Raw genomic sequence first — 55784 nt, forward strand, 5'->3', positions numbered from 1 at the left:
GGTAAAGTTCAAGCCAGAGCCAGGGGCCGACGCGGAACGCGTGGATATTCGCTACCCTCCCCTGTGGAACAATGGTCAGGGGCTAAGTGTTCGCCCGTTTTGTTTCTATAATCCCGAAAGTACCAGCTCCACGCTTTCGGAAGACTTGGGCGACAGGATCGACCGCCTGCTGGAAACTTTTGACCAAGTTACCGAAGTAAGCGACGAATTGACCGGCCGGAAAACCCGCGCGCGTTACCGCGTGAATTTTCCGATCAACCCGCTGTCATGGACCCAAGAATATGACGCGTCAGCAGAGGTCGCAGGATATCAGCCGCAGGCGACCCCTCCCAAGGCGATCATCGCGGTCATTGATGATGGCATCCCATTTGCAAACTGCACCTATTTGAACGCATCGGGTAGAACACGCGTAAGCCACTGCTGGTTGCAGGCCGCGCGCAGCAATGGGCCCGCGCCCGTGCCGTTTGGCCGCGAAGTGAGCAATGGCGAAATAGACACCCTGCGCCTGACCCACGGGCGCGAGGAAGAGGCGTTGTACCGTGCAGCGGGGGCGATTGATACGGGGCTCCCCGAGATCGGCAACTACCTGCGCCGCGAGACCACCCATGGGGCGCATACTCTGTCGATGGCGGCGGGAAAACGTCTAGGGGTGCCGGTGGACCCGTCGCTGGACGATATAGAGATTATTGCGGTGCAGCTGCCAAATTCCATTTCGTGGGACACGTCGGGTTTCGGCAAGGAGATGTATATGCTCTCGGCGTTGCACTACGTGTTTGATCGCGCCAAGTGCATCGCGCAAGCGCATGGCCTGACACAAGAGCTGCCCTTGGTGGTGAATTTCTCCTACGGCTGGTCATCGGGGCGCCACGATGGGGCGTCTGAAATGGACAGCGCCATCCAAGAGTTGCTGACATCGCGCCGCGCCCTTGCCCCGAGTTTTCTGGTCATGCCAAGTGGCAATACCTTTGAAGACGAAATGCATGCGAACTTCCAAGAAGACGCCTTCAAGGATGGTGAAATCAGCATCGGTTGGCAGGTTCAGCCCGACGATAGCACCTCTAGCTATGTGGAAATGTGGCTGCCCGAGGGATTGGACCCCGACGGCTACACCTTTGAAGTGACCCCGCCCCGCGGCCTGACCTGTGATACCCCGCCGTCTTTGGCCGTTCAGGGAGCCCCGCGCTTTCTTCGCGGAGACCCGAGGGATTTCGTAAATCTCAGTATTGATGGTGCAGTGGTGGGGCAAATCTCCGTCGACAAAAATCGCGGAACACGGTGGAGGGCGATGGTTGCACTTGCCCCAAGCACACCGATCAATATGACGGACAACGAGCCGCCCCGTTGGGCCGCTGCGGGGCGCTGGGTGTTAACGCTGAAGCGGACCGCAACATCAGAGCCATTGCCACCGGACGGGTTTATCAATGTCTGGGTTCAGCGCGACGACGACCCATCGGAACTTCGCACCGGTGGCCGGCAAAGCTATTTGGTCGAGTTGGACAAGCCGCCACATATGAAACCCGCCCTGCCAGAATACACCCAGCCCCTTGATCCCCTACGCGGATTTGGCAGCATGAACGGCGTGGCCAATGCCGAGCTGGTCACACGTGTCGGGGGCTTTGTGCAGTCCAGCGGAACACCTGCGCGTTATTCCTCTGCGGGGGGGCTGCTGAACACCACAACGGATGCGCCCGCTACTTGGGGCGTGCAGGTGGCAATAAGCGGGGTGTCGGATCGCAGTCAAACGTTGCCGGGAACTGTGGGGCAGGGCGTCTACTCTGGTGCGAGATCAATATTGATCGGAACCAGCGGTGCGGCCCCTCAGGTTGCGCGGGCAATGGTGCGCGCTTTGGCGGCTAATCTGGATCCTGTGTCGGGCATGACACCTCAACAGTATGACGCCCCCAATCCGGTCAAGAATGTGCAGCTGAAGGCACGTCTTGGGACCTATAAAACACCGCATCTTTGGGCGGGAGGATAAATATGGTCACGGAAAATTAACGAAGAGCCGTCACCTATAGGGCCATGCGGGGTCACCCCCGTGTGAGGGAGGGAGCTCAACGAAATTGTGCTGAGTTTGCGACAGCTTTTGGCGAGGTTGTGCGCGCGTTTTTTGAGTAGCGTTGGGTGCCCTCTTTAGAACTGGTAGTGATGCAGGCCGCCGCCATGTACTCGCAACCATTTACGCGGGGCTTCATAGTCGGGCATCAGGCCAGCCACCTCGGCCCAAAATGCGGGGCTGTGGTTCATTTCCGCCAAATGCGCGACCTCATGAGCCGCAACATAGTCAAGCACCTGCTTAGGGGCGAGAATCAACCGCCAAGAGTACATTAAATTCCCATCCGACGTGCATGACCCCCAACGCGACCGCGTATCGCGAATGCTGATCTTCGCATAAGGGCGACCAAGCACGGCGGAGTACCGCGCGCTGGCCTCCGCCAAACGATCCCGTGCGAGAACCTTCAAGAAAGCGCGTACGCGGGCCCCAGCTTTGTCGGCGCCCTCTGGGATCAGCAAATGGTCGTCCATCAACTTGACACTGCGGGTGCGCGTTTCTGCGATCAGGCGGGAATGGCCCTCGATAGGAATCGCCACACCCGGGGCAATGATCGTGGCCTCGGGGCGTTGGCTGAGATGTTTGCGAATCCAGTCTTCTTTCGCGTGCAAGAATTCTTGTGCTTCGCGCATGGAGGCCCGCTTTGGCAGCGTCAGAGACACACGTCCGTCCACGCCGGATACCCGCAATGACAACCGCCGTGCGCGCGCCGAATGCTTCAATGTGACGTCAATCGGGGGGTGCCCCAGATGAATCGTATCTGCCATCGCTTGATTGCCCGCAATTCCCTGCTTATGTCCGAAGGTAGCGCGGCCATTCCGCCATGGAAAGCTTCAAAAAGGGGAAAGCCTTTGACACGCCTTTCCCCATGTGGCAACTGGCTGCAATTCAGAGATTCAACCGCATGTGCGCATTCTTAGACGCACCGACGAAAGAGGACGATTATGCCCAAGGAAGAATGGGGCGTTAAACGCGTTTGCCCAAGCTGCCAAGTTCGTTTCTACGACCTGCAGAAAGACCCGCTGACTTGCCCGTCTTGCGAGCACGAGTTCACCCTTGAAAGTGTGACAGGCAATAAATCCCGCACGATGCAGGCCGATAAGCCTGACGCGCAAAACAAAGACAACGTTGTCGACGACGCTGAAGAAGTGATCCTTGAGGACGACGAAGAGGACAACGACGCCGACTTGGGCGACGATGTTCTGGAAGATGACGACGAGGATACCGTAAGCCTCGACGAGCTGGCCGATGTGGCCTCGGAAGACGACGACAATTAATTAGTGGGGCGCGGTGGATTTTTCGCTTGAACTGATCCCCGCGCCCTTCTAGACACCACCTCGCAACCCTAGGGTTGCAGTTTGGGGCCTTAGCTCAGCTGGGAGAGCGCCTGCATGGCATGCAGGAGGTCAGCGGTTCGATCCCGCTAGGCTCCACCAAACACCCTTTGAGAAATATCAAGATGCGCGGAAGTTCTGCGCTGCGCACCCGAAAAGTAATGCGCTAGTTTGAGCCGTGGGCGGGGGCCCGTCTAATCCACAGGCAACCCGCTGGGAACGCGCTTGGGGACGCCAAAAGGTGGTGTCTGTACAGTGCTGCCGGTCAATGCGCCTAAGAAGGCCACGATATCTTCAATCTGCCGGTCGCTTAACGCGGGACTACTTGGCGAAAGTACCCGCTTTTGCCGCGATATCTCTGCGCGATCCTGCCAGATCAAAAAGTCCGAGTTTTGCAGCCATGGGGCATTCGGCAGCTGGGCAGAACTAGGCGCCCAAGTCTCGAATGTCTTTTGCGGATCAATATGCTGGCGGATCATCGCCTCAAGGGTACTATGTGCCCCATTGTGCCCATAGGGGGCTGTAAGCGCTATATTGCGCAACATCGGTGTGCGAAACTTATAGGCGTCCTCCAGCACATCACTTTCCCCCAAACGCCCGACATCGCGCGCGATCAGGTCAAAGCGGCGGGTGCGGCCTGGCCCAAAAGGCGGCAGCCCGATGGCATGAAACTTTTGATCAGACATCAACGGTCCACTGTGGCAACGCGCGCAGGCAGCCTCACCGTAGAACAAATCCATCCCGCGTTTTTGTGCCGGAGCAAGCGCTACTTCCTCTCCCGCGAGGTATTGATCGAAGGGGCTGTCGATACTTTGGAACTCTACCGACTGGAATGCTGCCAATGCGTTGGCGATCTCGACAATGGTAACCTGATCTGCCGCCGTGATGTGATGAAACGCCTCGACAAATTTTTCGCCATACTCGGGGAGTGTGCGAACCCGTTTGGCCACGATGGGCCAGCCCTTGTCGATCCGGTCGGTCACGGCGCCGGACACTTCATTTTCGCCTGTGCCGCCGGCCATTTCGGTTTCTGAGGTCAGGGGGAAGAACGCCTGCGCGGCGAGCACGCTGTCAATCCCGTCGGGCAACCATTCCTCTGCGGGGGTGTTAAACATGTTGCCATAGGTGTCAGCTGCACTGATGCGCCCGTCATGCATCAAGGTATGAACCTCGCGCGCCCCTAAGTTCCACAGCGCAGGGGCATTGCGAGGCACGCGCCGTTCGATCCGTGAGTGGCCCGTGCCCGCGGTGCGATCTGTGCCCAATCCGACACCGCCCTCGCCGATCCCCAAGGACAACCCGTCGGAGCTGCCGAACTTCGGGTGGTGACAAGTGCCGCAGCTGATATTCTTGTTTCCCGACAGGATTTTGTCGTAGAATAGAAGCTGACCTAAGGCGGCCTGTTTGCGGTCCACCGGCAAGAAATTTGCGGGTGTTAAGGCGGCTGGCAACGGCTCGGCGAACGCGATCGCCGGTGCCATCCCTGCGACCAACAAAGAGGCCCACGACCGATGCGAATTCTGATAGCCCTGTTGTTGAGCACCACCGCCGGTTTTGCAGATATTGAAAATGCCCGTGATCTTATGGAAAGCGACAAGTTTGAGCAGGCCTATGCCGAACTTGTCCCCGCCGCGAAAGCCGGAAACGCAGATGCGGAAGAACTGATTGGCATCATGTACGCGATGGGCTTGGGCGTCGAGCGCGACGACATGCGCGCGTTTGAGTGGTATCTTAGAAGCTCTATGAAGGGGCATCCGGGCTCTCAATCGGCTGTGGGCTGGTACTATGAAGTCGGTCGCGGCATGCCCTCACCTGACCTTACCCGCGCGTATATGTGGTACACATTGTCGGCCATCGGGGGCGACCCTGACGCGGCGATCAGCCTTGAGGAAGTGGTCAAGAAAATGACGCCTGAGATGATCGATAAAGCGCATGTGCTTGTCACCGACTACAAAGGTTGGATGTATCCGTTCAAATAGATTTGAACCGGAGAAAAGGCAGCGCAATTTGTATGCGCTGCCTCAGTGGGACTTAGTTCAGGTCTTTTGCGTAATCTGCCGCCAGACCGGCTTCGGCCTCGCCAACAGCGGCAACCAATGCGTCCAGAATTTCGCCGCCGCCGTCTACGTTGCTACGGAACCAGTCTTGAACCGGCATCGCGGCTTTCGCGAAGGCCGCTTTCTCGTCCGGAGTTGGCACATAAAGGTCGCCGCCGCCTTCAACGAAGGCTTGGTATGCCTCAATCGATTTGCGCTTTGGTGACGCGAATGTGGCCTGCTGCAGCTGGCTGAAGCCATCCACAACCACGCGGCGCATATCTTCCGGCAGTGCTTGGAAGTTGGCGTTGGACATCCACCACAGCGCCCCCATGTAGGCGTGACCGTCGAGGGTCACATATTGCAGGCCCGCATCAGGGAATTTCATGCCCATGATGTCGGTGATGCCATTCTTGGACCCTTCGACCACACCGGTTTGGAAGGATGTGAACAGCTCTGGCCACGGGATCGGCGTCGGGGAGGCCCCAAGGGCTTTGACCAGCTCTTGCGGCAGGTCTGCAACCACGGTGCGAATTTTCAAGCCTTCCATGTCGGATGGTGCCGCCACGCGGCGCTTGGTGTTGGCGAAGTTGCGCCAGCCGCCTGTGTTGCCGATGGTCATCAAGCGGATCGCCCCGTCAGAGGTCTCCAAGGCCATGTCGCGCATTTTGCGGGTGAAGTCGCCGGTCAGCACTTCCTCTGCCACGCGGTCGTTGGCCATCAGATATGGCAGATCCAGAACCTGCACATAGGGGAAGATGCCCGCCGCACCACCGGAGGTGGAGATATAGACATCAATCGAGCCCTCGGCCACGCCCTCAAGGCATTCTGCCCCAGTTGCGCACAGCTGGGTGCCGATGAACAGCTCCACAGCGATGCGACCGTTCGAGGCGGATTCAACGTAGTTTTTGAAGACAACGAGGCCGTCATAATCTTCGTCGTTTTCATTGGAGTTTGCCGTCGCACGGATGGTGAAATCCGCAGCCCAACCGGCGACGGGGGTCGCCAGAAGTGCGGCCGTTAAGGCGGCTTTGGTTAGTGTTTTAAACATAGTATCCTCCCTGTGGATTCTGTTTGGGCGCTTGAAGAGGCCCTTATGGTTACCACCGTGGTCACGGTGATGGGCTTATGCAAGCCGCGAAACCGACGTCCGGGCCGCAACCCAAGAAACCGGCAAGATATGGCACCGTCATCGAGATGGCGGGGACATAGGTGATGAGGAAGATCACGAAGACCTCCACTGCAAGAAATGGCAAAATGGCCCGTGAGATGGTCTCGACCTTCTCGCCGGATACCGATGAGGCCACGAATAGCACCAGCCCCATGGGCGGTGTCGCAAGGCCCACCGTCAGGTTCACCGACATGATGATCGCGAAGTGCACAGGGTGCACGCCAAGGTCGACAAAGATCGGCCCCAAGATCGGCCCGAGAATGATAATCGCGGGACCTGCGTCCAGAAACATGCCGACGATGAACAAAAGGATGTTGATCAAGAACAGCAGAACCAGCGGATTTTCCGACAGCGACAAGATGTAATCCGACAGAATCTGCGGCGCGTAGGACAGCGACACAACCGTCTTGAACGACACGGCGGCCCCCACGAGTAATAGCACCGCGGATGTGGAAACTGCAGATCGGGTCAGAACCTCAACCAAGTCGCGGCTGTTCATGGAACGCAGCACAAAGAAGCTGATGATCAACGCATAGGCCACCGCAACGGCGGAGGCCTCAGTCGGGGTGAAGACCCCAATCAAGATGCCGCCCAGAATGATGATCGGTGTTTGCAGCGGGGCGACGGCTTTCTTGCACACCAGCCGGAAGTCATTGGACACCCGTGCTTTGGTCGCCTGCGCAACCGCATGGGCGATCGGAAGGGCGATTAGGAAAATCATCCAACCGCTGATTTGCATCGGCAAAACCCAAGTCACCAAACCCGACACCGCATAAAGAATACCCGCGATATTGATGCGGATCAGCGCAAAGCTGACGGCAGATTCCAAGGGGGTTATGGTCTGGTCCTTGCGCACGATACGTTCGGCCTTGGGCAGATCGTATTTATCCGCCATGAGGCGAACCATGACCATCAGGCCAACCCCGACCAAAACACCCGGCACGATGCCTGCAAGGAACAAGGCCGCCACGCTTTCGCCCATGACATAGGCATAGATGATCATGATGCCGGAGGGCGGAATGATCGGCCCGATCACAGAGCTTGCCGCCGTAATGGCCGCTGCAAATTTACGGGTGTAGCCGTTCTTCTCCATCGCGGGGATCAACGTGGACCCAAGCGCCGAGGTGTCCGCCACCGCAGAACCCGAAAGCCCCGCAAACAGGATCGACGCCAGAATATTCACATGCGCCAAGCCACCGCGTAGGTGACCCATGAAAGCCTGCGAAAACTCGACCAACCGCAATGTGATCCCACCACGGTTCATGATCTCGCCGGCCAGCATGAAGAACGGCAGCGCCATCAGCGGGAAGCTGTCCATGCCGTTGTAAAGGTTGCGGTAAAGGCCCGCGACGACATTGCGCTGGTCGCCTTCCAGCATGATAAGCGCGATGGGCGACGCCAGAAGCGCAAAGACCACCGGAAGGCCGATCATGATCAACAGCAAGAATATCGGTAGGAACCAAAGCAGCATCAGTCAGCCCCCGCCAATGTCGTGTTGTTGATCGCAGGAAGCTGGTCGGCGCGGCCAAACAGGGTCACCACTTGGCGAATGATCAGCTCAAGGTTCACAAGGATCAGCAAGTTCACCCCAACCCAAAGCGCGGAATATTGGTAGTTATTCTGGAACTTGGCGCCGCATTTTCCGATCTCGATCCCAAAGGGCCAGCGCAAGGAAGACGAACAGCCGCGCCCAGACAAGGTATCCACGTGGTTGTTCAACCCACGGTCCCACGCAATCATCAGCACCCACAAGGAAATGCCCAACAGCAAAATGCCCAGTAGCCCCGCCAGAAGTTTGGGCAGGGCTTCCTCCAGCATATCAATCGCGACAAAGCCGCCCATCCGGTAGGCCAGAGGCGCAACCAGACCGGTCATCCAAAGCATGCCAAACCGCGCACCTTCTTCCGTCCAATTGGGGGCATCGTTCAATGCATACCGGAAAAAGACCTGCCCCAAGATAAGGCAGACCATGATCGCCAAAGCGGAGATCCCAATCCATCGGCCAACCGTCAAAACACGGCTGTTGATCCAATGCAGCAAGCCAGCGGCCGCTATCAGTATCTGCATGTCATCCTCCCCCGAGCGCGGCGCGTCCTCCTCGACGCGCTGCGGTCAGTGTGCTGTGAAACTCCCCACCTGTCCTCTAAAGAACGCGAGCGGATCGCCTTCTTCGCGCATTTCTGCACGGTTCACTTGGCCAAGCATAATAACGTGATCGCCGCCCTCGTAGACGGCAGTTTTTGTGCATTCAAAGCGCGCAAGGCAGTTTTCCAACACCGGTACGCCTTCCGCATTCAGCTGCAAATCGTGATCATTTAACGCATGAACGTCCTTCGCCACGGCCCAGCACAAATCATTCTGATCTGTCGCAAGAACGTGAACCGCGTAATGCGTGGCACTGGCAAAATGCGCGAACCTGCGCGAGTTCTTATCCGGTGACCAAAGCACCAGCGGCGGTGTCAGTGATACAGATGAGAAACTATTCGCCGTGATTGCTGCCACCCCGTCGTCGGTCGCGGCTGTGACAATGGTCACGCCTGTCGCAAACCGCCCGAATGCATCACGCAACAGACGCGTGTTCGTCTCGTCCGGCACGAATGCATTGGAAGACGGGCTGGCGTGAAGCGACATTAGGCGACCTCCCGCCCCAAGGCTGCCTCATAAAGCGAGAACCAAGTCGGGCGATCAAGATTGACCTTCAACGCATCGGAGATCTTTGCAATGCGTTCCAGATTGTTGGTCCCCAGAACGGGCAGGATTTTCGAGGGGTGGCGCAGCAGGAAGGCGACAGCCACGGCGGCGCGATCCACCCCTTGCTCTGCCGCGATTTCATCCAGCCGGTCAGCCACATCGCCTTTGCCGGTCATCAACTCACCACCACCCAAAGGTGACCAAGCCATCATCGCGTGATCTTGGCGTTGGTGGAAGGCAATGTCGCCATTGGTGAACGGGGTAACTTCGCCTAGCGAGATTTCGATCTGATTTGTCGCAAGCATGGTTTTCATACCTGACTGGAGCAAATCCCAGTCATAGGGCCGGAAGTTAGAGACCCCCACCGCGCGCAGCTTGCCGCTTTGCACCAGATCATCCAGCACGGCCCCTGTTTCTTGATGATCCATCAAGGGATCGGGGCGGTGGATCAGCAGCATATCGATGTGATCAACCCCCATGTCGCGCAAGGAACAGTCGACCGAGTGCTCAATATGCTTGCGTGAGGTGTCGTAGTATTTGACCTTGGCATCTGCATAGCGACCGACAGGCGCGACGATATCGCATTTCGTAACAATCTCCATACGGTTGCGCAAAGACGGGTTCGCCTTCAGCGCGCCGCCCAATACAGCCTCGGCCACATAGCCGCCGTAGATGTCTGCTTGATCGAAGGTCGTGATGCCTTGATCCAGACAGGTTTGAATTTTCGCCTCGACGTGGGCAGGGGAGGTGTCGGCATCGTCAGCCACGCGCCACATGCCGTAGACAAGACGGCTGAATGAAAGGTCGGAAGTAAGCGAGATGCGGTCCATTAGCGGCGGACTCCTGCGGCAAGTGGGGTTGCGGGGGGCTGCGCGGGGACGCGGCCATAAACTTCAGGCAAGGAACAGGTTTTCATCTGCGGCAGCACACGGGCGCCGAAATGCTTGGCCTCGTCGATATGTGGGTAGCCTGATAGGATAAACGCGCGAATGCCCATCTTCTGATAGGCCTCAAGTTTGCTCAGCACCTGATCGGTAGACCCCACAATCGCGGCCCCACACCCAGAGCGCGCGCGGCCCACTCCTGTCCACATATGCGGCTCGATGTAGCCATGATCATCCGCCACATCGCGGTTCTTGGCTTGGTGACTAACACCCAAAGACTTGGCATCCAGCGCACGATCGCGAATGGCCGTGCCTTGCTCGTCATCCAGTTTGGAGACGATATATTCGGCGTATTCTTTGGCCTCGGCTTCGGTATCGCGCACGATGACATGGGTGCGCAGGCCGTAATCCAACGTACGGTTGTGACGTGCGGCGGCCTCATTGGCGGCTTTCATTCGGCCTTCAAGGTCTTCGACCTTTTCCGGCCACATAAGATAGACGTCACAGTATTCGCCGCATAACTCCAGCGCATCGGGGGAGTAACCACCGAAATACAGCATTGGTCCGCCGGACTGATACGGGCGCACCGGATCGGTCGTCAGGCCCTTGAAGTCGTAGATGTCGCCTGTGTGGTTAATTTCGTCCTGCGTCCACGCCTGCTTGAGGATTTGAACAACCTCGCGGGAGCGTTGGTAGCGGTAAGGGCTCGGCTCTTTTTGGCCCGGAAAGTCGGAGGAGATGATGTTGACCGTCAGGCGGCCTTCCAACATGTGATCCAATGTGGCCAAGGTGCGCGCCAGCATGATCGGTTGCATCTCGCCGCAGCGCACTGCGGCCAGCAGGTTGATCTTGGAGGTGATCGGCGCGCAGCCTGCAACGAAGCTTAGGGTATCTTGCCCGACCTGATAGGACGACGGGCATAAGATGTTGCGAAAACCCTGATCTTCAGCAGTTTTCACAATGTCGGAGCAATGCGCCCAAGAAGAACGTAAGTCGCCATCAGGTACGCCCAAAAACTGATAGTCATCCGAGCAAAGCGCCGAAAACCAAGACACCTCTGTCGCGTCCAGAGTTGGTGATGTCACTGGGACAACTGTCATCTGATTCCTCCCCAAAGCCACGTCGCAATTTCTTCTTGCGTAGCCCCGTCTATGATGTAGATCAATGGGGTATCAATTAATTGTCGTCGGGGGCTGGAATATGTATGAACGTCATGACGGCCCCGCCGCGCTGCCAATATATGCACAAGTCAGCGAAGTACTGATCCGAGAGATTGCCGCGGGGCGATTGGCGGACGGGCAACGTTTGCCGCCCGAACGCCAGCTCGCAGCGGCTCATCAGGTGACGGTTCGTACCCTGCGTAAGTCGCTGAAAATTCTTGAGGAAAAAGGAATGCTCGAACGGGTGCAAGGGTCGGGCAACTACGTTAAGTCCAATCCCGCCGCGCAAAGCGCCTACTCGATGTTCCGGATCGAGCTGCTGTCTGGTGGCGGGCTTCCAACAGCCAGATTTCTTGATATCAAAGAGCTTGAAAAGCCAAGCGACCTGCCCGAATTCGGAACGTCAAATCGGGGAACTCGGATCAGACGATTGCGGTTTTTGAACAAAGTGCCCGCCGCTGTCGAGGAAATCTGGCTCGACGCTGACAGCGGCACAGTTATGCCGGAACATGCGTCGGATTCTCTATATCGATACTACCAAGTGAAGTTGGGCTTCTGGATCGCGCGCGCGGAGGATTACGTCAGCATCGCGCAAGTGCCGCAATGGGCCCCGCCGGAGTTTGGAAAAGCCGCCCCAGCAATCACGGGGTTCATCGAGCGACTGAGCTGGGAGAAAAAGCCGCATCCCGTCGAATATTCCCGCACATGGTTTGACACTGATACCGCACGATATGTGCAACGTTTGAAATAGGAACCACGACATGGCGAAACAGGTCAACTACGGCATCATCGGATGCGGCATGATGGGGCAGGAGCACCTTCGGAACATCGCGCTTTTGCCGGACACCTCGGCCTTCGCGATCTTTGAGCCAGACAAGGAAATGGCGCAAGCGGCCTTGGCTTTCGCACCGAATGCACTTTTGGTGGACAGCGTCGAGGCCTTGCTGGATGTGGCGGAGTTGGACTGCATTTTGATTGCCAGCCCGAACTTCCGGCATGTGGAGCAACTCGAAGCTTTGGCGGCCAAACGCCCCTTGCCGGTGTTGGTGGAGAAACCCCTGTTTACCGACCCAAATGACGTTGCTCGCATGGTGGCGTTTCGCGATACCTATCCTGCGCCGGTCTGGGTGGCGATGGAGTACCGCTACATGCCACCAATCGCGACCTTTCTGACAGAGGCCGCAGCGGCAACCGGCGGCGTTAAAATGCTGACGATCCGCGAACACCGCTTTCCGTTTTTGCCCAAAGTTGGGGACTGGAACCGTTTCAATCAGAAGACCGGCGGCACTTTCGTCGAGAAATGCTGTCACTTCTTTGACCTGATGCGCCTTGTGATGCAGTCAGAGCCGGTTCGCGTCATGGCCTCGGGAGGACGGGATGTGAACCATTTGGACGAAACATATGATGGGGCAACACCGGACATCCTCGACAATGGCTACGTGATTGTCGACTTCGCGTCGGGGGCACGGGCCGTGCTGGAACTATGTATGTTTGCGGAAGGTGCGCGTTACCAAGAAGAGGTTTCAGCCGTCGGCCCCGAAGGGAAGATCGAAGCCTTGGTGCCGGGGCCTGGGCGGTTCTGGCCTGAACATCTGGGCACGCCCCCCGTGCCACAAGTCATCGTCAGCCCGCGTGATCCAAAAGGGCCCTTCGCGCGCGATGTTCCTGTGGACCCAACAATTCTGGAGGCGGGCGACCACAACGGATCAACCTTCTATCAGCATCAAGGTTTTGTTGAATTGGTGCGCGGAGAGCGCGAGCGAGCGCAGGTTGATGTCAAAGACGGAATGAAATCCGTGGTTATGGGCATGGCCGCGCAGCTGTCGATGACAGAGCACCGCGCGGTGCGGATTGATGAGTTCTTGACGTAACTGGTCGCCCCGCCCGCGCGTTTCCCGCAGGTGGGGCGACACCGGCTACAAGTAGCGGTTCACAAGATTTTCAAGTCGCTCTTGGCGGCCCGAACGAGGCTCCGGATTTATGTCTTCAGCCACAACGCGGTCGTGAATGCTGCTCAAGTCGCCTGACAGCAAGGCCGCCCCTTCGGCCGTGTCCCATCCCGAATAGCGGTCATCGCGCGCGACCTCCAACGTGCCAGCTTCCAACATTGCCGCTGCTGCCTTGAATCCGGCGGCGCAGGCATCCATACCGCCGACATGCGCCAAGATCAGATCTTCGGCATCCAGAGACTGGCGGCGCAACTTGGCATCAAAGTTTGTACCACCCGTCGTGAAACCACCCGCACGCAGGACCTCGTAATAGGCCAGCGCCATTTCCGGCACATTGTTCGGGAACTGGTCGGTGTCCCAGCCAGACTGGTAGTCATTGCGGTTCATATCGATGGAGCCGAAGATGCCCAATTCGCGGGCGAGGGCCAGTTCATGCTCAAACGAATGCCCTGCCAAGATTGCGTGGCCTTGCTCGATGTTGACCTGAACCTCACCTTCCAGCCCGAAGTCCTTCAAGAAGCCGTAAACAGTGGCCACATCGTAGTCATATTGGTGTTTGGTCGGCTCCTGCGGCTTTGGCTCGATCAGGATCGCCCCTTTGAAGCCCATCTTGTGTTTGTAGTCGACGACCATTTGCAGCATCCGGCCGGCTTGCTGACGCTCGCGGCCCATGTCGGTGTTCAGCAATGTCTCGTAGCCTTCCCGCCCGCCCCAAAGGACGTAGTTTTCGCCGCCCAGTTTGATTGTGGCGTCCATGCAGGTTTTGATCGTGGCCGCAGAAAACGCAAAGACGTCTGGGTCGGGGTTCGTGGCGGCTCCTGCCATGAAGCGGCGGTGCGAAAACAGGTTGGCGGTGCCCCACAACAGCTTGACGCCCGTGTCGTCCATCTTCTGCGCGAAATAGTCGACCACGGCGTCCAAGTTGCGGGTGTTCTCGGCAAAATTCGCACCCTCAGGGCGCACGTCGGCATCATGGAAGCAGAAGTAAGGCACATCCAAAATTTGGAACATCTCAAAGGCAACATCCGCTTTCATTTTGGCCAACTCTAGCGTGTTGCCAAACCAAGGGCGGTCAAACGTCTGCCCGCCAAAGGGATCTCCACCTGGCCACGCAAAGGAATGCCAATAGGCTGCGCCAAAGCGCAGGTGGTCCTTCATCGTCTTCCCCATGATAACTTCGTCCGGATTGTAGTGGCGGAATGCAAAGTCGTTGTTGCTGTCTGGACCCTCAAACTTGATGTCTGGGATGCCTTTGAAGAAGTCGGTCATTTCATAGATCCTTAAGAACGGTATATGCGGCGCGGTAGCGGTCATGCGCTTGCGCGAAGGCGGGTTGCAGGGCGGCATTGGGATCGATTGTTTTGGCAATCGGCGGCATGCTGGCGATCTCAAGGCCTGCGGGTGTTGTGGCCATCATCGCGAGACGGGCGGCCCCAAAGGCTGCTCCGAAGTCACCGGTTTGTGGCACGATCAAGGGAATGCCCAGCGTGGTCGCGATGGCACTGAGCCAATAGTCCGACTTGGCCCCGCCCCCAATCGCCAAGGCGCGGGTGATCTGGGTTCCGGTTGACGTCAAGGCGTGCTGGCAGTCGCCAAAGGCGAAAGCCACGCCTTCCAATACCGCACGCGCCGCCTGCCGCGCGTCGGTGGAATGCTCCAGATGTAAGAACTGCCCACGAATATCGGCATTGTTGAGCGGTGTGCGCTCGCCGCCAAGATAGGGCAGGAACAGCGTGGGAGACGGGGCCTGAAGATCGCCCAAGTCGCGGGTTAACTCCGCGGCGGATTGGCCGGTGAGCTGGCTGAGCCATTGCAAAGCGTCGGTTGCCGCAAGGATCACCCCCATCTGGTGCCACGTGTTTGGCACCGCGTGGCAAAAAGTATGCACCGCTGTTGCCGCATCGGGTTGATAGGCGTCACAGGCCGCGAACAACACGCCCGAGGTTCCCAAGGACACGAAGGCATCCCCCTTTTTGACCACACCGGCACCGATGGCGCTTGCGGCATTGTCGCCGCCTCCGCCCGCAACGATGACGCCTTTGGGAAGCCCCCATTCCTCCGCCAATGTATCGCGCAAGACGCCCGAGGCCTCTGAGCCTTCGACAAGGCGCGGCATTTGGGATCGTGTCAGGCCAGTTTTGGCCAGAAGCTCATCTGCCCAGTCGCGCTTTTCTACGTCCAGCCAGCTGGTGCCCGCGGCGTCAGACATCTCTGCTACGTGCTCTCCGGTGAGGACCAGTCGAAGGTAGTCTTTGGGCAGTAAGACTTTGGTGGTTCGGTCAAAATGCTCCGGTTCATGGGCACGCACCCATGCCAGCTTTGGGGCAGTGAAACCTGGGAAGACGATATTGCCAGTCAGCGCGCGAAACTGCGGATCGGCGTCCAGCGCCGCCGCCTCTTTGGCGGAGCGCGTGTCGTTCCATAAGATGCACGCCCGTAGCACCTTGTCGGACGCATCCAGCAATGTTGCCCCATGCATGTGCCCTGCCAATCCAATGCCGCGCAGGCCTGAGACATCCGCCGCCGCCGCAATCGCCTTGATGGCCGTATGCAGGGCATCGACCCAGTGCTGCGGGTCTTGCTCGGACCAGCCAGCCTGTGGCCGAGAGACGCTCAGCGCAACAGAATGCTCCGCCAACATGCGTTGCTCATCGTCCACCAAGATGGCCTTCAGGGACGACGTCCCGAGGTCCAAACCCAGATAGGTCATGCCGCCGACTTCGGGTTTTTGCCCAAGATGATCATCGACAGTATGTCATCCTCGGTCACATCCTCAACGCGCTCGGTTCCGATCATCTTGCCGTTCTTCATGACCGACACGCGGTCGCATAGCTCCATCATTTCGCGGGTGTCGTGGCTGATCAAGAAAATGCCCAACCCTTGCTTCTTCAGCTCCCCGATCAATTCGGCAACCATGGCCGTTTCATGGACGCCCAAAGCGGCTGTAGGTTCATCCATGATCAGGATTTTGGCGTTGAAATACACGGCACGGGCAATCGCGACCGATTGACGTTGACCCCCTGATAGCGCGGATACTGGCTCTTTCAACTTTTTGAAGTTGGGGTTCAGCCGTGCCATAATCTTACGCGTCTCGGCTTCCATGGTGCTGTCATCGACAAACCCCAAAGGGGTCGTCAACTCGCGCCCCAAAAACAGGTTGGACGCCGCATCTAGGTTATCTGCCAAGGCAAGGGTCTGATAAATCGTCTCGATGTTGTAATCACGACTGTCGCGCGGAGAGTTGATCGTGGCACGATTGCCCTCGATCCATATCTCGCCGGAATCCATTTTATAGGCTCCCGACAACATTTTGATCAGCGTCGACTTGCCCGCCCCATTGTGCCCGAGCAGCCCCACAACCTCGCCGGCGTGCAGCTCGATGCTGACATCATCCACGGCACGGACGCCACCAAATGCAATGGACACATTCTTCATTTCAACCAGTGGAGTACTCATGATTTTGCTCCCACGCGCTTACGGTATTGGATGTCGATCCAAACGGCGGCGACCAGAACTGCGCCGACAACAATGTTCTGATAAGGGGCGTCCACCCCCACCATAGCCATGCCGGATTGCAAGGATTGCATGATCAGCGCTCCGATGATTGCGCCGTAGATGGTGCCCACGCCACCCGATAATGCGGTGCCGCCGATCACCGCCGCTGCGATGACGCGCAGCTCGTCCAGCGTGCCGATATCATTGGTGTGATACCCCAAACGCGCAGAGGCCACGATGCCAGCAAGCGCCGACAAAACACCGACCATCGCGAAGATTTTCACGGTTAGCAGGCGGGTGTTGATGCCCGATAGCTCTGCCGCATCGGGATTGCCTCCCGTGGCAAATATGTAGCGCCCCAGACGTGTGCGCAGGGCAATGACAGTCATCACAATCGCAACAGTGATGAGGACAAGAACGGAATAAGGCAGGCCGTAAGCGGCGACGCAGCCGTCTGCAGTCTCGCAGCCGAAAAGGCCAGGGTCGCGCGCAATCACCCGTGAGGGGACAGTGTAGGAGTTCAAAACCGCCACGAAGCCAAGTATGGCGGCGACCACCACCCCCATGATCGATAGCTCTGCCCACATAGGTTTCACGGGAAAACCGTGCTTCGTTTTGGTGCTGCGACCGGACCATATGGCCAGCAGGCAAGCGACCGTAGCAGCTGCGCCGATGATCCAACTCCAAAACGCACCCAAAGTGCCGCTAATGCCGCCAAATAACACGAAGGTCTGGTCAAGCGGGCCAATAGTGGCCCCGTCAGTCAACCACCAGCCAACATTGCGCCAAACCAGCAGTCCACCAAGGGTGACGATAAAGGCAGGGATGGCCTGATAGCCGATCAACCAACCTTGAGCAGCCCCGATCACGGCCCCCGTGCACAGCCCCACCGCAATGGTGATCCAAGGGATCATCGGGTGGCCAAGCTCTAGCCCCATAAGGTTTGGCAGCCATTGGGTTTGTGTCATCCCCATTACCGCGGTGCAGGTGGCGAGCAGGGCTCCCACGGACAGATCGATATGGCGCGTGACAATGACGAAGACCATGCCCGTTGCCATGATTGCGACCGACACCGTTTGAATGGTTAGGTTGAAAATGTTGCGTGGGGTTAAGAAGCGCCCGTCAGTCAGAATATTGAATATGATACAAACGACGAAGAAGGCGCCGATCATACCCAATAGGCGGGTGTCGACTTCAAGCGATTGCAGGAAATTGCGCTTTGGCGGCGGCGTGGGGGCGCTTTGGTCAGACATGGTCTGTCTCCATAACAACAGGTGCGATATCCCAGATGGCTCCGATCAACGGGCCAGAGGCTGTGGCTTAGGGATGTCTTGAATTTGAGAAAAGGGTCCGCCCGCGAGGAAGGCGGACCCGTAAGTCGGGCAGGGTCGTATCTGCCGCAAACTTAATTACAAGGCGCGGGGCCGTCTGTGACGCCTTGGCACAGCGACTCAACGGTGATCCATCCTGCGTCAGTCACAACGGTCAGGTTGTCCGCAGTAATCGGGACAGGGGCCAAGAACATGGAAGTGATTTCCGTCCCTGCTGGGGAGGTCCATTTGGCCGATCCGTCAACCATGGAGGCCGCGTCGCCCGCCAAAGTTGCCGCGATAGTGCCTGCGGCCTTGCCCAATTCACGGGCGTCCTTCCACACAGAAACGGTTTGAGTGCCCAAGGCAACGCGGTTCAGCGCCGCGTGGTCACCGTCTTGGCCGGACACTGGAAGCCCTTCCATGCCTTGCGCCGTCAAAGCCGCAACAACGCCGCCCGCAGTGCCGTCATTAGAGGCCACAACCGCATCCACCTTGTTGTCTTTGGCGGTTAGGATCTGCTCCATGTTGCGCTGCGCATTGGCGGGCAACCAGCCGTCTGTGTAGGCTTCGTCAACGATGGTGATTGCACCGCTATCGATTGCGGCTTGCAGGATTTCTTGCTGGCCGCCACGCAGGAAGTCTGCATTTGGATCAGTCGGAGACCCTTTGATCATGACGTAGTTGCCGGTTGGCTGAGCCGAAAATACGGCGCGGGCCTGCATGCGGCCAACCTCGACGTTGTCAAAGGTCAGGTAGAAGGCGCGGCTGTCTTCGATCAGGCGGTCATAGGCCACAACAGGGATGCCTTCTGCGTCGGCGGCGTCAACTGCCGGCCCGATTGCTGCAGAATCCTGAGCCAAGATGATCAGGGCGTCTACGCCCTGAGCAATCAGGCTTTCGACGTCGGATAGCTGCTTGGCCGACGAAGACTGCGCATCGGCGGATACATATTTGGCACCTGCGGCTTCAAGCGCGGCCTTGATGGCGGCTTCATCCGTCTTCCAGCGCTCTTCTTGAAAGTTTGACCAGCTTACGCCGACGGTCACAGCATGGCCGTCAGCAAAGGCTGCAGAACCAAAGCCAGAGGCCGCAACTGCGGCTGCGATGATATATTTATTCATGTTGTTCCTCCCTAGTGGTTCCCCTGTAATGGATCAGGGGGCGAGTCAGGCGACTCGGGGAACAGAGTGCATCTATTTAATTCAGTTTGCAAAATAATAAATCGCAACTTGAGCGATATTGCTGCGAATTTCGTGATATCTACCTCCACTCTTGTCGAAAAGGGGGGCGTTATTATGGGTGGACGTATCGTGCAGAGGGGTATTAAGTTTACAAGATGAATAATATTGATGTTGATGGTAAAAAGACCGATCAGCCCACGGGATGCGGGCCGCTATTGTCTCGCAGCCAGGCAAGTGATGCCCCTTTGCGGCAACAGATATTTCAACATGTGCGGGCCAATGGTCACGCGGCTCGGTCGGATATAACCCGTGCGTTGGACATCAGCGCGGGAAGTGCCACTACCTTGACTGCCGATCTGATCGCCTGCGGGCTGTTGCGTGAAGTGGATAGCCCCATGCGTGACACTGGCCGAGGGCGTCCTCCCGTTGCTTTGGAAGTTGTCTCCGAGGCTGCCTATGTGATCGGAGTTAAACTGTCCTTCCGGCAACATTCGGCAGTCTTGTCAGATTTTGCCGGAAATGTGGTGGCAACTGCGGTGCTGCCTGCCTCCGGAAAACGCGGCACAGTTGCTCAGTTGATGAATGAGGTCTCGGGCCTTATCGATATGGTGATCAGGGCCGCTGGCAAGGTCGAAAGCGACATCAAAGCTGTGGGCATTGGGTTGCCTGGAATTGTGGATTTCGCCTCTGGCATGGTGCGGTGGTCGTCGCTGCTGCAAGACCCGAATGAGGATCTGCGCACCTCCTTTGCGCAGCGCTACGATATGCCGTTGTTTTTGGACAATGACACCAACATGTTGACCCTTGCGGAGCTATGGTTCGGGGTCGGACGAGACATGACTGATTTTGCCATTGTCACGATTGAGAATGGGGTCGGCATGGGGCTTGTGGTGAACAACCGGCTTTACCGTGGGACCCACGGCATGGGGCTGGAGCTTGGGCACACGAAGGTTCAGCTGGATGGAGCCTTGTGCCGCTGCGGTCAACGGGGGTGTTTGGAAGCCTATATCGCGGATTACGCCCTCACGCGCGAGGCCGCTACGGCGCTGGACCAAGACATCGCAACCCCGCGCGACCCCGAAGCCCTGTTGGATTTGCTGTTCCGTCAGGCCAACGCGGGTCACTCGGCGGCGCAGACGATCTTTCGGCGGGCAGGGCGGTATCTGTCAGCGGGGTTGTCAAATGTCATTCAATTGTTTGATCCCCCGTTGATCATATTGTCCGGAGAGCGGATGCAGAACGACTATCTCTATGCCAAGGACGTGTTTGAGGAAATGCATCAACTGACCCTGTCGGACGGGCGGCAACCCTGCCAAATCGAAATTCATCCATGGGATGACTTGGTCTGGGCAAGGGGGGCCACCGCGCCCGCGTTGTCGGCGCTGACGGATGTTCTGGTCGGCGGGCTTGAGGTGCAAAAACTTTGAAGTATGTGGCTCTCATGGCCTTATGCGTGAGCCAGCAAGCGTGGGCAGAGCCACATTTCAGCGACCGCTCCGCAGAGCTTCCACACCATGTCTACGGCGGCGGCTGGGAGCATTTCGTCGGCGGAGGTCTTGCGGTATTTGACTGCAACGCAGACGCCTTGCCCGACGTCTTCGCAGCCGGTGGCGAAAATCCCGCGGCAATGATCCGCAATGAGGGCGAGTTCTCTTTCTCGCAAGTGGATATTCCGACCCTGACGGGGGTAACGGGCGCATATCCGATTGATCTGGATGCGGATGGGTACATGGACTTGTTCGTTCTGCGCGTCGGCAGCAACCGCGTGCTAAAGGGCGGGGCTGAGTGTCGCTTCACGGATGCAACGGCCGAGTTCGGTTTGCCAGTAGACGATGCATGGTCCACCGCCTTCACCGCGTGGTGGGAAAGTGACCTGTCACGGCCGGTTCTGGCCATTGGAAACTACGTGGACCGCGCGGATCCCAACGGGCCGTTTGAGGCCTGTGATGACAACGCGATTTTGCGTCCCACCGAAGACGGCTATGCCCGATATGCTTTGACCCCGGGGTTTTGCCCTTTGTCCATTCTAGCAGCCAAGGACGCCCGAGGTCGCCCGACTTTGCGCCTGTCAAACGATCGGCATTACTATGTGTCCGGCGGGCATGAGCAGATGTGGGACATTCATGACCGGCGCTACTTGGGGCAGGAAGACGGCTGGCAGAATGTGTCGCTCTGGGGCATGGGGATCGCCAGCCGTGATCTAAACGCAGATGGTTTGGATGAGGTCATGCTGACCTCTATGGGGGACCAATTGTTGCAATTCGCAATGCCCGATGGCGCCTATCAGGCGGCGGATTATGCCATCGGCACCTATGCGCAGCGACCGCATACAGGCGGGGACGGGCGCCCCTCTACCGGTTGGCACGCTGAGTTCGGGGATGTCGACAATGACGGTCGTGCGGATTTGTTTATCGCGAAGGGCAATGTGGATCAGATGCCTGGTATGGCGACACGCGACCCCAACAATCTGCTGATACAGGCCCTTGATGGCACTTTCTTGGAGGTGGCGGCACAGGCGGGGATTGCGACGCTGGACCGTTCTCGCGGAGCCGCCTTGGCAGATTTCGACTTGGACGGGCGGCTTGACCTCATTGTGTCGAACCGCCGCGCGCCGCTGGAACTATATCGCAACGAGACAGCCAACACGGGCAATTGGCTTGGCGTGTCCTTGTGGCAATCTGGCGGCAATCGTCATGCTGTCGGGGCGACAATCGAGGTTGAAACGTCAATGGGGTCTCAGACCATTCAGCAAACCATCGGTGGCGGGCATGCAGGCGGTCAACATTTGCCGCGTCATTTTGGGCTGGGCGAGCAGAACACCGCCACGATACACGTGCATTGGCCCGATGGCAGCACGTCGCAACATCGGTCGGACGCGGGGCGAAACATTGTGCTGACGAAGCCTTAATCGCCCGTTGGCACCTTTAGCCCGCTGGGGAGGTTTGTAGGAATGCCCAAGCGTCCGGTGACGCTGATCGGGTCGGTCAAGCTGTCCAGAAACGCGATCAAATCTGACAGGTTCTCTTGGGTCAACTGCACAGGCCTTGCCTGAACCGCATCCGCAATGGCCTGCAACTGGTGCAGGTCATCCATCACCGCAAAGTCGAGTGCCTCATAGGGCGGCAAAACCGCTTGTGATCTGTCGTAGTGAAACAAGGCCCGCGCAGGATCGGCGTGATCCAGAATGAACTGATCGAGGTCTTTATGGGCCCCTGCGTGGCCGTAGGGGCCGGTCAGCGCCACATTCCGCAAGGATGGAGTGCGGAACGCATATAAGTCCTCAGGCCGCCCCGTCACCCGAAAACGCCCCTCGTCCTTGTGGTGGGTTTCGAAGCTGGCAGCCTTTCCGGGCCCGATTTGTGGGGCAGCCATGGCGTGAAACTTGTGATCGGTTAGGAAAGGGCCGCTGTGGCATTCAGCACAACCGGCCGCCCCGTAGAAAAGCTGCGCACCGCGGTGCGCCGGACCTGTGGGATGGCGATCGCCGCGCAAAACCGCGTCGAAGGGCGCGCTGTCAGACCGCCACTCATGCGCCATGAAGACCGCAATGGCGTTGGAAATGTCGGTGAAGGCGATGTCATCAGCGGTGTTAATATGCGGGTAAACTGTCGAAAATTGCGCCGCGTAGGCGTCAATGCCCGCGACGCGGCGTGCAAGCCGGTCCCATGCCCCGCCATCGCCGGTTATGATGCCTTGGCGAATGAGGCGGGCGATATCATTTTCCCCATGAGAGCCCGCCATTTCGTCGCGACTGAGAACGGGGAACATCGTCTGAGCAGAAAGAACCGAAGCAAACCCGAGCGACATATCCGCATCCATCGGGCTGCGCAGACCATTCGGTTGCGCAGGGTCGGCTTCGAGGCGACCGTCATGGAACAGGCTGGTGAACTCTTTGGCCCCAAGGTTGAACAAAGCGGGTGAATTTCGCGGGATACGTTCCTCTGGGAGGTTTTCGGCATTGGCGCGGCGATGTTGCCCGAAGCCGGTGCCACCATCCCCAAATGACAACGAGACACCATCTGACGTGCCAAAGCGCGGGTGATGGCACGTCGCACAGGCAACTTCTTTGTTGCCCGACAAAATGGGGTCGTAAAACAAGAGCTGGCCTAATTTGGCTTCTTGCAAATCTATGGCCTCATAGGCGTCCTCGGTAATCGGGGAAGGATAGGCCACTTGTGCTGCGCAGAAGGACGAAGTTGCCAAAAGGCAGAAGGTTGCAAAGGCGATGACATGCATGTGCTTTACTCGGATGTGGGACATAGCTGTGGAGCTGCAGTTATACAGTTCCTCCAATATGGGTTGCCTGCAAGACAAAACGTCTCATCTATGGTGGTGCTCCCTTGACCGTGGCCAATTATGTGATCACAGTTTGCGACATGCTTATAAATTCTGCCAAACCAGAGCCCAGCGGCGCGACCAATGAGTTGATTTATCGACGTTTGCGCGCGCAAGTCATGCATGGCGAGCTTCTGCCGGGGTCCGCCAAAACCCTGCGCGGCATCGGAGCGGAGTTTGGCGCGTCGATGACCCCCGCGCGCGAGGCAATGCGGCGCTTGGTGGCGGAAGGCGCATTTACATTGTCGTCCTCGGGGCGAATATCGACGCCTGAATTGTCAAACGACCGGATAGAAGAATTGGCAGCCCTGCGCGCGCTACTGGAGCCGGAGTTGGCCGCCCGCGCATTGCCACGCGCACATCTGGCGCTGATCGACCGGCTGCAATCCATCAATGGCTCGATTGCTCAGGCCATCACCCGCCAAGACCCCGTTGGCTACATCCGCACCAATCTGGAGTTTCACCGCACTTTGTACTTGCGTGCGCAAGCTCCGGCGATGTTGGCGATGGCGGAAACAGTATGGCTGCAGATGGGCCCGACAATGCGTAGCCTTTATGAGAAGTTGCGACGCTCGGAGTTGCCGCAACACCACCGGCTCATCGTCGCGGCCCTGAAAGCCGGAGATGAACCGGGGCTAAGATTGGCGGTGCGTGCGGATGTAACTCAAGGGCTAAGGATGCTTGCGCAGTAGCGCCTTGGGCGGACCTTGCGGCCCGCCCAAGAATTGAATGTGGGGCGCTGCCCCACGCCCCGAGGTATTTTCGAAGCAATGATGGGGCAGCAAGCGTTTAGCTGTGAATAGGGCCGTCACCGCAAGCCAAGGCTGCTTCACGCACGGCTTCCGAATAGGTCGGATGTGCGTGGCATGTGCGGGCAAGATCTTCGGCGGCGGCACCAAATTCCATCGCAACACAGATTTCATGGATCAAATCCCCCGCCATTGGGCCAATGATGTGAGCCCCCAATATGCGGTCCGTATCTTTGTCTGCGAGGATTTTTACGAAGCCCTCGCCGGCGAAATTGGCCTTGGCGCGACCATTGCCCATGAAAGAAAACTTGCCGACCTTATAGGCGTGACCTGCGTCTTTCAATTGTTCCTCGGTGAGGCCAACATTGGCGACTTCGGGATGGGTATAAATCACTCCGGGGATGACGTTGTAATTCACATGGCCCTTTTGACCCGCGAGAACCTCTGCAACACCCATGCCTTCATCTTCGGCTTTATGTGCCAGCATCGGACCCGAAATTGCATCGCCAATGGCATAAATGCCTTTTACTGACGTCGCCCAATGTGCGTCGGTTTTGATTTGGCCGCGCGGTTCTAGCTCGACGCCCAATTCGGTCAGCCCAAGGCCGTCTGTGAAGGGTTTGCGGCCAGTGGCAACCAGAACGACATCTGCATCTTCCACGTGCTCGCTGTCGTCTTTTCGCAGCTTATAAGTGACCTTGGCCTTGTTGTTTTTAACCTCAACCCCTTGCACGGCGGCCCCTAGTTGAAACTCTAGACCTTGCTTTTTCAAAGTGCGCTGGAAGGTTTTGGCAAGATCAGCATCCATGCCCGGGGTGATGGCATCGAGAAATTCTATGACCTTCACTTCCGCGCCCAAGCGTTTGTAAACAGATCCCAGCTCCAACCCGATAACGCCAGCGCCAATGACCACCAGTTTCTTCGGGATTTTGCCCAGTTCTAACGCGCCGGTAGAGGACACGACAACTTTTTCATCGATATCCACGCCGGGCAAAGTGGACACTTCGGAGCCGCTGGCGATCACGATGTTTTTGGCCTCGTGGACCTCGTCGCCAACTTTGACCTGACCGGCAGCGGGGATGGACGCCCAGCCTTTGATCCAGTCGATTTTGTTCTTCTTCATCAAGAATTCGACGCCTTTGGTGTTGGTATCGATCACGTCATCTTTGTAGGCGAGCATCTGCTTCCAATCGACGGAAGGTGCTTTGCCCTTCAGGCCCATTTTGGCGAAGTTGTGCTCTGCTTCGTGCAACTGATGCGATGCGTGAAGCAAGGCTTTGGACGGGATGCAGCCGACGTTCAAGCAGGTCCCGCCGAGGGTCTCGCGACCTTCCACAATGGCGGTTTTCAGGCCAAGTTGAGCACAGCGAATGGCGCAGACATAGCCGCCGGGGCCGGAGCCGATGATGATGACGTCGTAGCTAGACATTGAGGTATCTCCTTACCTGTATGAGGCGAAATTGGGTGTCGGCATTTTGTTGAGGCGGCTTTTCATATCAAAGCCGCGATGAGCATGGTGATGGTTGCGAAGAAGCCTACCGTCCAGACGACCGAGCGCCAAGGCGACAGACCGTACGCATAGGCGGGGACGTATAGCACCCGCGCGATGAGGTAGAGGTAGGCGCATGTTTCGGTCACAGGAGAACTTTGCTTGCCCAATGTGACGACGACCACGGAGAGGGTGAATAGGATCAGTCCCTCGAAGTGGTTGTTCAAGGCGCGTTGCAAGCGACCGGCGATCCCCGACAGCTCCGGCTTGATGTCACGCGGGCCAAGGCTGACTTTGGTGCCAACCTGTCTCGTTGCGGCGACCGAGTAGAGGCAGAACTGAACCGCTTGGAGAAGGCCTGCGAGGGCGAGGATGGTGAGTTCAGTAGTCACCTTAGAACACCTTTACTGCGGAGGCGCCAGAGTATGGGGGTTGGCAACGCTACGATCAAAAGAACCACTAGTGTGGCGAGAATGGTTTTCATACGATTGCCCCAAAACCCCGCTTCGGTTGGTTTGAGGAGTGCGCGAAGGGGGCTAGCCCCACGGCTCGCGACGTCTTGTTCGGACGCAAAACCTGCGGCGGGCAGGTTCGGGTTGAGGGAATAGTCAATGAGCGACACGATATTGGAAGGAACAATTGCGACCAACACCACCAGTGCGGGCCAGAAAGCCCAGCGGCGTCTTTGCCGCGTTCCTTCAAGAAGCATGATAGCCGCAAGGAAAGTTGCCGCTGTCGGGACCAAGCCCAAAACCAACGCCATGTCAAAGCTGTAGGCGCGCATCAAAGTTTGAAACAGCCCCACTGCAGTAACAAAACAAATGCCCGCAGCCACCAGATAGACGGTCCATATTGCCATTCGCTGGCTGGTAGATAGGGGAGGGTTCACGGACATTTAACTATCTGACGCCTTCTTGCCTGCTTTGTTGGCCCAGACAATAGTGCCATCATTCGGGCAGCGTAATGTTCCATCTCTGGAGCCATCCTCATTGGTGCCTTTGAGAAATCCACCCGCGCCTTGGAAACGCCGATAAGGCGTATCACCTTTGCCCGAGTTCGGGCCAACACCTACCACGATGCGGATTTCATCTGTGAAATCGCATTTTGGGCAGGTGAGGGATGTGGGTGAGAGGTAGGCCATTGGGGTCCTTAAAGAGGGCTGGGTGAGCTCAATCACGGGATTGTTCGGCGAAATCAAATTGAGAGGACTTCAAAGCCCAAACAACGAAGCCCCAACCCAACAGGTCAGGCAACGACAATATGACAGCCGCAAGCAATGGATCTAGAATAGTATCGCCAGGGCGGAGTGGTGCACGAAAAACTCCAACTGCATATACAAACAGGGTTGCGGTCAATCCGAGCGTCGCCAACCAAACCTGTCTGGAAGTATCACGAAAGATGTCGATTAGTAGCCATAGTGCTATAACAGGAACGATGAAACCGAGGGCCCTCAAAGCAAGCGGGAAGCGCTCTGGAAATAAACCTTGATCCAGAACATCAAACACGACCAAAGCTAGAAATAGGCCGACAAACAGTGCAGCGGCCCATACTCGTTTTCTCCTAAAGCGCAGTTGCACTTTTACAAATCCATTAGCAACCGACGTGGATCCTCAAGCGCCTCTTTCACGCGAACCAAGAATGTCACGGCACCTTTGCCGTCGACGATGCGGTGGTCATAGGACAGCGCCAGATACATCATCGGGCGGATCACCACTTGACCATTGATCGCCATCGGGCGGTCTTGGATTTTGTGCATGCCAAGGATGCCGGACTGTGGCGGGTTCAGGATCGGCGAGGACATCAGCGAGCCGTAAACGCCACCGTTAGAGATGGTGAAGCTGCCGCCCTGCATTTCTGCCATGCTGAGTTTGCCGTCACGTGCGCGTGCGCCTTTCTCGGCGATGGCCTTCTCGATATCCGCAAAGGACATCTGGTCGGCGTCGCGGATAACCGGAACAACCAGACCTGTAGGTGTGCCCGCAGCGATGCCCATGTGGACGTAGTTTTTGTAAACCACATCGGTGCCATCGATTTCGGCGTTCACATCCGGCACTTCTTTCAGCGCGTGAACACAGGCCTTGGTGAAGAAGGACATGAAGCCAAGTTTTACGCCGTGCTTCTTGAGGAACAGGTCTTTGTACTCGTTGCGAAGCGCCATCACCTCGGTCATGTCGACCTCGTTGTAGGTGGTGAGCATCGCGGCGGTGTTTTGGCTTTCCTTCAGGCGGCGCGCAATGGTCTGGCGCAGGCGGGTCATCTTCACCCGCTCTTCACGAGAGGCATCATCGGCAGAGACCGGAGCGCGCGGTGCAGAGGCAGCCGGAGCCGGAGCGGCAGGGGCCACGACTGCTTTCAGCGCATCTTCCTTCATCACGCGACCATCGCGGCCAGTGCCTTGGACGGTTGCAGGATCAATCCCTTTTTCGGCCATGATCTTATTGGCGCTTGGGGCGTTCTCGACGTCTTTTGCGCCACTTGCAGCAGGCGCAGAAGCGGTGGTTGCGGACGCCGCAGGTGCCGCGGCAACAGCCGCACCACCGGAAGACGACAGAACCGCCAGTTTCGCGGTCGCGTCTACGGTCGCACCTTCACCCGCAAGGATTTCCACGATGGTGCCTGCGGCTGGGGCCGGAACCTCAACAGAAACCTTGTCGGTTTCCAGCTCGCACAGCATTTCGTCCTGCGCGACAGTGTCGCCTACTGCTTTGAACCAAGTGGAAACGGTGGCCTCTGAAACTGACTCGCCCAGTGTCGGGACCATCACGTCGACCGTGTCACCACCTGCAGCAGGTGCAGGGGCAACTTCAGCGGTTGCTGGGGCTGCGGCGGGGGCAGCGTCGCCCTCGGAGACTTGCGCCAACAGGGCGTCAACGCCAACGGTTTCGCCTTCGGCGGCGACAATTTCTGACAAGGTGCCAGCGACGGGCGATGGGACTTCGACGGTCACTTTGTCGGTTTCCAGCTCGCAGAGCATTTCATCGACGGCAACAGTATCACCAGGTTTTTTGAACCAAGTTGCTACAGTGGCTTCAGTGACACTTTCGCCAAGGGTTGGGACGCGGATCTCGGACATATTAGTTTCCTTTGACTGTCAGCGCATCGTTCACGAGTGCTGCTTGTTGTGCTTTGTGTTGGCTGGCCAGACCGGTCGCAGGCGAGGCAGCGGCGGCGCGACCAGCGTAAACCGGACGCGAGTGTTTCGCATTAATTCGGGTCAAAACCCATTCGATGTTTGGCTCCATGAAGGACCATGCACCTTGGTTTTTCGGTTCTTCCTGACACCAGATCATTTCGGCCTGCGGGAAGCGTTCCAATTCCTTCACCGCCGAGATGGCAGGGAACGGATAAAACTGCTCAAACCGCAGAAGGTAGACGTCGTCAATGCCGCGCGCGTCGCGCTCTTCCAGCAGGTCGTAATAGACTTTGCCGGAACACATAACGACGCGCTTGATCTTGTCATCAGCCTTCAACGTCGTATCGGAATTGCCCTGCTGGGCATCATCCCAAAGCACGCGGTGGAAGCTGGAGCCATCGGTGAATTCTTCCGCCTTGGACACGGCCAATTTGTGGCGCAGCAAGGATTTCGGCGTCATCAGGATCAATGGCTTGCGGAAATCGCGGTGAATCTGGCGGCGCAGAATGTGGAAGTAGTTGGCGGGCGTTGTACAGTTGGCCACGATCCAGTTGTCGCCGCCACACATGGTTAAGAAGCGCTCAAGACGTGCAGAGGAGTGCTCTGGGCCTTGGCCCTCATAGCCATGCGGCAACAGACACACGAGGCCGGACATACGCAACCATTTGCTTTCACCGGAACTGATGAACTGGTCGAACATGATCTGCGCGCCGTTGGCGAAGTCACCGAATTGGGCCTCCCATAGGGTCAGCGCGTTTGGTTCAGCCAGCGAATAGCCATACTCAAACCCCAAGACCGCGTATTCGGACAGCATGGAGTCGATGACTTCATACTGTGATTGCCCCGCGCGAATGTTGTTGAGCGGGTAGTAGCGTTCCTCGGTGTCTTGGTTGATCAGGCCCGAATGGCGGTGGCTAAATGTGCCGCGTGTGCAGTCCTGACCGGACAGACGCACAGGATACCCTTCCGTCAACAAAGAGCCGAACGCCAAGGCTTCGCCCGTCGCCCAGTCGATGTTTTCGCCGGTGTCAAACATTTTGGCCTTAGATTCCAGCAAGCGCCCGATCGTTTTGTGCAAGGGGAAGCCGTCTGGCGCGGTGGACAAGCCACGACCGACCTCCTGAAACGTATCGTTCGAGATAGAGGTTTGCCCGCGCTGGTAGTTTTCAGCATCGCGCTTGTCCAGATGCGACCACTTTCCATCCAGCCAATCGGCTTTGTTTGGCTTGTAGTCTTTGCCGGCTTCGAATTCGTCGTTCAGATAAGACTGGAAGGAGGCTTTCATATCCTCGATCTCGCCCTCTGGGATCAATCCATCGCGCACCAAACGTTCGGTATAGAGCGTCAGCGTGGTCTTTTGCTTCTTGATCTTTTTGTACATCAACGGGTTGGTGAACATGGGCTCGTCGCCCTCGTTGTGTCCGAAGCGGCGGTAGCAAATGATGTCGATCACCACGTCTTTGTGGAACTTCTGGCGGAACTCCGTGGCGACTTTGGCCGCATGAACCACCGCTTCCGGATCATCGCCGTTCACGTGAAAGATCGGGGCTTCCACCATAAGCGCGATATCCGTCGGGTATGGCGAGGAGCGCGAGAAATGCGGCGCGGTGGTGAAGCCGATTTGGTTGTTGACCACGATGTGCATGGTGCCGCCGGTCTTGTGGCCTTTCAGGCCCGACAGACCGAAGCCTTCGGCCACAACGCCTTGGCCCGCAAAGGCCGCGTCGCCGTGCAACAGGATCGGCATGCAAGTGATGCGGTCTTCGTCGTTGTTCTGGTCTTGCTTGGCACGCGATTTCCCCAACACAACAGGGTTCACCGCCTCTAGGTGTGACGGGTTGGCGGTCAGCGAAAGGTGGACGTTGTTGCCGTCAAATTCGCGGTCGGATGATGCACCAAGGTGGTATTTCACGTCGCCGGAGCCATCGACATCCTCGGGCTTGAAAGAGCCACCTTGGAATTCATTGAAGATCGCTTTGTAGGGTTTGCTCATCACATTGGCGAGCACCGACAGGCGGCCGCGGTGGGGCATGCCGATGACGATGTCTTTGACGCCCAAGCTGCCGCCGCGTTTGATGATCTGCTCCATCGCGGGTACGAGGCTTTCGCCGCCATCAAGGCCGAAGCGCTTGGTGCCCATATATTTGACGTGCAGGAATTTCTCGAAGCCCTCGGCCTCGACCAGCTTGTTCAGGATCGCTTTGCGGCCCTCGCGGCTAAAGGTGATTTCCTTGTCCCAGCCTTCGATGCGCTCTTTCAGCCAGCCCGCTTCTTCGGGGTTGGAGATATGCATGTACTGCAGCGCAAAGGTGCCACAGTATGTCCGCTTCAGGATCGACACGATTTCGCGCATCGAGGCTGTTTCTAACCCCAGCACATTGTCGATAAAAATAGGGCGGTCCATGTCGGCTTCGGTGAAGCCGTAGTTCTTTGGCTCCAGCTCGGGATGGGGTTCCGGCTCTTTCATGCCCAGCGGATCAAGATTCGCGGCAAGGTGGCCACGGATACGGTAGGCGCGGATGATCATGATCGCACGAATACTGTCGAGCACGGCCTGTTTGACCTGCTCGTCCGAGACGGCCACACCTCTTTCGGCCGCTTTGCCTTTGATCTTCTCGGCGGCTTTTTCCGGTTCGGCCCATTGGCCGTCCAACGCTTGGGTCAGGTCATCGCTGGGTTGTGGTGGCCAGTCAGCGCGCGCCCAAGATGGCCCTGCGGCTTCTTGCTTCACGTCCAGATCGGCGTCACCCAAGGCCTTGAAGAAATCCCGCCAGCCCTCATCGACTGCATTCGGATCGTTGGCGTAGCGCGCATATAGCTGTTCCAGATACTCGGCGTTGTGCCCTTGCATGAAGGAAGACGCGTGAAACTGGTCGTTCGAGGAGTGCTCGGTCATGTTGGGACCTCGTTAGGGTTGGGACCGTAGTGATTGGGGGCGGGTGTGGAGGGGAGGATCATTTGCCCGATCAGTGGGCCCATGATCACAAAGGGGATAATCGCGCACACGGCCAAAACGGCGATGGCGATGAGTGTGAAAATTATCGTGCCAAAGGGAAAAAAGGCCGCGAGCGGGCTGAATGGTAGCACAAACAATAACGGTAATGCTGAGAGCCACAACAATGGCCAAAGCACTTGTGACCCGGGCTCGTCCGTGTCCTGAAGCCGTCTGGAGGTCGCAGACCAAATTGGAAGACTGATTGCGAGACACAAGAGAGTTTTATGAGGAATTGAATTCGTTACAACGTCTGCGGCGATGATTTTTTCCGTCAAAAATGCTGTCGCGAAAGCCCAGACTGGTGCAAACCACCAGAACTCTGAACGCGAAGCACGACCAGTGAAAACCGGAAACTTGAGTAGACCGTTGAGTACAGCTTGAACGGGGCCCATCAGTTGCCCTCCGAAGCGAAGTTCGCTTGCGTTTGAACGATGCCACTTACGGTAACAGGGGCATTGATTTTCGCGGCAAGGCTGTCGGCGTTCAGGACGGTGGTCGTCCAAATCCCGCCCTTTTCGGCTTTGGTTGTCACGGGCGAGCCGAAATCCTTGGAGCCTTGTCCGGTGACGCTGGCGGACGACAGCGCGAAGCGGCAGATGATGTTGACGGTAGAAGGAGTTGGTTGGAGCCATTGTACCAAAACAGCCTCAGCATCCGCGCCGATTTGGCGGGTCAGGATGCGGGTCTTACTTTGGGGGATGTCTTTCTTCTTTGCAAAGCCAGCGACGGTTTTGCGCTGCAGGTCGACAATTGCTTTGAGCTGCTCACCACCGGTGTCGCCATTGGCGTAGAAGGCCACTTGGGGCCAGATCAACAGCTCGATGGTGTCTGAGGATAGGTCGCCCTCGGGGACCAGAACCCAGCCTTGCTGCGCTAAGACGTCAACGGTATCGCTAACATTTGCGTGCGGCAAGTGGCATGCTTCGATGGAGGCAGACATTTCGGTGAGGGTCTGGGCGCTGGCCACAAGGGAAGTGGCCGCCAAAGCGGTGCTTGCGCACGCTGCCATGGCGACCGCTTTGATCATTTTGCGATCGCTGCCAGAACGGCTTCGCCCAAGCCTGCGGGGCTTTCAGCCACAACGATACCAGCGGATTTCATCGCTTCGATCTTGCTTTCCGCGTCGCCTTTGCCGCCAGCGACGATCGCGCCCGCGTGACCCATGCGACGGCCAGGAGGGGCCGTGCGACCAGCGATGAAACCAGCTGTTGGTTTCCAACGGCCTTTTTTCTTCTCGTCAGCCAAGAACTGCGCGGCTTCTTCCTCGGCGGAGCCACCGATCTCGCCGATCATGATGATCGACTGAGTTTCGTCATCTGCAAGGAACATTTCCAGCACGTCGATATGCTCTGTGCCCTTGATGGGGTCGCCACCGATGCCAACAGCTGTGGACTGGCCCAGACCGGAGTCTGTGGTTTGTTTCACAGCTTCATAAGTCAGCGTGCCGGAGCGCGAAACAACACCAACAGAGCCGCGCTTGTGGATGTGACCCGGCATAATGCCGATTTTGCAGGCGTCAGGTGTGATAACGCCCGGGCAGTTCGGCCCGATCAGGCGGGAGGAAGAGCCTTCCAGCGCGCGCTTCACTTTCATCATGTCGAGAACTGGAATGCCCTCGGTGATGCAGCAGATGAACGGGATTTCCGCGTCGATGGCTTCCAGAATGGAATCCGCCGCGAAGGGGGGGGGGACGTAGATCACGGTCGCATCCGCGCCAGTGCGCTCCACGGCTTCGTGGCAGCTGTCGAAGACAGGCAGGTTCAGGTGGGTTTGACCGCCTTTGCCGGGTGTTACGCCGCCAACCATTTGTGTGCCGTAAGCAATTGCTTGTTCGGAGTGGAAAGTGCCCTGAGAGCCGGTAAAGCCCTGACAGATTACCTTGGTGTTTTCGTCAATGAGAATGGCCATGTGGGCCTCCTAGTTTAACTCGGTTGTCGCGGCGACGTAGCCGTCTTCGCGAATATTTGTTTTGATGCCCGGTTTCATGGCGCGGAGTTGGTTCAGTATACGAATTTTGGATGCGCGGCTTGCTTCGACGCGTGGGTCTGACAGTTTACCATTGGGTTCTTCCAGCATCGCCACCATCGAACAAGATTTTCCACTGATGCTAAACTGTAGATCAAAGTTGCTATGGCGATACGTATCGTTACCTAACTCCACAAAGGGGAACACAAGGCGCTTTTCAGGAGCATCTGACAGGCAAACATGTCTGAAAAGACCTGTAACTTCGGGTGCGGGGACCAGCGTTTTACCTTTCGGCACAGTTGGTTGGCAGCCAATCATGACTGCCAATGTACTGATCAAGATAATTTCGCGGCCGAACATCACTACCCCTTAACCGCTTTCACGATTTTCTCGGCGCCGTCCTTCAAATCGTCGGCTGCGATGATGTCCACGTCGGAGCCGTTGATGATGGCTTTGCCCTCTTCAACGTTAGTTCCTTCGAGACGCACAACCAATGGCACCTTCAGGCCCACTTCTTTCACCGCGGCGACAACGCCCTCGGCGATGACATCGCAGCGCATGATGCCGCCGAAGATGTTCACGAGGATGCCTTTGACGTTTGGATCGGAGGTGATGATCTTGAACGCTTCGGTCACTTTCTCTTTGGTCGCACCGCCACCTACGTCGAGGAAGTTGGCAGGTTCAGCACCGTAGAGTTTGATGATGTCCATTGTGGCCATTGCCAGACCAGCACCGTTCACCATGCAGCCGATTTCACCGTCCAAAGCGATGTAGTTCAGGTCGTATTTCGACGCTGCAAGCTCTTTGGGGTCTTCTTCGGTTTCGTCGCGCAGCTCCGCGATGTCGGCGTGGCGGTAGATTGCGTTGCCGTCAAAGCCCATCTTGGCATCGAGGCATTTCAAGTCACCCTTGTCGGACACGATCAGCGGGTTGATTTCCAGCATTTCCATGTCTTTTTCGACGAACAATTTGTAAAGCGTGCCCATCAGTTGAACGCACTGCTTGATCTGCCCGCCTTTGAGGCCCAGCTCAAACGCGATGCGACGGCCGTGGAAGGCTTGGTAGCCTGTTGCCGGATCAACAGAGAAGGACAGGATTTTGTCAGGGGTGGATGCTGCGACTTCTTCGATGTCCATGCCGCCCTCGGTGGAGCAAACAAAGGATACTTGGCTTGTTTGGCGATCAACCAACAAAGCGAGGTACAATTCGGTTTCAATGCCGGAGCCGTCTTCGATGTAGATGCGGTTCACTTGCTTGCCAGCAGGGCCGGACTGATGCGTGACCAAAGTGCGGCCCAACATTTTCTTGGCCTCATTGGCCGCTTCTTCAACGGATTTGCAAAGACGCACACCGCCAGCTTCACCAGCGTCAGCTTCCTTGAAGGAGCCTTTGCCGCGGCCACCAGCGTGGATCTGAGCTTTGACAACCCAAAGCGGGCCGTCCAACTCACCAGCTGCGGTTTTCGCGTTTTCAGCGGCGAGGACGACACGGCCATCGGAGACCGGTGCGCCATAGGAGCGAAGCAGGGCTTTCGCTTGATATTCGTGGATGTTCAAAACTCTCTCCTTGAGTCAGGGGGTTCTAGACTTTGATACATGTGAAAACCTTAATACAAACGTCGAAATTGACCTCAAGGCCAGAAAAGCGACATTTGTGATCACAGTTTGAAAACGTGTGATCACAAAATGATGTGATAAGGCGAATCGCGTTAGGCATTGACGTCATTGGCGCACGCTGGGACTTATAAAATATGAACAACCGAACATAGGACAGCCTGTATCATGCCTGCACCTACTTGGGGCGTCGTCGGGACGATGGACGAACCTCCGGAACTTGTCGCGGCCTATGCCGCCCATCACCTGTGGTCGGGGGCCTCGGCGGTACATATCTATCTGGATCGCGACAACCCTGAAACGCGGGCATTACTGGAGCCGCTAAAGGCAGTGCATGTGACTGTTGCGGATGCAAACTACTGGCGTTCGGAGCTTGATATAAAGGTTCCCAAAACCCACCAACGTCGCCAGACACTCAACGCAACTCTCGCCTACAACCGGACGAATGTGGATTACCTTGTCCATCTGGATGCTGACGAGTTCATTCATCAGGTCGAGCCGCTGGAGCACGAATTGGCCCGACTGCAACGCATGCGCCCAGGCCACTACCTCAGCATTCCGAATGTGGAACGGGTTTGGCTGCAGGGCGAGGCCGACATCGGCATGTTTAGCCAGAACTTTCGTGTCTCTACCAAGAAAGCTGAGGGAAACTACGATCACCTGACGCTAGACGACGAGGGGCTCACGCGTTTCGGCCTAACTGGGCATAGTGAGGGAAAGGCCTGTTCCCCGACTGGCTACAACTATGTTTTGGGCATCCATCGCCCGCATCACGACACTGACCGCCCTTGGACATTTCCTGGGATGAAGCGCTCTCGGTCTTCGGTGATCCTGCACTTCGACGGGATGACGCGGTTGCATTGGGTGTTCAAACGCCTGCGGAAGGCGCTGTTTCGGAACCTTCAGGTGGGTCAGCCGATCACCGAACAGATGCAGGCGCAAATCGATGCGATTGAAGATGGTGGCGGGGACTTGGCAGCCGCAAATGCGCTGCATGACCGGATCAAGGTGCTAGATGTTTTGGCAGAGACATTGCAGCAGGAGAACCTGTTGATGAACATTCCCTTTGATGTCACGCGCGGGTTGAAGGCCCTGCTGCCCCATGAAAATCTGGACCTGTCCGCTGCGACGTTTGATGCATGGCTGAGGCGCGAGAAGGCGGAGTTCTTCGATCAGCTCTGAGGGTGTATAGGGCACGCAAAGGATATGGTTTGATCAAGAAACGGGTCGCTCTTTTGATGTGGTTCAGCGATGCTCACTGCACCACGCCCTCAGACGGATACCTCACGTGCAGTTAAAACAGCCGCCCTCAATGGACATGAAAACCATAGCAATGCTGCTGCTTCTTGCGGCTGTTTGGGGAGGGTCGTTCTTCTTTGCGGAAGTTGCACTGCGCGAGGTTCCACCGCTGACCATAACACTTCATCGTGTGTTCTGGGCGATACCTGTTTTGGCCTTTGTTGTTTGGTTTCGCAAAATTCCCGTCCCTTGCTCGTTCCGCGTTTGGGGGAGCTATTTGGGTATGGGGGCGCTCAATAACGCCATTCCGTTTTCGCTGATTTTCTGGGGGCAAACCCAAATCGACAGTGGCCTTGCCTCAATTCTAAACGCCACCACCGCAATGTTTGGGGCTGTGGTGGCCGGAGTTCTTCTTGTGGATGAACCGCTAACCCAGAAGAAAATCATTGGTGCGGGCTTGGGGGTTTTGGGGGTGGCCTGCATCATGGGGCCAGAAGTGATTACCGGATTTAGCCTTGGGAATATGGCCCAACTCGCGGTGATCGGCGCGGCGCTGTCTTATGCTTTTGCGGGTGTTTGGGGGAAGCTGCTGCTTGCGGAACAACCGCCGCTAATGAATGCATTGGGGATGCTGATCGGCAGTACTGTGCTGATGATCCCGATTGTCGTGGCCATCGATGGCCCGCCGAATATGGATTTGTCGCTGGGTGTTTGGGGCGCGCTGTTGGGGTTGGCGACCGTGTCCACTGTAGTGGCCTATGTTTTGTATTTCGCCATTCTGGCTAAGTCGGGTGCTGCCAATTTGATGCTAGTGACGTTGCTCATTCCACCGTTCGCCATTGGACTTGGCGTTTTGTTCTTGGGAGAGCGAATGGAGCTGCAAGCGTGGGTCGGCTTCGCCGTTATCGCCTTGGGGTTTGCGGTGACAGACGGGCGGGTGTTTGCTCGGTTTTCCCAAAAGGAACATGACAGCGCCCAATAAAAAAGGCCCGCTGTGTGACAAGCGGGCCTTTGTAATGTGGTCTTGAGCGATGGCTTACGCCAGCGATCCGTCGATTTCTTTGCAGGCTGCAACGAGACCTTTAACGGCGTCGACAGACTTGTCGAACATAGCCTGCTCGTCTTTGGCCAACTTGATGTTAACGACCCGCTCTACGCCGCCTTTGCCGATAACGGTCGGCACGCCCACATAGAAGCCATCAAGGCCGTAAGCGCCGTCAACGTAAGCTGCACAAGGCAGAACGCGCTTTTGGTCTTTCAGGTAGCTCTCGGCCATCTCGACGGCGGAGGTTGCAGGCGCATAGAATGCAGAGCCGTTGCCCAGCAAGCCGACGATTTCGGCGCCACCGTCACGGGTGCGCTGAACGATTGCGTCCATTTTCTCCCGCGTGGTCCACCCCATGTCCACCAGATCCGGCAATGGAATGCCGGCAACTGTGGAGTAACGGGTCAGCGGGACCATCGTGTCGCCGTGGCCGCCCAGAACGAACGCGGTTACGTCTTTCATGGAGACTTCGAATTCAGTCGCAAGGAAGTGACGGAAACGGGCAGAATCAAGAACGCCAGCCATGCCGCAAACTTTCTCATGGGGCATGCCAGAGAATTCGCGCAACGCCCAAACCATCGCGTCCAGCGGGTTTGTGATGCAGATAACGAATGCGTCTGGTGCGTTGGCAGCAATGCCTTCGCCGACGGATTTCATTACTTTCAGGTTGATGCCCAACAGGTCATCGCGGCTCATGCCAGGTTTGCGGGGAACACCGGCGGTGACGATGCAGACGTCTGCGCCTGCGATGTCAGCATAGTCAGTGGTGCCTTTCAACGTTGCGTCGAACGGGCCCGCGGGGCCTGCTTCAGCGATGTCGAGTGCTTTACCCTGCGGGGTGCCGTCTGCAATGTCGAACAAGACGACGTCGCCAAGCTCTTTCAGAGCTACGAGATGTGCAAGCGTGCCGCCGATTTGTCCGGCGCCGATCAGGGCAATTTTAGGTCTGGCCATGTGAATGGTCCTTCGTCGGTTGATGTTGGGGGCGATGGGTAGCGCCTGCGGGGTGATCGCGCAAGAGTGCCGCAGCGCAGAACGGGCAATCGTGATCTATCTGGGCGGAACTCATTTGCCGTTAGCTGTTGAACTTAAGGCCTTTTCCGCCATAGCTGTGGCATATGGAACTTGATGCCACCTTTTTTGCACTGGCCTTGCCGGCAGCCTTCATATCAGGCGTCGCCAAAGGAGGATTCGGGGGCGGGGCGGCCTTTGTGGCAACGGCGATTCTGGCGTTGTTCCTACCTCCTGCGACTGCATTGGGGATCATGTTGCCATTGCTCATGATTGCGGATGTCGCGACTTTGCGCCCGTTTTGGGGGGAATGGCACTGGCCAAGCGCCAAGGCTTTGATCATCGGCGGATTCCCTGGCGTCATCTTGGGGGCCTTGTTGTATAAAGCCACCAACCCCGATGTGCTACGTGTGTTGATCGGTGCAATTTCCCTTGGGTTCGTGGCGTTCCAGATAGCGCGCGCACGCGGGTGGGTGATTAAAGCGCAGTCGCAATTCAACGGGCGCGTCGGAGTGATCGCTGGGGTGGTCTCTGGTTTCACCAGTTTCGTAAGCCACGCCGGTGGTCCGCCTGCGGCCATGTTTTTGCTGTCTCAAGGGATGAACAAGACGACCTATCAGGCAACGACAGTTATTTCCTTTTGGGCCATCAACGCAATGAAGGCCGTGCCCTACGCCTTTTTGGGCGTATTCAGCTGGGAGACCTTTCTGGCCGATCTTTACATGTTACCCCCGTTGTTGGTCGGCGTGGTGATGGGGGTCTACGCACACCGGGCGATGCCGGAGCGCTATTTCTTTTTGCTCACTTATGCGCTGCTTTTAGGCGCAGGCAGCAAGCTGATCTTTGATGGTTTGACCTAGCTCACGATGGCCTAGGTCGGCGCGCCAAGGGACGCGGGAAGTTCATCTTCTACCATTTCAAAGGAGTTTCCTGCGGCCACCAGACATGTGATGCCATTGGGATGAGTGACGGTTATGGTCCATGATCCTGTGTCGTCGGAAGCGTGCAATTCCACAATCCCGCTATTCGTAGCCAGCCCCATAGATCGGCGGGTTTCCCCGAATTTTGTGACCAGTTTTTGCATCACCGCACTGCGATCCGCGCACATGTTTCTGGGTTGCGCCGAGGAGATGCTGGTGGCCAATAAAAATGCCACAAGTCCAAAGGAGAGCCCAAAGAGGTATTTCGTCATTTCAACGGTCCTTTCGTTGGGGATCGCGCAAATTTCGGACGCGATCGGAAACGCAGCGCGAACGATGTTTGCCTTTTGGCCAATGGCACCGTTCGCTGCAGGAGTAGAATTGCGAATATCCAAGAATATCTGGTTAAAGGACCGCGCGTTGCTGGCGAATTTTCGCGCTAAATAGTGAAAACTTGAAGAAACTTAAGTGTAGAGTGACGGATGTACGGAAAATTCTGCACTGCGGCAAATCACCTGTTGCAGAGACTGCCGGGTTGTGGTGAGTAATAATATGTCAAAACAGGAGTGCAATTTGATGCAAAACGTCGCGCAGCCTTATCGTTCGGTGCTCTACATACCGGGCTCCAAAACCCGTGCGCTAGAGAAAGCTCAGTCCCTTCCCGTCGATGCGATCATCTTTGATCTGGAGGATGCTGTCTCGCCGGATGAAAAAATTGCCGCTCGTGAATTGCTGGCGCAAACTTTGCGCGACACTGACTATGGACCGCGCAAATGTATCGTGCGCGTGAATGGTGGCGATACGCAATGGGGCGCGGAGGATCTGGCGACCTTTGTCGAAGTGGCACCTGATGCGATCTTGCTACCCAAAGTCGAAGATCCGAAAGTGGTGTCTGACCTTGCCAAACGGTTGAAGGGCAACACGACGATTTGGGCGATGATGGAAACGCCTCGCGGCATTCTGAACGCGGCAACAATCGCCGCTGCTCCGAAGGTCGAGGGGTTTGTGATGGGAACCAATGATTTGGCCAAAGACCTTGGTTCGCGGGGCCGTGATGCTATGAGAACCAGCCTGCAGATGTGCCTGCTTGCGGCCCGCGCAGAAGGGCTGGTGTGTGTGGATGGCGTTTACAATGCGTTTAAGGATGAAGATGGCCTGCGTGTTGAATGCGAAGAAGGCCGCGACATGGGGTTTGATGGAAAAACCCTGATCCATCCGGCGCAGATTGGCACGGCCAACACTGTATTTGCCCCCTCCGAGGACGATCTGGATCTGGCGCGCCGACAGGTTGCCGCCTTTGAGCAAGCCAAGGCCGAAGGGCAAGGTGTTGCGGTTGTGGATGGTAAAATCGTAGAAAACCTGCATGTTGAGACAGCGACGCGGCTATTGGCCAAAGCAAACGCTATCAACCTGCTGGAGGGTGCATGACGCTACTAACACTTGGGGTTCTGTTGTGGGCCTTTGCTCATTGGATAAAGCGGCTGGCGCCGGATTTTCGCGGTGCAATGACCGACAAAATGGGCGAGGCGTCAAAGGGCGTAATCACCGCCGCGCTGGTCTTGGCGTTGGTGTTTATGGTCATGGGCTACCGCAACGCGGAGTTCATTCCTATTTGGTCGCCGCCTAGTTTTTTCGGGCATATCAATAATCTGCTGATGCTGTTGGCGTTTTATGTTTTTGGTGCTTCTGCGGCGAAGCCTGCCATGGTTTGGCTGGGTACGAAAATTCGCCACCCTATGCTGGGGGCGGTGAAGATTTGGGCTTTTGCGCATTTGCTGGCCAATGGCGATTTGGCTTCGGTGATCCTGTTTGGCGGAATGTTGGCGTGGGCGATCATTTCTATGATCCTGATTAACCGAGCCGAAGGCCCATGGACACCACCGGAACAGGCGCCGGCGAAGAAGGAAATCGTTTTGGTTGTTGTCACATTGGTGCTGTTCAGCATTGTGGCTGGCATCCACACATTTTTGGGCTACAGCCCGTTCGGAGGCCTGTGATGAAAATCTACCGACTGCTCACCGAAGACGACACTTCGGCATTTTGCCACAAGGTGTCAGAGGCGCTCTCGAAGGGCTGGGAATTATACGGTGACCCGACCTATGCATTTGACGCGTCAAATGGCGTTATGCGTTGTGGTCAGGCCGTCACGAAAGAGATCGCGGGAAACTACACCCCCGACATGAAGCTAGGACAGCAATAATGAGCAAGACGAATGCAGGCCGTTTCTTCGAGGATTACACCGTCGGAGAGGTGATAGAACACGCCGTCCCGCGCACGCTATCCGGTGGTGAGCGGGCAATGTATCACGCGCTGTATCCAGCACGCCACGCCTTCTACTCGTCGGATGAATTCGCCCGAGATTGCGGCTTGCACGAAGCCCCACTGGACGATTTGATCGCCTTTCACACGGTTTTTGGCAAAACGGTTCCCGATATTTCGCTGAATGCAGTGGCCAATCTGGGCTATGCCGAAGGTCGGTTCTTGAAGCCCGTGCATATGGGCGACACCATCAGTTCTCGGTCAGAAGTGATCGGTGTGAAGCAAAACTCCAACGGTAAAACCGGCGTTGTTTGGGTGCGCACCACGGGTTCAAACCAGCTGGGTGAAGATGTTCTTAGCTATGTGCGCTGGGTGATGGTGCGTAAGGGCAATATCGATGCGCCCGCACCGCAGACAGTGGTGCCGGAGCTGGCGCCGACAGTCGATGTCAGCAACCTGATCGTGCCTGAGGGGCTGAGTTTCGAAAACTACAACTTTGCCCAAGCAGGCGAGCCGCACCGGCTGGGTGACTATACTGTCGGCGAAAAGATCGACCACGTGGACGGTGTGACGATCGAGGAGGCCGAGCATATGCTGGCCACACGTCTGTGGCAGAATACCGCGAAAGTGCATTTTGACGCCACTGCGCGCGACGGCGGACGGCTGATCTATGGCGGGCATGTTATCTCTTTGGCGCGGGCCTTGTCGTTCAACGGCTTGGCCAATGCGCAGATCATCGTGGGCCTGAACTCGGGCGCGCATGCCAACCCATGTGGGGCAGGGGACACGGTCAAGGCGTGGTCCGAGGTGCTGGACATCCAAGAGACGGGCGAGCCTGGCGTCGGGGCAATCCGCCTGCGCCTTGTTGCGCAAAAGGCAGAGGCGGCGCCCTTCTCGTTGAAGGGCGAAGACGGCAAGTACCTTCCGGGCGTGCTGCTTGATCTGGACTACTGGGCCTTGATGCCGGTTTAGACACTTGAGCGGATCATATCTTGCGAGGTGGACCGCCAAAGCGCACAAGCGCCTAGGCGCGGCGGTTCGAGACGCTGCCATGCGCGATGTTTTGGCGGGGCAGGTGGGCCAAGTATCCATGAGCACCCGCATCGCGCAGGGGCTCTCGGGCATTATGCTGATCGTGCCTTTCGTTTTGATGATCGGTGGAGTGGTGCTTTGCGTTCTGGGGTTCCCTAATCCGTTGCTGCTGTTCTTCGGCGGATTGATCGTGGCTGTCGGCTTTTATGTCCGCCCAAGACGTCCGACAATTGAGGGGCAGTTTTTCACGCGCGACGACCTGCCAGAGCTGTTCTCCCTAACAGATCAGATCGCAGAGCGGCTGGGCGGCCAGCCTATAACCAAGGTGCAATTCGGCGCTGAGTTCAACGCGCATTCAGTTGAACGCGTCGGGGAGCGCGTGTTGGGGATAGGCTTTGCTCTGTGGCAAATCCTGAGCGCGGAAGAACGCGTTGCCCTTATCGCGCATGAGATTTCGCATCAGGTGAATGGCGACCAAGCGCGCACCGGCATCTTGCAAGCGGGGCTGCATTCCGTTGCTGAATGGCATGCTTTGTGCGGGTCTTCGCGGCTTGTCGACCAAGAAGGATACTACCTACGCGAGTCAGAAGCAGAGGATATCTTCGGGCGCGGCATCATGTGGATTTTCGCGGCGGCGTTCTCGCAGCTTTGGGTGCTGCTGACGCGGCTTAGCTTTCTTGACAGCCAACGGGCCGAATATTTCGCTGATGCTATCGCGACGCGCGCGGCTGGGCGTGAGGCGGTGATAGGGACGTTGCGCAAGCTCAGCTATATGCCACTGCTTCATGAAGGGTATTTGGAAATGGCACCTTCATTGCTGCCGCATGGGACGGCGTATTTTGACCAGCTTTGCCGCCACGCCATGACCCCGTCAGAGCAGGTGCGCGCTGAGTTGGGGGTGCAGATGGCCGAGGAGGCGCATTGCGTTGACATGAGCCACCCGCCGACTGTGGAGCGGATAAATTTTCTGGAAAACCTGACGGACCCGCAGGGGACACCAATCCCCTACCGAGCGGGGATCGACGCGGAGCTTAAGCCGATCATCGAGATGGAAGGCGTGAAAATGCTACAAATGTTAGAGGTTCAGTAGCATACTGATTGGGATGCGACTTTCTGCGATCTTTCTGAGCACATGGATGAGCTGCGCCTCCGCGCAAGCTTGCGAGCTGGCCTTGGTGCTGGCGGTCGATGTGTCTGGGTCGGTAAATCCACATGAATATCAAGTGCAGATGAAAGGCCTAGGGGCTGCACTGGCCGACGGCGCTGTGTCGGAGGCACTTGTGGTCGCGCAAGCAAAAGTGATGTTGATCCAATGGACCGGATCGTCGCGCCAGATCGTATCCGTACCATGGACGCAGGTCACCGATTTTGACGCCGCTGATGCATTGGCCGCCCGCGTTGGGGGGGCGACGCGGGAATGGCGCAGTTTCTCGACAGCCATAGGCGAGGCAGTCGGTTTCTCGTTGCAGCAATTTGTCCAAGTTCCAGAGTGCGGGCGGCGGGTCATCGATGTGTCCGGTGATGGGGTGTCAAACGAGGGTGTGCCACCTCAAGAACTGAAAGCCAGCGCCCTGCGAGATGGGGTAACAATCAACGGATTGGCAATTGAGGCCTCCGACACCGGATTGGTTGAATACTACCGCAGATTTCTCATCTCGGGACCCGGGAGTTTCGCAATGCAGGCGTCCAACTTCGAAGAGTATCCAGACCGAATCCGGCAGAAGTTATTGCGTGAAATCACCAAACAAGTGGCCTTAGTGAAGTAGATGCTTCGTTTCGATTTTTGTGATCACTAAATTATTTGCTGTGATCACAAAGGTCAAAATATCAAGAAATTGCTACATTTCATCGCGCATTTCGGGCCGTATGGGGCGTGACTCATGTTGTTAATAGTCTAATGATAGCACTCAAACATTGTAGCAAATGAAGGACGCGCCATGGCTGACGTCAATCGGGGAAACAGACCGCTTTCCCCCCATATCATGATCTATCGCCCGCAAATGACATCCATCTCCTCTATTATGGTGCGTATCACGGGCATTGCATTGCTGTTTGCAACGATCCTAGTGGTTTGGTGGCTGATCGCTGCCGCTAGCTCGGAAAGCGCATTCGCATTTATTGACGGGCTGTGGAGCAGCTGGATTGGCAAGCTGGTTCAGCTGTTGGCGGTCTGGGCGCTGTTTTATCACGCGTTGGGTCGGCTCCGGCACGTGATCTGGGATTTGGGCTATTTGGTCGAGGTGGAAGCCTCCGAGAAAATGGCGATCGGCATGTTCGTTCTGGCGACTGTCTTCACCTTCATTTCGTTCATTTGTTTGTAGGGGCAGGATATGACGTACCTAACGGATAGAAAACGCGCTCAGGGTATGGGATCGGGTCGCCAAGGCACTACCCACCACTGGCATATGATGATCAGCTCGGTTGCGCTCATTGTTATGACGCCAATCTTCGTGTGCACCTTCGGCTACGGGTTCAGCGGCAGCTATGAAGAGGTTCTGGCCTACTTCGGGCGCCCGTTCCCCGCTATTGTCAGTGGCCTTATGCTGGTTGCGGCCGTCATGCATTTTACCTTTGAGGCCAAAGAAGCCGTTGAAGACTACGTGCATGGCACAGCCCAAAAGTTGACGCTGATCGCCCTAACCGGCCTTTGCTACACGCTGATTGCGGTCGGCCTTTTCGCGCTTGCGCGCATCGCACTTTAATCGGAAGGCCCTGAACTGATGGCTGCTTACGAATACGAAACTCACGAATATGATGTTGTAGTGGTTGGCGCTGGCGGCGCTGGCCTGCGCGCGACGCTGGGCATGGCCGAGCAAGGCCTGCGCACTGCCTGTGTGACCAAGGTTTTCCCAACGCGGTCCCACACGGTGGCAGCACAGGGCGGCATCGCCGCGTCGCTGTCGAACATGGGGCCGGACAATTGGCAGTGGCACATGTATGACACCGTCAAGGGGTCGGACTGGTTGGGCGACACGGACGCGATGGAATATCTGGCGCGCGAAGCCCCTAAGGCCGTGTACGAGCTGGAGCACTACGGCGTGCCGTTCTCGCGGACCGAAGAAGGCAAAATCTACCAGCGCCCATTCGGCGGCCACACCACCGAATTTGGCGAAGGCCCACCTGTGCAGCGCACTTGTGCAGCGGCCGACCGCACCGGCCACGCCATTTTGCACACGCTCTATGGCCAGTCTTTGAAGAACAACGCGGAATTCTACATTGAATACTTCGCGATTGACCTGATCATGTCGGACGACGGCGTGTGTCAGGGCGTTCTGTGCTGGAAGCTGGATGACGGCACGATGCATCTGTTCAGCGCCAAGATGGTTGTGCTGGCAACGGGTGGCTACGGGCGTGCCTACTTTAGCGCGACATCTGCCCACACCTGCACAGGTGACGGCGGTGGCATGGCGGCGCGGGCAGGTCTTCCACTGCAGGATATGGAATTCGTGCAATTCCACCCAACGGGCATTTACGGCTCGGGCTGCTTGATCACCGAAGGGGCACGCGGCGAAGGCGGCTACCTGACCAACTCGGAGGGCGAGCGGTTCATGGAACGCTATGCCCCGACCTATAAAGACCTTGCGCCGCGCGATTACGTTTCGCGCTGCATGACGATGGAAATCCGCGAAGGGCGCGGCGTTGGCGAAGGTGGGGACCACATCCACCTGAACCTGAACCACCTGCCCAAAGAAGCGCTGGCGGAACGCCTGCCGGGCATTTCCGAAAGCGCCAAGATTTTTGCAGGCGTCGATGTGAACAAAGAGCCGATCCCCGTTCTGCCAACGGTGCACTACAACATGGGCGGCATTCCCACGAACTACTTTGGCGAGGTGCTGAACCCCACCGCCAAAGACCCGAACGCCGTTGTGCCGGGTCTGATGGCCGTGGGCGAAGCAGGCTGTGCGTCCGTGCATGGCGCGAACCGTCTTGGGTCGAACTCGCTGATTGACCTTGTGGTCTTTGGGCGTGCGGCGGCGATCCGTGCGGGTGAAGTCGTGGATCGTGCGGCTGCCATTCCTGCGGCCAACAGCGCATCCCTGGCCAAGGCGTTTGATCGCTTTGACAATGTCCGCCATGCAAATGGCGCCGAGCCAACGGCTGAACTGCGTTTGGACATGCAAAAGGCGATGCAAGCAGACGCGGCGGTGTTCCGTACAGATAAAACGCTGAAAGAAGGCGTCGACAAAATGACTGCCATCGCGGGGCGGATGGATGACATCCAAGTCACCGATCGCAGCCTTGTGTGGAACTCGGACCTGATGGAAACGCTTGAGCTGGACAACCTGATGCCCAACGCATTGGCCACCATTGTCGGGGCCGAAGCGCGCAAAGAATCCCGTGGGGCCCACGCGCATGAGGATTATTCCACCCGCGATGATAAGAACTGGCGCGTTCACACGATTAGCCGGATTGAGGGCGCGAAGGTTGAGTTGTCTCACCGTCCAGTCATCACCGAACCGCTGAGCAAGGAAAGCGAAGGCGGGATCAGCCTGAAAAAGATCGCGCCAAAAGAACGTACGTTCTAATGCGCCTTGGCTTGCCCGTCATAGCCGTTGGATGTGCAGCAGTGTTCTGCACCGCCTGCGCGCCTGTTCCGGTTTCACCGGAGCGGGCGGCGGAGCTCTGCCGCGAAGAAGTGGGGCTGGCCGATGGCGTGCAGGGGCGCGTCGGCGTCGGTGTTGGAACCGGTGGCGGGAAAGCCAAAGGGTCGATTACCGTGACGGATAAAGTGTTTCGCCCACAATCACCTGATGAGGCCTTTGCGGAATGCATTGACCGACGTGTGAGCGGCAAGCCGCAACCCACAACATTTGGAATTACCATTGGAGCCTCGACATGAAGAAATTTGCAGTTTTGATGGCATTGGCCGCCTGTGGTGCCCCCACACTGGATGAGCCAACGCAAGCTCAAGAACAAAGCATCGCGCAGTTTATTGCGGATGTCTCCCCGGAGCTATCTGCCGAAGCGCAAGCCGCCGCCGCAAACTGTGGGGCGCAAAACACATCAACCGAAGAGCTCCAGCTTCTGGCGGGTGTTGAGACACTTGACGCCGCCACAACAGGTTTAATTTCTGAAATCATGACCCGCGAAGGCACTTTGGCCTGCATGGCATCCAATGGGGTATCGCTCTGAGCAATGTCGCCGACATACGCCGCGCGGCGCGGGAGGAAGGCTTTGCGCTTCACCCGATCAAGACGCGCCCGCCTTACCTGAAGGCCTATGAGTTCGCGCCTGATTGCGTGATCGATGTGGGCGTGCATGACGGCACGCCGTGGCTGTACCGTAGCTTCCCGAATGCGCATTTCGTGCTGGTTGATCCGCAAGCGGAATGCGAAGCGGCGGTGAAGGCTGGCGTGTCGCCCAAAAGTTTTGACTTTCGCGCGGTGGCCCTTGGGGCCGAGCAGGGCAAAGCGATGCTGTCCGTGCCAGAAACCGAACCGGGCAAAGGCGGGGCCATGGCCAGCCTCAAGACGCGCACAGACAATCTGGTGCGCAGCTTTTCCGATGTCGCCAAACGCGAGGTTCCCGTGATCACGCTGGACATGTTGGCTGCGGATTTGACGGGCAAGCTTGGCCTAAAGATTGACACTGAGGGCTTTGAATTTGAAGTGCTCAGGGGCGGGGCCGAGACATTGAAACGGTGCGAATTCGTAATCCTAGAGATGTCGGTCACGCAGCGTTTTGAAGGGGTGGCGCCGCCCTCTGCGGTGATCAATGAACTGGCGAAGGCCGGATTAGAATTTCGCGATGTGCTGGCCACGGCCGCGCACGCAGGAAAGAAGGCGCAACCGCGCCATATGGATGTTTTGTTCACAAGGTGGAACGCATGAATAAACTAGTGATACCCGCGCTTGCGGCGTTGATGGGCCTGTCGGCTTGCGGCGACGATGGCTTGGCCGATCAGTTGGCGCGCAAGGAAGCGAAAGACGCGGTGCGCCCCGTTCTGACGGAACGCTTCCCCGGAGTGCCGCTGGAACCTGCCACAGATTGCGTGATCGACAACGCATCCGCGGTGGAAATTTTGCAACTGGCGAAAGCCGGTGTCACGGGTCTTGGCCCTGAAGAAACGCAACTGGTGGTGGAAATCGCCACCCGTCCCGACACACTTGAATGTCTTTTGAAAAACGGCCTTCCGGCCCTTTTGCAATAGGAGAGCGACATGGTTCAACTGACCCTTCCTAAGAACTCGAAAATTATGGGTGGCAAAACATGGCCCAAACCCGAAGGTGCGAACAACGTGCGCAAATTCCAGATTTACCGCTGGAACCCTGATGATGGCAAAAACCCGTCTGTAGATACCTATTTTGTCGACATGGACAAATGTGGCCCGATGGTGCTGGACGCACTGATCAAGATCAAAAACGAGATTGACCCGACGTTGACGTTCCGCCGCTCTTGTCGCGAGGGCATCTGTGGGTCTTGCGCGATGAACATCGACGGGATCAACACGCTGGCCTGCATCTACGGTATGGATGAGATCAAGGGCGACGTGAAAATCTATCCGTTGCCGCATCTGTCTGTGGTGAAGGATTTGATCCCCGACCTGACGCATTTCTATGCACAACACGCGTCTATCATGCCGTGGCTGGAGACGAAAACGAACCGTCCGAAGAAAGAGTGGCGCCAGTCCATTGAGGACCGCAAGAAGCTGGATGGCCTGTATGAATGCGTGATGTGCGCGTCATGCTCGACCTCTTGCCCATCTTACTGGTGGAACGGTGATCGCTATCTTGGGCCAGCAGCCTTGCTGCACGCCTACCGCTGGATCATCGACAGCCGTGATGAAGCAACGGGGGAGCGTTTGGACGAATTGGAAGATCCGTTCAAGCTGTACCGGTGCCACACCATCATGAACTGCGCGAAGACCTGCCCCAAAGGGTTGAACCCCGCGAAGGCCATCGCAGAAATCAAGAACATGATGGTAGAGCGTCAGGTCTAACGGGCCGCTACCTTGACACATTTAACGGGGCGTTGCGGAAGCAGCGCCCCGTTCGCGCTTTAGCAGTAGCGTTCTATCCCAAACATCTGGCTGTCCGAATAGCGATCCCCATGCGCCCAACCAACAGGCAAAATACGGGCAATTTCGGCGCGCGTCTCAGCGGTTAAGGTAATTGCGTCGCCCTCCACAAGTTGCTGCAAATGCGCGCGGCTTCGGGTGCCTGGGATCGGGATCAAATGCCCGCCTTGATCTAGGGTCCACGCAATGGCCGTCGCTGCCGGACTCCATCCTTGAGAAGCACAAAATGCGCCAAATTGTTTTAAGATCGCCGAGTTGGCGGCGAAGTTCTCACCGATAAAGCGCGGCTGCTCCTTGCGAAAATCACCATCTTTGAAGGCGCGCGGGTCAGGCAGTATATCGGCAAACATCCCGCGTGCGACCGGAGAGAACGGCACGAAGGTGACCCCCAACTCTGCACAGGTTTGTATCATGCCCATTTCCGGCTGTCGGGCCCAAAGGGAATATTCGCTTTGGACTGCCATGACTGGGTGCACCGCATGGGCGCGGCGCAGGGAAGATGGCGCGATTTCGGAAAATCCGATACCGCCTATTTTGCCCTCCGCGACGAATTTTGCCAATGTTTGGGTGACGTCTTCGATCGGGCGTTCGGCCTCGCGGCGGTGAATGTAGTATAGGTCCACATAGTCCACGCCCAACCGTTTCAACGAGCTTTCCAATGCGCGACGCAGGCTGGCTTCGGAGTTGTCGAAATGGCGGGTAGGTTGGGTTTCGATCCCGCCCTTGGTCGCGATTTTGAACCCGTGATTGGGATTGGCCTTGAGGTAGCTGCCGATGATCTCTTCGGATTTTCCCATGCCGTAAATCAATGCGGTGTCCAAAAAATCGACGCCAAAGTCGCGGGCCGCATCCAACGTGTCATAGGAGGTCTGCAAATCGGTGTCGCCGTAGAATCCGGCAAAACTCATGCAGCCCAGTCCGACGGCCCCGACGCGGGGACCGTCCTTTCCCAACAATCGTTGTTTCATGCGAAAGCCGCCTCGAGGGCGATTTCCACCATGTCGCCGAAGCTTTTTTCGCGGTCCTCACTTGGCAAGGCTTCGCCGGTGATCAGGTGATCAGACACGGTCAACACCGCCAAGGCGCGACGGTCATAGCGGGCCGCAAGCGTGTAGAGTTCCGCGGCCTCCATCTCGACGCCCAAGATCCCATGACGGGTCATCAATTCGTTCAGGTCTGGGCGTTCGTCGTAGAATACATCGGCAGAGTAGATGCCGCCGACATGAGTGGGCACCTTGCGGGCCTCAGCAGCGTGATAGGCTTTGTGCAGAAGGTCGAAATCGCAAGTTGGCGCGAACTGCAGTTCTTTGAAGATACCACGGGACGGGGTCGAAATGGTCGTGGTGGCCGTTGCCAAAATCACATCACGCACGCCGACCTTATCCTGCATGCCGCCACAAGAGCCGATACGGATCAGGGTTTGTGCATTATATTCTTTGATCAGTTCATTCACATAGATGGACAGCGACGGCATTCCCATGCCCGACCCTTGTATGGTGACGCGGTTGCCCTTCCAGCTGCCTGTATATCCCAGCATGCCGCGCACTTCATTGACGAGTTTGACGTCATCTAGAAAGGTTTCTGCCGCCCATTTGGCGCGATATGGATCGCCAGGAAGCAGGACGGTTTCTGCAATATCGCCGAGCTTGGCACCGATATGAATGGTCATGGGGCAGGTTCCTTTTGGACTAATACACGGGCGAGTGTATCAGCGCCAAAAGGCAGGCGCGAGACCTACTGTCGCGCTATTCTGCGGCGATGCCTGCGGGATCCACCAGTGTTACCAAGTCATCCATGATACGGTTCAGTTCGAAGTCTTTAGGAGTGTAGACCTTCGCCACGCCCATCGCACGCAGACGCTGCGCGTCATCCTCAGGTATGATGCCGCCAACCACGACCGGAATATGGCCGATTCCTGCTGCTTTCATTCTGGAAATCATGTCCTCTATCAGCGGAATATGAGATCCCGACAGGATCGACAGGCCGACAACATGGGCCTCGTCCTTCAACGCCGCCTCAACGAGCTCCTCTGGAGTGAGGCGGATTCCCTCATAGCTGATGTCCATGCCGCAATCACGGGCGCGGGCTGCGATTTGCTCCGCCCCGTTTGAGTGCCCGTCGAGACCAGGTTTGCCGACAAGGAACTTCAGGCGACGCCCCAGTTTGGTTGACACAGCGTCCACGCGGTTGCGAATGTCCTCAAGGCCTTCCGTCCGGTTGGAAGGATTGCGTGACACGCCGGTCGGGCCACGATATTGCCCAAAGGCTTGGCGGATCACGTCGCCCCATTCGCCTGTGGTTGCGCCCGCTTTGGCGGCTTCAATGGTGGGGATCATGATGTTGGTGCCGTCTTGTGCGGCAAGGCGCACTTTAGCAAGGGCTGCCTCTACCGCGTCATTGTCACGCGAGGCGCGCCAAGCGTCCAGTCGCGCAATTTGGTCGGCCTCGGCGTCTTTGTCGGACACCATGATCGCCTCGTCGCCTGCAGTCAGAGGGCTTTCTTCGTGCTGTTGGAACTTGTTCACGCCGACAACGGTGGTATCGCCTGTCTCGATCCCGCCCAAGCGTTCGGAATTGGCCTCGACGAGCCGTGACTTCATGTATTCGATGGCCTCATTGGCCCCACCCATGCTGTCGATGGTCGCCAATTCCGCGCGCGCGCCTTCTTTCAAGGCCTCAACTTTGCGGTCGACCGCGGGATTGCCGTCGAACAAATCGTCGTATTCCAACAAGTCGGTTTCAAACGCCATGATCTGTTGCATACGCAGGGACCACTGCTGGTCCCACGGTCGGGGCAGGCCAAGGGCTTCGTTCCACGCGGGCAGTTGCACGGCGCGCGCACGGGCGTTCTTGGACAAGGTTACCGCCAGCATTTCGATCAGAATGCGGTAGACGTTGTTTTCAGGTTGCTGTTCCGTCAGGCCCAGAGAATTCACCTGCACGCCGTAGCGAAAGCGGCGGAATTTGGGGTCCTCGACGCCGTAGCGCTCGCGGCAAATTTCATCCCACAGGTCCACGAAGGCGCGCATTTTGCACATCTCGGTGACGAAGCGGATGCCCGCGTTCACGAAGAAGGATATGCGGCCCACCATGGCGGGGAAATGCTCGGCCGGGACTTTGCCCTTCAGGTCATCAAGGACTGCGGTTGCTGTGGCAAGGGCGAAGGCCAACTCTTGCTCCGGCGTCGCTCCGGCTTCTTGCAAGTGGTATGAACAAACATTCATCGGGTTCCACTTGGGAAGGTGCTGGCGGGTATAAGCTGCCACGTCGGTGATCATGCGCAACGATGGTTTTGGGGGGCAGATGTAGGTGCCGCGGGACAGATATTCCTTGATCAGGTCATTTTGAACGGTGCCTTGGAGGGCGGAAATGTCTGCGCCTTGCTCTTCGGCTGCGGCAATATAGAGCGCTAGCAACCATGGGGCGGTCGCGTTGATCGTCATGGAGGTGTTCATCTTTTCCAACGGAATGTCGTTGAACAGGCTGCGCATATCACCCAAATGCGCCACGGGCACGCCGACCTTTCCGACCTCGCCCTTGGACAGAATGTGATCACTGTCGTATCCGGTTTGGGTTGGCAGATCGAAGGCAACCGACAGGCCCGTTTGCCCCTTGGCCAAGTTCCCGCGGTACAGCTCATTCGAGGCCTTGGCGGTAGAGTGGCCCGCATAGGTGCGGAACAGCCAAGGGCGATCTTTTTGCGGCGTGTTGGGCTGGTCGGACATGGGGGCCTCGTGTGAATCGCTTGCAGCAACAATCTTGCGTTGAGGGATTGATACTTGGAATTTTATGGCTTTGTCAACGCGCCGCGTTGCAGCATGACGGGATTTACCCCAAAGGCAAAGACTGCCACTGTCCTCGCATATGTTTAACACGGTGGAACTGCCCGTTTGGGCTTTGATTTTGATGGGGCTGTTGGCCGCGGTTACGGCCGCGTCACATTTCTTGTTTCCGTCTGTGCGCTGGTTCTTTCGCAGACGGGCGGAGCGGGTCGTGTCGAAGTTGAACGCCAAGCTGGCGCGACCGATACAGCCGTTCAAACTGGCCCGCCGACACGACATGATCCAAAATGTCCTGTACGACCCAGACGTCATTCGCGCCGTGAACGACTATGCCGACACCATGGGGGTCCCTGACAACGTGGCCTTCGAGACCGCGGAACGCTATGCCCGCGAAATCGTGCCGTCATTTAGCGCTACGGTCTACTTCGGCTTGGGCACTAAGGCGGCAAAGTGGATGTCGCGCAGCCTATACCGTGTCAGGGTTGTGAATCCTCGCAGTGAAGCCATGGCCGCAATCGATCCCGACGCCACTGTGGTCTACATTATGAACCACCGCTCCAATATGGATTACATATTGGTGACCTATTTGGCCGCACGTGACAGCGCGCTTTCATATGCGGTGGGAGAATGGGCGCGGGTTTGGCCATTGCGCCCCCTGATCAAAATGATGGGCGGCTATTTCATTCGTCGCAAGAACCTGAACCCGCTGTATCGCCGTATCTTGGCGCGCTACGTGCAGCTGTCGACGAAAGAGGGAGTGGCGCAGGCGGTGTTTCCCGAAGGGGGGCTATCGCGGACAGGGGCGATAGGGACGCCCAAGTTGGGCCTGATCAGCTATATTGTGGATGGGTTTCATCCGGAAAACGCCCGCGACGTGGTGTTCGTACCCGTAGGCCTTAGCTATGATCGGGTGTTGGAGGACCGTGTTTTGGTTGCCGCCGCAGGCGATAAGTCTGCACGGTTCAAATTTCGTATCGGGCATCTGCTGCGCTATGTTGGTCGCCACCTTTGGCAACGGGTGACCGGAAAGTTTCACCGCTTGGGGTTCGCGGGCGTGGCCTTTGGGACGCCGGTTTCGTTAAAGCAGTTTGTGACGGAGCACCCCGAGAATACCACCGAATTGCTGGGTGCGGAGCTGATGCAGCGTGTGGGCTCTGTTGTGCCAGTGTTGCCGGTTCCCTTGACCTGCCGCCATATCGTCGCGGCAGGTGGGGTGATCGCGCGCTCCGATCTTGAGGCGCGATTTACGCAAGATATTGAAGAAGTTCGCAAGGCAGGCATGGAGCTTTGCATGCCCCGCGAGAACGGAAAGCTGCTTGAAGGGCGGGCCCTGAGTGAGGCTTTGAGGATGTTGGAAGTGCGCGAATTGATCAAAGTTTCGGGCACAACGATATCTGTAACCGATAAGGCGCCAGAGATTCTGGCCTATTACGCCTCCAGCATCGAAAATTTACCAACGACATAAAATTTCAAAAAACTATACTTTGGGGTTGTATTGTTACTTTGACGTTTGTATCTCTCCGTTATTGGCGGCGCAGCATTCGATTCTGCGTCGCGGCACTGACTAAGATGGGGAGCGCCTGACATGGCCCTTGATACGCAGGACGACAAATTGGATTACAGCGCAGAAAAGAAAGACCTCTATGAGGTTGGGGAAATTCCTCCGATGGGACATGTGCCCGCGCAAATGTATGCATGGGCCATCCGCCGCGAACGTCACGGCGAACCTGAAGACAGCTTCATGAACGAAGTTGTTGAAACGCCTTCGATCGACAGCAACGAAGTGCTGGTCTTGGTTATGGCTGCGGGCGTGAACTATAATGGAGTTTGGGCCGGCCTTGGTGTTCCGATCAGCCCGTTTGACGTGCATAAAGCTGAGTATCACATCGCGGGCTCTGATGCTGCAGGCATCGTTTGGGCCGTTGGCGACAA

The 55784-nt window shown here is 57.2% G+C and carries 58 protein-coding genes and 1 tRNA gene (2 of these 59 running past the window's edge); 28 read left to right on the forward strand and 31 right to left on the reverse strand.

What is annotated here, in order from left to right; genetic code table 11:
• Positions 1-1978: the 3' portion of a hypothetical protein gene (locus tag Q0746_RS11875; protein WP_298260512.1), read on the forward strand. Its footprint begins 158 nt before the window's first position; the window shows 1978 of its 2136 coding nt (coding positions 159-2136); its start codon lies beyond the left edge, outside the window; the stop codon is at positions 1976-1978.
• A gap of 155 nt (positions 1979-2133) precedes the next feature.
• On the opposite strand, the gene Q0746_RS11880 is transcribed toward Q0746_RS11875, so the two are convergent.
• Positions 2134-2820, reverse strand: coding sequence for a SprT family zinc-dependent metalloprotease (locus tag Q0746_RS11880; RefSeq protein WP_298260514.1), 687 nt, complete (start codon positions 2818-2820; stop codon positions 2134-2136).
• 177 nt (positions 2821-2997) lie between these two features.
• Between Q0746_RS11880 and Q0746_RS11885 the strand changes: the two genes are divergently transcribed.
• Both Q0746_RS11885 and Q0746_RS11890 read left to right on the forward strand, forming a co-directional pair.
• Positions 2998-3330 carry a TIGR02300 family protein gene (locus tag Q0746_RS11885; protein WP_298260516.1) on the forward strand — a complete coding sequence of 111 codons (333 nt, stop codon included), beginning with the start codon at positions 2998-3000 and terminating at the stop codon, positions 3328-3330.
• Positions 3331-3413: 83 nt separating this feature from the next.
• Positions 3414-3489: transfer RNA gene (locus Q0746_RS11890), tRNA-Ala, on the forward strand.
• Positions 3490-3581: 92 nt separating this feature from the next.
• Here Q0746_RS11890 and Q0746_RS11895 read toward each other — a convergent pair.
• Positions 3582-4868 carry a cytochrome c peroxidase gene (locus Q0746_RS11895; RefSeq protein WP_298260518.1) on the reverse strand — a complete coding sequence of 429 codons (1287 nt, stop codon included), beginning with the start codon at positions 4866-4868 and terminating at the stop codon, positions 3582-3584.
• A gap of 30 nt (positions 4869-4898) precedes the next feature.
• Here Q0746_RS11895 and Q0746_RS11900 point away from each other — a divergent pair, with 30 nt between their 5' ends.
• A complete protein-coding gene (locus Q0746_RS11900; RefSeq protein WP_298260520.1) occupies positions 4899-5366 on the forward strand; it encodes a tetratricopeptide repeat protein in 468 nt (155 codons plus the stop codon).
• Between the two features lie 52 nt (positions 5367-5418).
• On the opposite strand, the gene dctP is transcribed toward Q0746_RS11900, so the two are convergent.
• The 6 genes from dctP to Q0746_RS11930 all read right to left on the reverse strand — a co-directional run bounded on the left by dctP (position 5419) and on the right by Q0746_RS11930 (position 11269).
• Positions 5419-6474, reverse strand: a complete 1056-nt coding sequence (gene dctP, locus Q0746_RS11905) for a TRAP transporter substrate-binding protein DctP (RefSeq protein ID WP_298260522.1) — start codon at positions 6472-6474, stop codon at positions 5419-5421.
• 61 nt (positions 6475-6535) lie between these two features.
• On the reverse strand, positions 6536-8065 hold the full coding sequence (locus Q0746_RS11910; protein WP_298260524.1) for a TRAP transporter large permease: 1530 nt from the start codon (positions 8063-8065) through the stop codon (positions 6536-6538).
• Positions 8065-8661 carry a TRAP transporter small permease subunit gene (locus tag Q0746_RS11915; protein ID WP_298260526.1) on the reverse strand — a complete coding sequence of 199 codons (597 nt, stop codon included), beginning with the start codon at positions 8659-8661 and terminating at the stop codon, positions 8065-8067. The genes Q0746_RS11910 and Q0746_RS11915 overlap by 1 nt, the downstream gene beginning before the upstream one ends.
• Positions 8662-8706: 45 nt before the next feature.
• A complete protein-coding gene (locus tag Q0746_RS11920) occupies positions 8707-9225 on the reverse strand; it encodes a flavin reductase family protein (RefSeq protein WP_298260528.1) in 519 nt (172 codons plus the stop codon).
• Entirely contained in the window at positions 9225-10115 is an 891-nt protein-coding gene (locus tag Q0746_RS11925; protein ID WP_298260530.1) for an aldo/keto reductase, read from the reverse strand. The genes Q0746_RS11920 and Q0746_RS11925 overlap by 1 nt, the downstream gene beginning before the upstream one ends.
• Complete coding sequence (locus tag Q0746_RS11930; RefSeq protein ID WP_298260532.1) at positions 10115-11269, reverse strand: LLM class flavin-dependent oxidoreductase; 1155 nt, start codon at positions 11267-11269, stop codon at positions 10115-10117. The genes Q0746_RS11925 and Q0746_RS11930 overlap by 1 nt, the downstream gene beginning before the upstream one ends.
• 100 nt (positions 11270-11369) lie before the next feature.
• Between Q0746_RS11930 and Q0746_RS11935 the strand changes: the two genes are divergently transcribed.
• Both Q0746_RS11935 and Q0746_RS11940 read left to right on the forward strand, forming a co-directional pair.
• Entirely contained in the window at positions 11370-12080 is a 711-nt protein-coding gene (locus Q0746_RS11935; protein WP_298261265.1) for a GntR family transcriptional regulator, read from the forward strand.
• 10 nt (positions 12081-12090) lie between these two features.
• Entirely contained in the window at positions 12091-13200 is a 1110-nt protein-coding gene (locus Q0746_RS11940) for a Gfo/Idh/MocA family oxidoreductase (RefSeq protein WP_298260534.1), read from the forward strand.
• A 45-nt stretch (positions 13201-13245) separates the two neighbouring features.
• Here the strand turns inward: Q0746_RS11940 and xylA are convergent, their stop codons facing one another.
• The 5 genes from xylA to xylF form a co-directional block, all read right to left on the reverse strand.
• Positions 13246-14547 carry a xylose isomerase gene (xylA, locus tag Q0746_RS11945; protein ID WP_298260536.1) on the reverse strand — a complete coding sequence of 434 codons (1302 nt, stop codon included), beginning with the start codon at positions 14545-14547 and terminating at the stop codon, positions 13246-13248.
• Between the two features lies 1 nt (position 14548).
• Positions 14549-15988 (reverse strand): xylulokinase, encoded by a 1440-nt coding sequence (gene xylB, locus Q0746_RS11950; RefSeq protein WP_298260538.1) that lies wholly within the window; start codon positions 15986-15988, stop codon positions 14549-14551.
• On the reverse strand, positions 15985-16734 hold the full coding sequence (locus tag Q0746_RS11955) for an ATP-binding cassette domain-containing protein (RefSeq protein WP_298260540.1): 750 nt from the start codon (positions 16732-16734) through the stop codon (positions 15985-15987). Before Q0746_RS11955 ends, xylB begins: the two co-directional genes overlap by 4 nt.
• Positions 16731-18026 carry a sugar ABC transporter permease gene (locus tag Q0746_RS11960; RefSeq protein WP_298260542.1) on the reverse strand — a complete coding sequence of 432 codons (1296 nt, stop codon included), beginning with the start codon at positions 18024-18026 and terminating at the stop codon, positions 16731-16733. Before Q0746_RS11960 ends, Q0746_RS11955 begins: the two co-directional genes overlap by 4 nt.
• Before the next feature lie 152 nt (positions 18027-18178).
• A complete protein-coding gene (xylF, locus tag Q0746_RS11965) occupies positions 18179-19207 on the reverse strand; it encodes a D-xylose ABC transporter substrate-binding protein (RefSeq protein WP_298260544.1) in 1029 nt (342 codons plus the stop codon).
• 215 nt (positions 19208-19422) lie between these two features.
• On the opposite strand from xylF, the gene Q0746_RS11970 reads away from it, so the two are divergent.
• On the forward strand, positions 19423-20694 hold the full coding sequence (locus Q0746_RS11970) for an ROK family protein (RefSeq protein WP_298260546.1): 1272 nt from the start codon (positions 19423-19425) through the stop codon (positions 20692-20694).
• A 14-nt stretch (positions 20695-20708) separates the two neighbouring features.
• Positions 20709-22175, forward strand: coding sequence for a CRTAC1 family protein (locus Q0746_RS11975; RefSeq protein WP_298261267.1), 1467 nt, complete (start codon positions 20709-20711; stop codon positions 22173-22175).
• Here Q0746_RS11975 and Q0746_RS11980 read toward each other — a convergent pair.
• Positions 22172-23527, reverse strand: coding sequence for a cytochrome c peroxidase (locus Q0746_RS11980; RefSeq protein WP_298260548.1), 1356 nt, complete (start codon positions 23525-23527; stop codon positions 22172-22174). The genes Q0746_RS11975 and Q0746_RS11980 overlap by 4 nt on opposite strands.
• Before the next feature lie 116 nt (positions 23528-23643).
• Here Q0746_RS11980 and Q0746_RS11985 point away from each other — a divergent pair, with 116 nt between their 5' ends.
• On the forward strand, positions 23644-24294 hold the full coding sequence (locus Q0746_RS11985) for a GntR family transcriptional regulator (RefSeq protein ID WP_298260550.1): 651 nt from the start codon (positions 23644-23646) through the stop codon (positions 24292-24294).
• 97 nt (positions 24295-24391) lie between these two features.
• Here Q0746_RS11985 and lpdA read toward each other — a convergent pair whose 3' ends face one another.
• The 12 genes from lpdA to sucC form a co-directional block, all read right to left on the reverse strand.
• The gene (gene lpdA / locus Q0746_RS11990) at positions 24392-25780 is read right to left on the reverse strand and encodes a dihydrolipoyl dehydrogenase (RefSeq protein ID WP_298260552.1); all 1389 of its coding nucleotides are present in this window, start codon (positions 25778-25780) and stop codon (positions 24392-24394) included.
• A gap of 62 nt (positions 25781-25842) precedes the next feature.
• Entirely contained in the window at positions 25843-26232 is a 390-nt protein-coding gene (locus Q0746_RS11995) for an MAPEG family protein (RefSeq protein ID WP_298260554.1), read from the reverse strand.
• On the reverse strand, positions 26229-26699 hold the full coding sequence (locus Q0746_RS12000) for a hypothetical protein (protein WP_298260556.1): 471 nt from the start codon (positions 26697-26699) through the stop codon (positions 26229-26231). The genes Q0746_RS11995 and Q0746_RS12000 overlap by 4 nt, the downstream gene beginning before the upstream one ends.
• Positions 26700-26735: 36 nt before the next feature.
• Complete coding sequence (locus tag Q0746_RS12005; RefSeq protein WP_298260558.1) at positions 26736-26981, reverse strand: hypothetical protein; 246 nt, start codon at positions 26979-26981, stop codon at positions 26736-26738.
• Between the two features lie 28 nt (positions 26982-27009).
• The gene (locus Q0746_RS12010; protein WP_298260560.1) at positions 27010-27417 is read right to left on the reverse strand and encodes a hypothetical protein; all 408 of its coding nucleotides are present in this window, start codon (positions 27415-27417) and stop codon (positions 27010-27012) included.
• A 2-nt stretch (positions 27418-27419) separates the two neighbouring features.
• Complete coding sequence (odhB, locus tag Q0746_RS12015) at positions 27420-28913, reverse strand: 2-oxoglutarate dehydrogenase complex dihydrolipoyllysine-residue succinyltransferase (RefSeq protein WP_298260562.1); 1494 nt, start codon at positions 28911-28913, stop codon at positions 27420-27422.
• A gap of 1 nt (position 28914) precedes the next feature.
• The gene (locus Q0746_RS12020; RefSeq protein ID WP_298260563.1) at positions 28915-31869 is read right to left on the reverse strand and encodes a 2-oxoglutarate dehydrogenase E1 component; all 2955 of its coding nucleotides are present in this window, start codon (positions 31867-31869) and stop codon (positions 28915-28917) included.
• Positions 31866-32360 carry a DUF805 domain-containing protein gene (locus Q0746_RS16740; RefSeq protein ID WP_363322761.1) on the reverse strand — a complete coding sequence of 165 codons (495 nt, stop codon included), beginning with the start codon at positions 32358-32360 and terminating at the stop codon, positions 31866-31868. Before Q0746_RS16740 ends, Q0746_RS12020 begins: the two co-directional genes overlap by 4 nt.
• Positions 32360-32977: a hypothetical protein gene (locus Q0746_RS12025; RefSeq protein ID WP_298260565.1), complete on the reverse strand. Its 618-nt coding sequence runs from the start codon at positions 32975-32977 to the stop codon at positions 32360-32362. Before Q0746_RS12025 ends, Q0746_RS16740 begins: the two co-directional genes overlap by 1 nt.
• 14 nt (positions 32978-32991) lie before the next feature.
• The gene (gene sucD / locus Q0746_RS12030; RefSeq protein WP_298260567.1) at positions 32992-33876 is read right to left on the reverse strand and encodes a succinate--CoA ligase subunit alpha; all 885 of its coding nucleotides are present in this window, start codon (positions 33874-33876) and stop codon (positions 32992-32994) included.
• A gap of 9 nt (positions 33877-33885) precedes the next feature.
• Entirely contained in the window at positions 33886-34293 is a 408-nt protein-coding gene (locus Q0746_RS12035) for a hypothetical protein (RefSeq protein WP_298260569.1), read from the reverse strand.
• 2 nt (positions 34294-34295) lie between these two features.
• Complete coding sequence (gene sucC / locus Q0746_RS12040; protein WP_298260571.1) at positions 34296-35489, reverse strand: ADP-forming succinate--CoA ligase subunit beta; 1194 nt, start codon at positions 35487-35489, stop codon at positions 34296-34298.
• A 225-nt stretch (positions 35490-35714) separates the two neighbouring features.
• Between sucC and Q0746_RS12045 the strand changes: the two genes are divergently transcribed.
• Positions 35715-36728: a glycosyltransferase family 2 protein gene (locus Q0746_RS12045; RefSeq protein WP_298260573.1), complete on the forward strand. Its 1014-nt coding sequence runs from the start codon at positions 35715-35717 to the stop codon at positions 36726-36728.
• 106 nt (positions 36729-36834) lie between these two features.
• Positions 36835-37767 carry a DMT family transporter gene (locus Q0746_RS12050; protein WP_298260575.1) on the forward strand — a complete coding sequence of 311 codons (933 nt, stop codon included), beginning with the start codon at positions 36835-36837 and terminating at the stop codon, positions 37765-37767.
• A gap of 54 nt (positions 37768-37821) precedes the next feature.
• Here Q0746_RS12050 and mdh read toward each other — a convergent pair whose 3' ends face one another.
• Positions 37822-38784, reverse strand: a complete 963-nt coding sequence (gene mdh, locus Q0746_RS12055; protein ID WP_298260577.1) for a malate dehydrogenase — start codon at positions 38782-38784, stop codon at positions 37822-37824.
• Between the two features lie 164 nt (positions 38785-38948).
• Here mdh and Q0746_RS12060 point away from each other — a divergent pair, with 164 nt between their 5' ends.
• A complete protein-coding gene (locus Q0746_RS12060; protein WP_298260579.1) occupies positions 38949-39701 on the forward strand; it encodes a sulfite exporter TauE/SafE family protein in 753 nt (250 codons plus the stop codon).
• A gap of 11 nt (positions 39702-39712) precedes the next feature.
• On the opposite strand, the gene Q0746_RS12065 is transcribed toward Q0746_RS12060, so the two are convergent.
• On the reverse strand, positions 39713-40033 hold the full coding sequence (locus Q0746_RS12065; RefSeq protein ID WP_298260581.1) for a hypothetical protein: 321 nt from the start codon (positions 40031-40033) through the stop codon (positions 39713-39715).
• Between the two features lie 304 nt (positions 40034-40337).
• On the opposite strand from Q0746_RS12065, the gene Q0746_RS12070 reads away from it, so the two are divergent.
• From Q0746_RS12070 to Q0746_RS12135, 14 genes are all read left to right on the forward strand, one after another.
• Positions 40338-41189, forward strand: coding sequence for a CoA ester lyase (locus Q0746_RS12070; protein ID WP_298260583.1), 852 nt, complete (start codon positions 40338-40340; stop codon positions 41187-41189).
• Positions 41186-41758, forward strand: coding sequence for an NnrU family protein (locus tag Q0746_RS12075; protein ID WP_298260585.1), 573 nt, complete (start codon positions 41186-41188; stop codon positions 41756-41758). The genes Q0746_RS12070 and Q0746_RS12075 overlap by 4 nt, the downstream gene beginning before the upstream one ends.
• A complete protein-coding gene (locus Q0746_RS12080; RefSeq protein WP_298260587.1) occupies positions 41758-41961 on the forward strand; it encodes a DUF1737 domain-containing protein in 204 nt (67 codons plus the stop codon). The genes Q0746_RS12075 and Q0746_RS12080 overlap by 1 nt, the downstream gene beginning before the upstream one ends.
• Positions 41961-42992: a MaoC family dehydratase gene (locus Q0746_RS12085; protein WP_298260589.1), complete on the forward strand. Its 1032-nt coding sequence runs from the start codon at positions 41961-41963 to the stop codon at positions 42990-42992. Before Q0746_RS12080 ends, Q0746_RS12085 begins: the two co-directional genes overlap by 1 nt.
• Before the next feature lie 79 nt (positions 42993-43071).
• Positions 43072-44142 carry a M48 family metallopeptidase gene (locus Q0746_RS12090; protein WP_298260591.1) on the forward strand — a complete coding sequence of 357 codons (1071 nt, stop codon included), beginning with the start codon at positions 43072-43074 and terminating at the stop codon, positions 44140-44142.
• A gap of 46 nt (positions 44143-44188) precedes the next feature.
• The gene (locus Q0746_RS12095; RefSeq protein WP_298260593.1) at positions 44189-44818 is read left to right on the forward strand and encodes a DUF1194 domain-containing protein; all 630 of its coding nucleotides are present in this window, start codon (positions 44189-44191) and stop codon (positions 44816-44818) included.
• 171 nt (positions 44819-44989) lie between these two features.
• Entirely contained in the window at positions 44990-45373 is a 384-nt protein-coding gene (gene sdhC, locus Q0746_RS12100) for a succinate dehydrogenase, cytochrome b556 subunit (RefSeq protein ID WP_298260595.1), read from the forward strand.
• A gap of 9 nt (positions 45374-45382) precedes the next feature.
• Positions 45383-45754 carry a succinate dehydrogenase, hydrophobic membrane anchor protein gene (sdhD, locus tag Q0746_RS12105; protein WP_298260597.1) on the forward strand — a complete coding sequence of 124 codons (372 nt, stop codon included), beginning with the start codon at positions 45383-45385 and terminating at the stop codon, positions 45752-45754.
• An 18-nt stretch (positions 45755-45772) separates the two neighbouring features.
• Positions 45773-47578 carry a succinate dehydrogenase flavoprotein subunit gene (gene sdhA / locus Q0746_RS12110; RefSeq protein WP_298260599.1) on the forward strand — a complete coding sequence of 602 codons (1806 nt, stop codon included), beginning with the start codon at positions 45773-45775 and terminating at the stop codon, positions 47576-47578.
• A complete protein-coding gene (locus tag Q0746_RS12115) occupies positions 47578-47892 on the forward strand; it encodes a hypothetical protein (protein WP_298260601.1) in 315 nt (104 codons plus the stop codon). Before sdhA ends, Q0746_RS12115 begins: the two co-directional genes overlap by 1 nt.
• Positions 47889-48185 carry a hypothetical protein gene (locus Q0746_RS12120; protein WP_298260603.1) on the forward strand — a complete coding sequence of 99 codons (297 nt, stop codon included), beginning with the start codon at positions 47889-47891 and terminating at the stop codon, positions 48183-48185. Before Q0746_RS12115 ends, Q0746_RS12120 begins: the two co-directional genes overlap by 4 nt.
• Before the next feature lie 107 nt (positions 48186-48292).
• Entirely contained in the window at positions 48293-48883 is a 591-nt protein-coding gene (locus tag Q0746_RS12125; RefSeq protein WP_298260605.1) for an FkbM family methyltransferase, read from the forward strand.
• Positions 48880-49203, forward strand: a complete 324-nt coding sequence (locus Q0746_RS12130; RefSeq protein ID WP_298260606.1) for a succinate dehydrogenase — start codon at positions 48880-48882, stop codon at positions 49201-49203. Before Q0746_RS12125 ends, Q0746_RS12130 begins: the two co-directional genes overlap by 4 nt.
• A 9-nt stretch (positions 49204-49212) precedes the next feature.
• Positions 49213-49992 carry a succinate dehydrogenase iron-sulfur subunit gene (locus Q0746_RS12135; protein ID WP_298260608.1) on the forward strand — a complete coding sequence of 260 codons (780 nt, stop codon included), beginning with the start codon at positions 49213-49215 and terminating at the stop codon, positions 49990-49992.
• A gap of 59 nt (positions 49993-50051) precedes the next feature.
• On the opposite strand, the gene Q0746_RS12140 is transcribed toward Q0746_RS12135, so the two are convergent.
• The 3 genes from Q0746_RS12140 to Q0746_RS12150 form a co-directional block, all read right to left on the reverse strand.
• Complete coding sequence (locus tag Q0746_RS12140) at positions 50052-51038, reverse strand: aldo/keto reductase (protein ID WP_298260610.1); 987 nt, start codon at positions 51036-51038, stop codon at positions 50052-50054.
• On the reverse strand, positions 51035-51739 hold the full coding sequence (gene deoD / locus Q0746_RS12145; protein ID WP_298260612.1) for a purine-nucleoside phosphorylase: 705 nt from the start codon (positions 51737-51739) through the stop codon (positions 51035-51037). Before deoD ends, Q0746_RS12140 begins: the two co-directional genes overlap by 4 nt.
• A gap of 76 nt (positions 51740-51815) precedes the next feature.
• On the reverse strand, positions 51816-53795 hold the full coding sequence (locus tag Q0746_RS12150) for a protein meaA (RefSeq protein ID WP_298260614.1): 1980 nt from the start codon (positions 53793-53795) through the stop codon (positions 51816-51818).
• Between the two features lie 139 nt (positions 53796-53934).
• Between Q0746_RS12150 and Q0746_RS12155 the strand changes: the two genes are divergently transcribed.
• Both Q0746_RS12155 and ccrA read left to right on the forward strand, forming a co-directional pair.
• Complete coding sequence (locus tag Q0746_RS12155) at positions 53935-55317, forward strand: 1-acyl-sn-glycerol-3-phosphate acyltransferase (RefSeq protein ID WP_298260616.1); 1383 nt, start codon at positions 53935-53937, stop codon at positions 55315-55317.
• A gap of 120 nt (positions 55318-55437) precedes the next feature.
• On the forward strand, positions 55438-55784 hold the beginning of the coding sequence (gene ccrA / locus Q0746_RS12160) for a crotonyl-CoA carboxylase/reductase (RefSeq protein ID WP_298260618.1). 946 nt of this gene lie beyond the right edge of the window; 347 of the gene's 1293 nt are visible here — the first part of the coding sequence; the start codon lies at positions 55438-55440; the stop codon falls past the right edge of the window.

Source organism: uncultured Litoreibacter sp., from assembly GCF_947487515.1.
Classification (GTDB): domain Bacteria; phylum Pseudomonadota; class Alphaproteobacteria; order Rhodobacterales; family Rhodobacteraceae; genus Litoreibacter.

What these genes read in the sequence shown, in the direction of transcription:
- dctP (WP_298260522.1), bottom strand. Translation starts at nt 6,474, where the DNA reads ATGTTTAAAACACTAACCAAAGCCGCCTTAACGGCCGCACTTCTGGCG.
- Q0746_RS12115 (WP_298260601.1), top strand. Translation starts at nt 47,578, where the DNA reads ATGCGCCTTGGCTTGCCCGTCATAGCCGTTGGATGTGCAGCAGTGTTC.
- Q0746_RS11975 (WP_298261267.1), top strand. Translation starts at nt 20,709, where the DNA reads ATGGCCTTATGCGTGAGCCAGCAAGCGTGGGCAGAGCCACATTTCAGC.
- Q0746_RS12000 (WP_298260556.1), bottom strand. Translation starts at nt 26,699, where the DNA reads ATGGCAATATGGACCGTCTATCTGGTGGCTGCGGGCATTTGTTTTGTT.
- mdh (WP_298260577.1), bottom strand. Translation starts at nt 38,784, where the DNA reads ATGGCCAGACCTAAAATTGCCCTGATCGGCGCCGGACAAATCGGCGGC.
- Q0746_RS12140 (WP_298260610.1), bottom strand. Translation starts at nt 51,038, where the DNA reads ATGAAACAACGATTGTTGGGAAAGGACGGTCCCCGCGTCGGGGCCGTC.
- Q0746_RS12060 (WP_298260579.1), top strand. Translation starts at nt 38,949, where the DNA reads ATGGAACTTGATGCCACCTTTTTTGCACTGGCCTTGCCGGCAGCCTTC.
- lpdA (WP_298260552.1), bottom strand. Translation starts at nt 25,780, where the DNA reads ATGTCTAGCTACGACGTCATCATCATCGGCTCCGGCCCCGGCGGCTAT.
- xylF (WP_298260544.1), bottom strand. Translation starts at nt 19,207, where the DNA reads ATGAATAAATATATCATCGCAGCCGCAGTTGCGGCCTCTGGCTTTGGT.
- Q0746_RS12090 (WP_298260591.1), top strand. Translation starts at nt 43,072, where the DNA reads ATGCGCGATGTTTTGGCGGGGCAGGTGGGCCAAGTATCCATGAGCACC.
- Q0746_RS12065 (WP_298260581.1), bottom strand. Translation starts at nt 40,033, where the DNA reads ATGACGAAATACCTCTTTGGGCTCTCCTTTGGACTTGTGGCATTTTTA.
- Q0746_RS12045 (WP_298260573.1), top strand. Translation starts at nt 35,715, where the DNA reads ATGCCTGCACCTACTTGGGGCGTCGTCGGGACGATGGACGAACCTCCG.
- Q0746_RS12155 (WP_298260616.1), top strand. Translation starts at nt 53,935, where the DNA reads ATGTTTAACACGGTGGAACTGCCCGTTTGGGCTTTGATTTTGATGGGG.
- Q0746_RS11885 (WP_298260516.1), top strand. Translation starts at nt 2,998, where the DNA reads ATGCCCAAGGAAGAATGGGGCGTTAAACGCGTTTGCCCAAGCTGCCAA.
- Q0746_RS11980 (WP_298260548.1), bottom strand. Translation starts at nt 23,527, where the DNA reads ATGTCCCACATCCGAGTAAAGCACATGCATGTCATCGCCTTTGCAACC.
- Q0746_RS11920 (WP_298260528.1), bottom strand. Translation starts at nt 9,225, where the DNA reads ATGTCGCTTCACGCCAGCCCGTCTTCCAATGCATTCGTGCCGGACGAG.
- Q0746_RS11915 (WP_298260526.1), bottom strand. Translation starts at nt 8,661, where the DNA reads ATGCAGATACTGATAGCGGCCGCTGGCTTGCTGCATTGGATCAACAGC.
- Q0746_RS12085 (WP_298260589.1), top strand. Translation starts at nt 41,961, where the DNA reads ATGAGCAAGACGAATGCAGGCCGTTTCTTCGAGGATTACACCGTCGGA.
- sdhC (WP_298260595.1), top strand. Translation starts at nt 44,990, where the DNA reads ATGGCTGACGTCAATCGGGGAAACAGACCGCTTTCCCCCCATATCATG.
- sdhD (WP_298260597.1), top strand. Translation starts at nt 45,383, where the DNA reads ATGACGTACCTAACGGATAGAAAACGCGCTCAGGGTATGGGATCGGGT.
- odhB (WP_298260562.1), bottom strand. Translation starts at nt 28,913, where the DNA reads ATGTCCGAGATCCGCGTCCCAACCCTTGGCGAAAGTGTCACTGAAGCC.
- xylA (WP_298260536.1), bottom strand. Translation starts at nt 14,547, where the DNA reads ATGACCGACTTCTTCAAAGGCATCCCAGACATCAAGTTTGAGGGTCCA.
- Q0746_RS16740 (WP_363322761.1), bottom strand. Translation starts at nt 32,360, where the DNA reads ATGGGCCCCGTTCAAGCTGTACTCAACGGTCTACTCAAGTTTCCGGTT.
- Q0746_RS11895 (WP_298260518.1), bottom strand. Translation starts at nt 4,868, where the DNA reads ATGGCACCGGCGATCGCGTTCGCCGAGCCGTTGCCAGCCGCCTTAACA.
- sdhA (WP_298260599.1), top strand. Translation starts at nt 45,773, where the DNA reads ATGGCTGCTTACGAATACGAAACTCACGAATATGATGTTGTAGTGGTT.
- Q0746_RS11955 (WP_298260540.1), bottom strand. Translation starts at nt 16,734, where the DNA reads ATGAGTACTCCACTGGTTGAAATGAAGAATGTGTCCATTGCATTTGGT.
- xylB (WP_298260538.1), bottom strand. Translation starts at nt 15,988, where the DNA reads ATGACCTATCTGGGTTTGGACCTCGGGACGTCGTCCCTGAAGGCCATC.
- Q0746_RS12130 (WP_298260606.1), top strand. Translation starts at nt 48,880, where the DNA reads ATGAATAAACTAGTGATACCCGCGCTTGCGGCGTTGATGGGCCTGTCG.
- Q0746_RS12070 (WP_298260583.1), top strand. Translation starts at nt 40,338, where the DNA reads ATGCAAAACGTCGCGCAGCCTTATCGTTCGGTGCTCTACATACCGGGC.
- sucD (WP_298260567.1), bottom strand. Translation starts at nt 33,876, where the DNA reads ATGGCCATTCTCATTGACGAAAACACCAAGGTAATCTGTCAGGGCTTT.
- Q0746_RS12095 (WP_298260593.1), top strand. Translation starts at nt 44,189, where the DNA reads ATGAGCTGCGCCTCCGCGCAAGCTTGCGAGCTGGCCTTGGTGCTGGCG.
- Q0746_RS12135 (WP_298260608.1), top strand. Translation starts at nt 49,213, where the DNA reads ATGGTTCAACTGACCCTTCCTAAGAACTCGAAAATTATGGGTGGCAAA.
- Q0746_RS11880 (WP_298260514.1), bottom strand. Translation starts at nt 2,820, where the DNA reads ATGGCAGATACGATTCATCTGGGGCACCCCCCGATTGACGTCACATTG.
- Q0746_RS11935 (WP_298261265.1), top strand. Translation starts at nt 11,370, where the DNA reads ATGTATGAACGTCATGACGGCCCCGCCGCGCTGCCAATATATGCACAA.
- Q0746_RS11900 (WP_298260520.1), top strand. Translation starts at nt 4,899, where the DNA reads ATGCGAATTCTGATAGCCCTGTTGTTGAGCACCACCGCCGGTTTTGCA.
- Q0746_RS12080 (WP_298260587.1), top strand. Translation starts at nt 41,758, where the DNA reads ATGAAAATCTACCGACTGCTCACCGAAGACGACACTTCGGCATTTTGC.
- Q0746_RS12150 (WP_298260614.1), bottom strand. Translation starts at nt 53,795, where the DNA reads ATGTCCGACCAGCCCAACACGCCGCAAAAAGATCGCCCTTGGCTGTTC.
- Q0746_RS12075 (WP_298260585.1), top strand. Translation starts at nt 41,186, where the DNA reads ATGACGCTACTAACACTTGGGGTTCTGTTGTGGGCCTTTGCTCATTGG.
- Q0746_RS12025 (WP_298260565.1), bottom strand. Translation starts at nt 32,977, where the DNA reads ATGGCAGCGTGCGCAAGCACCGCTTTGGCGGCCACTTCCCTTGTGGCC.
- deoD (WP_298260612.1), bottom strand. Translation starts at nt 51,739, where the DNA reads ATGACCATTCATATCGGTGCCAAGCTCGGCGATATTGCAGAAACCGTC.
- Q0746_RS11985 (WP_298260550.1), top strand. Translation starts at nt 23,644, where the DNA reads ATGCTTATAAATTCTGCCAAACCAGAGCCCAGCGGCGCGACCAATGAG.
- Q0746_RS11940 (WP_298260534.1), top strand. Translation starts at nt 12,091, where the DNA reads ATGGCGAAACAGGTCAACTACGGCATCATCGGATGCGGCATGATGGGG.
- Q0746_RS12005 (WP_298260558.1), bottom strand. Translation starts at nt 26,981, where the DNA reads ATGGCCTACCTCTCACCCACATCCCTCACCTGCCCAAAATGCGATTTC.
- Q0746_RS12035 (WP_298260569.1), bottom strand. Translation starts at nt 34,293, where the DNA reads ATGTTCGGCCGCGAAATTATCTTGATCAGTACATTGGCAGTCATGATT.
- Q0746_RS12120 (WP_298260603.1), top strand. Translation starts at nt 47,889, where the DNA reads ATGAAGAAATTTGCAGTTTTGATGGCATTGGCCGCCTGTGGTGCCCCC.
- Q0746_RS11970 (WP_298260546.1), top strand. Translation starts at nt 19,423, where the DNA reads ATGAATAATATTGATGTTGATGGTAAAAAGACCGATCAGCCCACGGGA.
- Q0746_RS11910 (WP_298260524.1), bottom strand. Translation starts at nt 8,065, where the DNA reads ATGCTGCTTTGGTTCCTACCGATATTCTTGCTGTTGATCATGATCGGC.
- Q0746_RS12020 (WP_298260563.1), bottom strand. Translation starts at nt 31,869, where the DNA reads ATGACCGAGCACTCCTCGAACGACCAGTTTCACGCGTCTTCCTTCATG.
- Q0746_RS11930 (WP_298260532.1), bottom strand. Translation starts at nt 11,269, where the DNA reads ATGACAGTTGTCCCAGTGACATCACCAACTCTGGACGCGACAGAGGTG.
- Q0746_RS11925 (WP_298260530.1), bottom strand. Translation starts at nt 10,115, where the DNA reads ATGGACCGCATCTCGCTTACTTCCGACCTTTCATTCAGCCGTCTTGTC.
- Q0746_RS11960 (WP_298260542.1), bottom strand. Translation starts at nt 18,026, where the DNA reads ATGTCTGACCAAAGCGCCCCCACGCCGCCGCCAAAGCGCAATTTCCTG.